At 59.9% G+C, this 57,252-nt stretch carries 54 protein-coding genes and 5 pseudogenes (1 of these 59 only partly in view); 36 read left to right on the top strand and 23 right to left on the bottom strand.

Annotated elements, in window-relative coordinates:
- Positions 1–271 precede the first annotated feature (271 nt).
- Entirely contained in the window at positions 272–619 is a 348-nt protein-coding gene (locus tag NKJ93_RS12250; protein ID WP_352589278.1) for a KTSC domain-containing protein, read from the bottom strand.
- A 132-nt stretch (positions 620–751) separates the two neighbouring features.
- Between NKJ93_RS12250 and NKJ93_RS12255 the strand changes: the two genes are divergently transcribed.
- From NKJ93_RS12255 to NKJ93_RS12350, 19 genes are all read left to right on the top strand, one after another.
- Positions 752–985 carry a hypothetical protein gene (locus tag NKJ93_RS12255; RefSeq protein WP_352508341.1) on the top strand — a complete coding sequence of 78 codons (234 nt, stop codon included), beginning with the start codon at positions 752–754 and terminating at the stop codon, positions 983–985.
- 974 nt (positions 986–1,959) lie between these two features.
- On the top strand, positions 1,960–3,987 hold the full coding sequence (locus tag NKJ93_RS12265; protein ID WP_352589283.1) for a conjugal transfer protein TraG: 2,028 nt from the start codon (positions 1,960–1,962) through the stop codon (positions 3,985–3,987).
- Positions 3,988–4,106: 119 nt separating this feature from the next.
- The gene (locus tag NKJ93_RS12270) at positions 4,107–4,520 is read left to right on the top strand and encodes a CopG family transcriptional regulator (protein ID WP_352589286.1); all 414 of its coding nucleotides are present in this window, start codon (positions 4,107–4,109) and stop codon (positions 4,518–4,520) included.
- Positions 4,517–5,485 carry a P-type conjugative transfer ATPase TrbB gene (gene trbB / locus NKJ93_RS12275; RefSeq protein ID WP_352467841.1) on the top strand — a complete coding sequence of 323 codons (969 nt, stop codon included), beginning with the start codon at positions 4,517–4,519 and terminating at the stop codon, positions 5,483–5,485. The genes NKJ93_RS12270 and trbB overlap by 4 nt, the downstream gene beginning before the upstream one ends.
- 11 nt (positions 5,486–5,496) lie before the next feature.
- On the top strand, positions 5,497–5,805 hold the full coding sequence (locus NKJ93_RS12280; protein WP_023680310.1) for a TrbC/VirB2 family type IV secretion system protein: 309 nt from the start codon (positions 5,497–5,499) through the stop codon (positions 5,803–5,805).
- Positions 5,805–6,077, top strand: a complete 273-nt coding sequence (locus NKJ93_RS12285) for a VirB3 family type IV secretion system protein (protein ID WP_352589289.1) — start codon at positions 5,805–5,807, stop codon at positions 6,075–6,077. The genes NKJ93_RS12280 and NKJ93_RS12285 overlap by 1 nt, the downstream gene beginning before the upstream one ends.
- Entirely contained in the window at positions 6,071–8,521 is a 2,451-nt protein-coding gene (gene trbE, locus NKJ93_RS12290) for a conjugal transfer protein TrbE (RefSeq protein ID WP_352589291.1), read from the top strand. Before NKJ93_RS12285 ends, trbE begins: the two co-directional genes overlap by 7 nt.
- Positions 8,518–9,243 carry a P-type conjugative transfer protein TrbJ gene (trbJ, locus tag NKJ93_RS12295; RefSeq protein ID WP_023718720.1) on the top strand — a complete coding sequence of 242 codons (726 nt, stop codon included), beginning with the start codon at positions 8,518–8,520 and terminating at the stop codon, positions 9,241–9,243. The genes trbE and trbJ overlap by 4 nt, the downstream gene beginning before the upstream one ends.
- Positions 9,244–9,279: 36 nt before the next feature.
- On the top strand, positions 9,280–10,602 hold the full coding sequence (gene trbL / locus NKJ93_RS12300) for a P-type conjugative transfer protein TrbL (protein WP_352589293.1): 1,323 nt from the start codon (positions 9,280–9,282) through the stop codon (positions 10,600–10,602).
- A complete protein-coding gene (trbF, locus tag NKJ93_RS12305) occupies positions 10,603–11,334 on the top strand; it encodes a conjugal transfer protein TrbF (protein WP_352589295.1) in 732 nt (243 codons plus the stop codon).
- Positions 11,324–12,352 (top strand): P-type conjugative transfer protein TrbG, encoded by a 1,029-nt coding sequence (gene trbG / locus NKJ93_RS12310; protein WP_352589608.1) that lies wholly within the window; start codon positions 11,324–11,326, stop codon positions 12,350–12,352. The genes trbF and trbG overlap by 11 nt, the downstream gene beginning before the upstream one ends.
- Positions 12,353–12,362: 10 nt before the next feature.
- A complete protein-coding gene (locus tag NKJ93_RS12315) occupies positions 12,363–13,580 on the top strand; it encodes a TraB/TrbI/VirB10 family type IV secretion system protein (RefSeq protein WP_352589611.1) in 1,218 nt (405 codons plus the stop codon).
- Between the two features lie 11 nt (positions 13,581–13,591).
- Entirely contained in the window at positions 13,592–13,864 is a 273-nt protein-coding gene (locus tag NKJ93_RS12320) for a DUF2274 domain-containing protein (protein WP_352589298.1), read from the top strand.
- A gap of 406 nt (positions 13,865–14,270) precedes the next feature.
- Positions 14,271–17,504: a hypothetical protein gene (locus NKJ93_RS12325; protein WP_352589301.1), complete on the top strand. Its 3,234-nt coding sequence runs from the start codon at positions 14,271–14,273 to the stop codon at positions 17,502–17,504.
- Between the two features lie 79 nt (positions 17,505–17,583).
- Entirely contained in the window at positions 17,584–18,930 is a 1,347-nt protein-coding gene (locus NKJ93_RS12330) for a beta/alpha barrel domain-containing protein (protein WP_352589304.1), read from the top strand.
- A gap of 236 nt (positions 18,931–19,166) precedes the next feature.
- On the top strand, positions 19,167–19,640 hold the full coding sequence (gene tnpA, locus NKJ93_RS12335; protein ID WP_352589613.1) for an IS66-like element accessory protein TnpA: 474 nt from the start codon (positions 19,167–19,169) through the stop codon (positions 19,638–19,640).
- Complete coding sequence (gene tnpB / locus NKJ93_RS12340; RefSeq protein WP_352589306.1) at positions 19,621–19,974, top strand: IS66 family insertion sequence element accessory protein TnpB; 354 nt, start codon at positions 19,621–19,623, stop codon at positions 19,972–19,974. The genes tnpA and tnpB overlap by 20 nt, the downstream gene beginning before the upstream one ends.
- A 54-nt stretch (positions 19,975–20,028) precedes the next feature.
- Positions 20,029–21,600, top strand: coding sequence for an IS66 family transposase (gene tnpC, locus NKJ93_RS12345; RefSeq protein ID WP_352589308.1), 1,572 nt, complete (start codon positions 20,029–20,031; stop codon positions 21,598–21,600).
- A 553-nt stretch (positions 21,601–22,153) separates the two neighbouring features.
- On the top strand, positions 22,154–22,900 hold the full coding sequence (locus tag NKJ93_RS12350; RefSeq protein ID WP_352589311.1) for a hypothetical protein: 747 nt from the start codon (positions 22,154–22,156) through the stop codon (positions 22,898–22,900).
- A 152-nt stretch (positions 22,901–23,052) separates the two neighbouring features.
- On the opposite strand, the gene NKJ93_RS12355 is transcribed toward NKJ93_RS12350, so the two are convergent.
- The 3 genes from NKJ93_RS12355 to NKJ93_RS12365 all read right to left on the bottom strand — a co-directional run bounded on the left by NKJ93_RS12355 (position 23,053) and on the right by NKJ93_RS12365 (position 25,002).
- Entirely contained in the window at positions 23,053–23,658 is a 606-nt protein-coding gene (locus NKJ93_RS12355) for a hypothetical protein (protein ID WP_352589313.1), read from the bottom strand.
- 249 nt (positions 23,659–23,907) lie between these two features.
- Positions 23,908–24,606, bottom strand: coding sequence for a thermonuclease family protein (locus tag NKJ93_RS12360; protein ID WP_352589316.1), 699 nt, complete (start codon positions 24,604–24,606; stop codon positions 23,908–23,910).
- A 123-nt stretch (positions 24,607–24,729) separates the two neighbouring features.
- The gene (locus tag NKJ93_RS12365; RefSeq protein WP_352589319.1) at positions 24,730–25,002 is read right to left on the bottom strand and encodes a hypothetical protein; all 273 of its coding nucleotides are present in this window, start codon (positions 25,000–25,002) and stop codon (positions 24,730–24,732) included.
- Between the two features lie 920 nt (positions 25,003–25,922).
- Between NKJ93_RS12365 and NKJ93_RS12370 the strand changes: the two are divergent.
- Positions 25,923–26,196: pseudogene (locus NKJ93_RS12370) on the top strand (integrase core domain-containing protein); the annotation flags it as partial.
- Positions 26,197–26,215: 19 nt separating this feature from the next.
- Here NKJ93_RS12370 and NKJ93_RS12375 read toward each other — a convergent pair.
- From NKJ93_RS12375 to NKJ93_RS12385, 3 genes and pseudogenes are all read right to left on the bottom strand, one after another.
- Positions 26,216–26,323: pseudogene (locus NKJ93_RS12375) on the bottom strand (GDP-L-fucose synthase); the annotation flags it as partial.
- Positions 26,323–27,393, bottom strand: a complete 1,071-nt coding sequence (gmd, locus tag NKJ93_RS12380) for a GDP-mannose 4,6-dehydratase (protein ID WP_352474458.1) — start codon at positions 27,391–27,393, stop codon at positions 26,323–26,325. The gene gmd and the pseudogene NKJ93_RS12375, both read right to left, overlap by 1 nt.
- A 141-nt stretch (positions 27,394–27,534) precedes the next feature.
- Positions 27,535–27,836, bottom strand: a pseudogene (locus NKJ93_RS12385) (nodulation factor ABC transporter ATP-binding protein NodI); the annotation flags it as partial.
- Positions 27,837–28,645: 809 nt separating this feature from the next.
- Here NKJ93_RS12385 and NKJ93_RS12390 point away from each other — a divergent pair.
- The 6 genes from NKJ93_RS12390 to NKJ93_RS12415 all read left to right on the top strand — a co-directional run bounded on the left by NKJ93_RS12390 (position 28,646) and on the right by NKJ93_RS12415 (position 35,978).
- Positions 28,646–29,086 carry a hypothetical protein gene (locus tag NKJ93_RS12390; protein WP_352589322.1) on the top strand — a complete coding sequence of 147 codons (441 nt, stop codon included), beginning with the start codon at positions 28,646–28,648 and terminating at the stop codon, positions 29,084–29,086.
- Positions 29,087–29,479: 393 nt separating this feature from the next.
- Entirely contained in the window at positions 29,480–30,469 is a 990-nt protein-coding gene (locus NKJ93_RS12395; protein WP_023680057.1) for a nodulation protein NodZ, read from the top strand.
- Between the two features lie 242 nt (positions 30,470–30,711).
- Positions 30,712–32,127 carry a mannose-1-phosphate guanylyltransferase/mannose-6-phosphate isomerase gene (locus NKJ93_RS12400; protein ID WP_352589324.1) on the top strand — a complete coding sequence of 472 codons (1,416 nt, stop codon included), beginning with the start codon at positions 30,712–30,714 and terminating at the stop codon, positions 32,125–32,127.
- 666 nt (positions 32,128–32,793) lie between these two features.
- Positions 32,794–32,967, top strand: coding sequence for a hypothetical protein (locus NKJ93_RS12405; RefSeq protein ID WP_352474479.1), 174 nt, complete (start codon positions 32,794–32,796; stop codon positions 32,965–32,967).
- 347 nt (positions 32,968–33,314) lie between these two features.
- Positions 33,315–33,773 carry a (2Fe-2S)-binding protein gene (locus NKJ93_RS12410; RefSeq protein ID WP_352589327.1) on the top strand — a complete coding sequence of 153 codons (459 nt, stop codon included), beginning with the start codon at positions 33,315–33,317 and terminating at the stop codon, positions 33,771–33,773.
- Between the two features lie 3 nt (positions 33,774–33,776).
- Complete coding sequence (locus NKJ93_RS12415; protein ID WP_352589329.1) at positions 33,777–35,978, top strand: xanthine dehydrogenase family protein molybdopterin-binding subunit; 2,202 nt, start codon at positions 33,777–33,779, stop codon at positions 35,976–35,978.
- 649 nt (positions 35,979–36,627) lie between these two features.
- Here the strand turns inward: NKJ93_RS12415 and NKJ93_RS12420 are convergent.
- The 3 genes from NKJ93_RS12420 to NKJ93_RS12425 form a co-directional block, all read right to left on the bottom strand.
- On the bottom strand, positions 36,628–37,728 hold the full coding sequence (locus NKJ93_RS12420) for a tyrosine-type recombinase/integrase (RefSeq protein WP_352589332.1): 1,101 nt from the start codon (positions 37,726–37,728) through the stop codon (positions 36,628–36,630).
- Positions 37,688–37,966 carry a helix-turn-helix domain-containing protein gene (locus tag NKJ93_RS33605; RefSeq protein ID WP_502904384.1) on the bottom strand — a complete coding sequence of 93 codons (279 nt, stop codon included), beginning with the start codon at positions 37,964–37,966 and terminating at the stop codon, positions 37,688–37,690. Before NKJ93_RS33605 ends, NKJ93_RS12420 begins: the two co-directional genes overlap by 41 nt.
- A gap of 66 nt (positions 37,967–38,032) precedes the next feature.
- Positions 38,033–38,284: a hypothetical protein gene (locus NKJ93_RS12425; RefSeq protein WP_352589335.1), complete on the bottom strand. Its 252-nt coding sequence runs from the start codon at positions 38,282–38,284 to the stop codon at positions 38,033–38,035.
- 541 nt (positions 38,285–38,825) lie between these two features.
- Here NKJ93_RS12425 and NKJ93_RS12430 point away from each other — a divergent pair.
- From NKJ93_RS12430 to NKJ93_RS12450, 3 genes and pseudogenes are all read left to right on the top strand, one after another.
- Positions 38,826–39,299 carry an SDR family NAD(P)-dependent oxidoreductase gene (locus NKJ93_RS12430; protein WP_280940413.1) on the top strand — a complete coding sequence of 158 codons (474 nt, stop codon included), beginning with the start codon at positions 38,826–38,828 and terminating at the stop codon, positions 39,297–39,299.
- Between the two features lie 381 nt (positions 39,300–39,680).
- Entirely contained in the window at positions 39,681–39,803 is a 123-nt protein-coding gene (locus tag NKJ93_RS12445) for a hypothetical protein (RefSeq protein ID WP_352495923.1), read from the top strand.
- 262 nt (positions 39,804–40,065) lie between these two features.
- Positions 40,066–41,267, top strand: a pseudogene (locus NKJ93_RS12450) (IS256 family transposase).
- 87 nt (positions 41,268–41,354) lie between these two features.
- On the opposite strand, the gene NKJ93_RS12455 reads toward NKJ93_RS12450, so the two are convergent.
- The 4 genes and pseudogenes from NKJ93_RS12455 to NKJ93_RS12470 form a co-directional block, all read right to left on the bottom strand.
- Positions 41,355–42,326 (bottom strand): oxygenase MpaB family protein, encoded by a 972-nt coding sequence (locus NKJ93_RS12455; RefSeq protein ID WP_352589338.1) that lies wholly within the window; start codon positions 42,324–42,326, stop codon positions 41,355–41,357.
- Positions 42,327–42,420: 94 nt separating this feature from the next.
- Entirely contained in the window at positions 42,421–42,666 is a 246-nt protein-coding gene (locus NKJ93_RS33610) for a hypothetical protein (RefSeq protein WP_023718681.1), read from the bottom strand.
- A gap of 29 nt (positions 42,667–42,695) precedes the next feature.
- Positions 42,696–43,469: a sulfite exporter TauE/SafE family protein gene (locus NKJ93_RS12465; RefSeq protein WP_023718680.1), complete on the bottom strand. Its 774-nt coding sequence runs from the start codon at positions 43,467–43,469 to the stop codon at positions 42,696–42,698.
- A 581-nt stretch (positions 43,470–44,050) separates the two neighbouring features.
- A pseudogene (locus NKJ93_RS12470) lies at positions 44,051–44,148 on the bottom strand (sulfite exporter TauE/SafE family protein); the annotation flags it as partial.
- 164 nt (positions 44,149–44,312) lie between these two features.
- On the opposite strand from NKJ93_RS12470, the gene NKJ93_RS12475 reads away from it, so the two are divergent.
- Genes NKJ93_RS12475 through NKJ93_RS12490 form a run of 4 tightly spaced genes read left to right on the top strand, consistent with a single transcriptional unit; the run spans position 44,313 to position 46,775 of the window.
- Positions 44,313–44,762 (top strand): thiosulfate oxidation carrier protein SoxY, encoded by a 450-nt coding sequence (locus NKJ93_RS12475; protein WP_352589341.1) that lies wholly within the window; start codon positions 44,313–44,315, stop codon positions 44,760–44,762.
- A 39-nt stretch (positions 44,763–44,801) separates the two neighbouring features.
- Positions 44,802–45,104: a thiosulfate oxidation carrier complex protein SoxZ gene (gene soxZ / locus NKJ93_RS12480; protein WP_084642623.1), complete on the top strand. Its 303-nt coding sequence runs from the start codon at positions 44,802–44,804 to the stop codon at positions 45,102–45,104.
- A gap of 54 nt (positions 45,105–45,158) precedes the next feature.
- Positions 45,159–45,500, top strand: a complete 342-nt coding sequence (locus NKJ93_RS12485; RefSeq protein WP_352547756.1) for a c-type cytochrome — start codon at positions 45,159–45,161, stop codon at positions 45,498–45,500.
- A 6-nt stretch (positions 45,501–45,506) separates the two neighbouring features.
- Complete coding sequence (locus tag NKJ93_RS12490; RefSeq protein ID WP_023718676.1) at positions 45,507–46,775, top strand: NAD(P)/FAD-dependent oxidoreductase; 1,269 nt, start codon at positions 45,507–45,509, stop codon at positions 46,773–46,775.
- Positions 46,776–46,783: 8 nt separating this feature from the next.
- On the opposite strand, the gene NKJ93_RS12495 is transcribed toward NKJ93_RS12490, so the two are convergent.
- The 9 genes from NKJ93_RS12495 to NKJ93_RS12535 all read right to left on the bottom strand — a co-directional run bounded on the left by NKJ93_RS12495 (position 46,784) and on the right by NKJ93_RS12535 (position 56,035).
- Positions 46,784–48,910, bottom strand: coding sequence for a heavy metal translocating P-type ATPase (locus NKJ93_RS12495; RefSeq protein WP_023718675.1), 2,127 nt, complete (start codon positions 48,908–48,910; stop codon positions 46,784–46,786).
- Between the two features lie 56 nt (positions 48,911–48,966).
- The gene (locus tag NKJ93_RS12500; RefSeq protein ID WP_031193909.1) at positions 48,967–49,695 is read right to left on the bottom strand and encodes an urease accessory protein UreH domain-containing protein; all 729 of its coding nucleotides are present in this window, start codon (positions 49,693–49,695) and stop codon (positions 48,967–48,969) included.
- 30 nt (positions 49,696–49,725) lie between these two features.
- Entirely contained in the window at positions 49,726–49,848 is a 123-nt protein-coding gene (locus NKJ93_RS12505) for a hypothetical protein (protein ID WP_023718673.1), read from the bottom strand.
- A gap of 153 nt (positions 49,849–50,001) precedes the next feature.
- Positions 50,002–50,226: a hypothetical protein gene (locus tag NKJ93_RS12510; protein WP_023718671.1), complete on the bottom strand. Its 225-nt coding sequence runs from the start codon at positions 50,224–50,226 to the stop codon at positions 50,002–50,004.
- Positions 50,227–50,377: 151 nt separating this feature from the next.
- Positions 50,378–52,042 carry a cbb3-type cytochrome c oxidase subunit II gene (locus NKJ93_RS12515; protein WP_023718670.1) on the bottom strand — a complete coding sequence of 555 codons (1,665 nt, stop codon included), beginning with the start codon at positions 52,040–52,042 and terminating at the stop codon, positions 50,378–50,380.
- Positions 52,039–53,481 carry a cbb3-type cytochrome c oxidase subunit I gene (locus tag NKJ93_RS12520; protein ID WP_352589618.1) on the bottom strand — a complete coding sequence of 481 codons (1,443 nt, stop codon included), beginning with the start codon at positions 53,479–53,481 and terminating at the stop codon, positions 52,039–52,041. The genes NKJ93_RS12515 and NKJ93_RS12520 overlap by 4 nt, the downstream gene beginning before the upstream one ends.
- A gap of 146 nt (positions 53,482–53,627) precedes the next feature.
- Positions 53,628–54,089 (bottom strand): c-type cytochrome, encoded by a 462-nt coding sequence (locus tag NKJ93_RS12525; RefSeq protein ID WP_023718668.1) that lies wholly within the window; start codon positions 54,087–54,089, stop codon positions 53,628–53,630.
- Positions 54,090–54,100: 11 nt separating this feature from the next.
- A complete protein-coding gene (locus NKJ93_RS12530) occupies positions 54,101–55,246 on the bottom strand; it encodes a metallophosphoesterase family protein (RefSeq protein WP_023718667.1) in 1,146 nt (381 codons plus the stop codon).
- Positions 55,247–55,336: 90 nt separating this feature from the next.
- Positions 55,337–56,035: a carboxypeptidase regulatory-like domain-containing protein gene (locus NKJ93_RS12535; protein WP_502897183.1), complete on the bottom strand. Its 699-nt coding sequence runs from the start codon at positions 56,033–56,035 to the stop codon at positions 55,337–55,339.
- A gap of 196 nt (positions 56,036–56,231) precedes the next feature.
- Here NKJ93_RS12535 and NKJ93_RS12540 point away from each other — a divergent pair, with 196 nt between their 5' ends.
- From NKJ93_RS12540 to hemA, 3 genes are all read left to right on the top strand, one after another.
- Entirely contained in the window at positions 56,232–56,837 is a 606-nt protein-coding gene (locus tag NKJ93_RS12540; RefSeq protein ID WP_023718665.1) for an SCO family protein, read from the top strand.
- Between the two features lie 80 nt (positions 56,838–56,917).
- Entirely contained in the window at positions 56,918–57,160 is a 243-nt protein-coding gene (locus NKJ93_RS12545; RefSeq protein WP_023718664.1) for a hypothetical protein, read from the top strand.
- Positions 57,161–57,230: 70 nt separating this feature from the next.
- Positions 57,231–57,252: the 5' end (the start) of a 5-aminolevulinate synthase gene (gene hemA / locus NKJ93_RS12550; protein WP_502904385.1), read on the top strand. It continues 1,337 nt past the right edge of the window; 22 of the gene's 1,359 nt are visible here — the first part of the coding sequence; its start codon is at positions 57,231–57,233; its stop codon lies beyond the right edge, outside the window.

Here is a 57,252-nt window from a genome sequence, read left to right on the forward strand (position 1 = left end):
CTTCAGCGCGCCGCACGTTGGATGAGAAAAGGGTGCTGCGTGCACCGCGCCTTCCCCGCGCGCCGATGTTCCACCTGGACCGCAACCCGCCGCACTGCCAGAACGGCGGGACCGATCAAACGCTTTGCACCAGGCGGGGGGATGCGGGGGTTGGGCTTGCCAAGTGAGCGCGGACCGTAACCAACCTAAGCGCAACAGCGGCAAGGCGTCCACCAACCGCCGGTTGGAGCGACAGGACGATTGAGCCACCGGCAGGTCAGGTCATCCCGGGTCATCGCTCGCAACCAGATGGTAGCGGAAATTTGTTGCGGATATGGTCGTTGAAATAGCGGCCCTTGGCGAACGCGGCCCGGAACGCGGCAAAGGTTTCCGGCGGCACGTCCTCAAACTCGTACCGTTTGCCGCTGGCCAGGAACCAGACCGAGAGGGTCCTTCTATCCAGATCATATTCCATCTTGCGGATCGAAGTAGATGGCATGAGCACCACAGGCCGAGGCCCGCGCCGTTGCGGGGAGCGCGGGCCGATCGGGATACCGATCTGCAGCAATACCTGGAGGGGGAGGATTCGCTGCGTGCACCGAACTTTCGCGGCGGTCCCGTGTTCCCAATCGAGATACACAAAAAGCTGGCTGCACCTTTCGGCATCACGCGGACGTTGGATTGTGAGAAAGCGCGAGCGTCAATACTAACTTCTGGTGATGGAATTTTCCCGTGAGATAGGCACGCTCCACGGCGAAAGGAGTGCCCCGCCATGACCGTCCTCGCCTACAACCTTGCCAATGACATCGAAGGATTGTGGAGGGTCGTCTTCGTGCCGGACGAACTGCATCTGTATGTGGAATTCAGCCAGCCAGACGCCGACACAAACCCGGCTGATTGGATGAGCGTTGATGATTTCCTTGCATGGCGGCCGAAAGGCGCACTCCACGAGCGAGCGCGCGACAGCTTGGTTTCGCTCATTTGCAAGGCGCTGACAGGGCGATGAGACAAGGGAAACCCGCACCGAGATCCAGTGCGAGCGCCGCGAGTGGGCCTAGGGCCCCACAAGCCAGTGCCACCCCGCCGCCGGCAAACCGCGGCGGGCGAGTGCCTCGGGGACACGATGGTAGATTGCCAATGCGTTCGCGCGTGTGGCCTTAAGTCGCAAACTATTGGCTTCAGAAGCAGGGCGTAGGGCTTCATTGATGGTGCTACCAACACCATATGGTGACCCATAGCCTTCCAAAACGAGAGAAGCTCGTCCCGACGGGTCGCACTGCGGCCGTCCGCCGGCAATTGCTATGAACTAGGAAACCATCATGCCTGAAAATATCAGACCAACTTCGAGAGATGTCCCCCTCATTCAGCTAGGCCTCTATCAGTGCCGCTTCCCGGTGAGCGAAGACGCTTCTGTACCCGGCGGTTATCGTTTTTGTGCTGGGCCAACTTCGCCGGATCGCGTCTACTGCGATCACCACCACCACATTGTGACCGCCGTGGACCCTCGTCGAGCCCGTTCGGGTCTCCACCTCGCTCAACGACGCGCCGCGTAAGTCTGGCTGGCGGCGGTCTCCCGGCCAGGCGCTATGCGCTCCAAGGCCGCCTTGGCTACGACCTTTCCGTCGGCTCGGTCTGGCCCATCCTCCCTTATGCCGTCTTCGCCGATGTATCCCCGTCGCCCGATTGAGAACGACGACTTCTCGCCGAGCCCTTCAGCTCGCTACTCGCACAAACGCGTCGGCTCCAAAGGTTTGTCTGTCAGCACATCTTCAATGTGCCCGCGCCTGAAGCCCAACATCTTCTGCGACCAAACCGCGTACCTGGCACCGCCGATCGGTTGCTGCGGCGGATTTTCGCTGTTCGCAGCTGAACAATGCCTATCAACCTTGTCATCGCACCTAGTCGCATGTAGCGGCCGTTCGAATTCTCATCGCTCGGCGCGATGTTTGGTCCGTCTGGCCAGAAGAGCGGAGCAAGCCATTGACACCCACGAAGTTGCTGATTGGGCAGATCGCTGTCGTATTCGCAATTGTCATTCTTGGCGTGTGGACTGCAACCCAATGGTGCGCCCACATGCTCTCCTATCAGCCGCCACTCGGCGCGCCATGGTTTGTGACAGTCGGCTGGCCGATCTACCAGCCGTGGAAACTGTTCGAATGGTGGTTCCAATTTGACGCCTATGCGCCTGAAGTCTTCGACAAGGCTGGCATACTTGCCGGAGCCAGCGGGTTCCTGGGCTGTGCCGCCGCGATAGCTGGGTCCCTCTGGCGCGCACGGCAGCGGGGGTTGGTCACCACCTATGGGTCCTCACGATGGGCCATGAAGCTGGAAATCGAGAAGGCGGGGCTGTTTCAGCCGGCCGGCGTTTTCCTTGGCGGACTGAATTATCGCTATCTGCGCCATGACGGACCGGAACACGTCATGGCCTTTGCGCCGACACGTTCGGGCAAGGGCGTCGGACTCGTTGTTCCAACCCTTCTTTCCTGGACCGGCTCGGCCGTCATTCACGACATCAAAGGCGAGAACTGGCAGCTGACCTCTGGCTGGAGGTCGAAGTTCTCGCACTGTCTCTTGTTCAATCCGACCGATCCGAGATCGGCGCGGTACAACCCGCTGCTGGAAGTGCGCAAAGGTCCAGATGAGGTCCGCGACGTTCAGAACATCGCCGACATTCTCGTCGATCCGGAAGGCGCGCTGGAGCGGCGGAACCATTGGGAGAAGACCAGTCATTCACTTCTAGTTGGCGCCATCTTGCACGTGCTCTACGCCGAAGAGGAAAAGACACTCGCCCGTGTCGCCACCTTCCTGTCGGACCCGCAACGCTCATTCGCTGCGACACTGCAGCGGATGATGACCACAAACCATCTCGGCACGGTGGACAAGCCTCAGGTCCATCCGGTCGTGGCCTCGGCGGCTCGTGAGGTGCTGAACAAGTCAGAGAACGAGCGCTCAGGCGTTCTCTCGACCGCCATGTCGTTTCTCGGGCTCTATCGTGATCCAACGGTGGCCGCGGCAACATCGGCCTGCGACTGGCGCATTGCCGACCTTGTGGATGCCGAGCGACCGATGTCGCTGTATCTGGTCGTGCCGCCGTCGGATATCTCGCGCACTAAGCCCTTGGTGCGATTGGTGCTCAATCAAATCGGCCGGCGGCTGACCGAGCGCCTGGAGGGCGATCCAAAGAAGAGCCGCAAGCATCAGCTCCTGATGATGCTGGATGAATTTCCGGCGCTCGGTCGGCTCGACTTCTTCGAGACTGCGCTCGCCTTCATGGCAGGCTACGGCATCCGCGCTTATCTGATAGCGCAATCGTTGAACCAAATCTCCAAGGCCTATGGCGAGAACAACGCCATTCTCGACAATTGCCATGTGCGGATTGCCTTTTCCTCAAATGACGAGCGCACGGCCAAACGCATCTCGGACGCGCTCGGTACCGCGACGGAACTCAGATCGATGCGTAACTATGCCGGCCATCGGTTGGCGCCCTGGTTGTCCCACGTCATGGTAAGCCGCCAAGAGACCGCTCGCCCCCTGCTGACGCCGGGTGAGGTGATGCAGTTGCCGCAGGCTGACGAACTAATCCTGGTTTCGGGATTGCCGCCGATTCGCGCCAAGAAGTTGCGTTATTACCAGGATCCGAATTTCACGGAGCGAGTGCTGCCTTCGCCGGTGCTGCGCGACGGTGCCTACGCGGATCGGCCCACGTCGCGCCCGGACGATTGGAGCGGACAGGTGCGCGGCGTGGATCGGCGTCTTGCTGGCGACGACGACAGTGCCGGCGCGTCAATCGAAGACGGAGGTGTCCAGCAGCAGCGCCATCCGGGCCTGCCCGAAGAACGGACCCTCGTCGCCCAGGAGCCTGATCATGGCGATCTGTTCACGCCCGCAGACGATGACTGCGAGACGCTCGCCGACAAGCGCGTCATGGATCGGATTTCCACCGCAGCACGTGCGTACGGCCTCAATGAGGGAATGGGCGACGACAAGGACATCGTGCCCGGCTTCTGAACGGCGCGCCATACGCGGGCGCATCTCAGCGTAGATAACGGCCGTAAGCGATTTCGAGGATCTCGACGATGCTCGTTCCCGTCGCCGGTGCATCAGCGCCGGTCAGAGGAACGAGCAGCATGAAGCCCCACCGCATTCGTCACCAGTTTTTGCTTGAACCCGAGTTGAGCGAGAAGCTGGAGAACCTCAGCCGCAATCCATCGACCACCAAATCAGCCATTGTGGCGCACGCGGTCGAGACCTTTATCGAGCGGCGTGGGGAGAATGAACTCGACCACCGCTACGGCAAGAGGCTCGACCGTCTTTCCCGCGACCTCGGACATGTCAGGCGCGATGTCGAGATGATCCTGGAGAGCCTGGCGCTCTTCATCCGCTTTTCGATCACGCTTCATGCTCACACGCCGGTGCCGGACAGGGCCACGCAAGCGATTGCCCAGGAGCGCTTCGAGAAATTCGTCGAACAAGTCGGCCGCCAAATCGCTTCCGGGAAACGGTCACTTGGCACGGACGATCGCAGGGGAGGGGAAGGATGAGTTCTCATCCGGAAGCCGACCATCGCCGCCGCGTCATGCTGCGCACCGCCATGGGTCCGGCGATCACCGAAGCCCTTGCCGATCCGACCGTCATTGAGGTGATGGTCAATCCCGACGGTGCGCTGCGGCTCGACCGGTTGGGTGAAGGCCGGGTCGACACCGGCGTGCACATGCATCCTTCTGAGGCCGAACGCATCATCCGCCTGGTCGCCTCCCACGTGCGCGCCGAGGCGCATGCTGACAATCCGATTGTCAGCGCCGAATTGCCCTCGGGCGAGCGCTTCGAGGGTCTGCTGCCGCCTGTCGTGCTGGGGCCATGCTTCGCCATCCGAAAGCCTGCGGCGAAACTCTACACGTTGGCCGACTATGTCGCCGACCGGGTCATGCTGCCGCTGCAGGCCGATGCGCTGAAGAAGGCGGTCCGCGAGCGGCGCAACATCCTGGTCGCCGGCGGCACGTCGTCGGGCAAGACAACACTTGCCAATGCGCTGCTGGCACAAGCCGCCGATTGCGACGAGCGGGTGATCCTGATCGAGGACACGCGCGAACTGCAATGCGCGGCGAAGGATTGCGTTGCCTTGAGGACGAGGCGGGGGTCGGTCACGCTCGCCGATCTCGTGCGCTCGACCCTGCGGCTCAGACCCGACCGCATCATCGTGGGCGAAGTCAGGGGCGCGGAAGCCCTGGACATGCTGAAGGCATGGAACACCGGGCATCCCGGCGGCATCGCGACCGTTCACGCCAATTCGGCGCGCTCCGCTCTCTACCGTATCGAGCAGCTCGCCCAGGAAGCCGTCGTCACCGTTCCCCGCCGCCTCATCGCTGATGCGGTAGATCTGATCGTCTTCATCGCTGGGCGCGGATCCTCGCGCCGCATTGACGCGATCGCTGAGGTCACCGGTCTCGACAGCAGCGGTGATTACGCCGTCACCCCGCTCACGCTTCCGCAACTCCAGCAGTTTTGAAAGGTCACCTCATGCTCAAGAAGCTTCGCTTCCTTTCGTCCACCGCGCTCGCGTTTCTTCTCACCGTCCCGGCCCACGCAGCGGGCTCCGGCATGCCTTGGGAACAGCCGCTGCAGCAGATCCTTGAGTCGGTGCAGGGACCGGTCGCCAAGATCGTCGCGGTGATCATCATCATCACAACCGGCCTGACTCTTGCCTTCGGCGACACGGCAGGCGGTTTTCGCCGGCTGATCCAGATTGTCTTCGGCCTGTCGATCGCCTTCGCGGCATCGAGCTTCTTTCTCTCCTTCTTCTCCTTCGGCGGCGGGGCACTCGTCTGATGGCCACCGGAGAGCAGCATATCGAGGGTTTCGAAGTCCCCGTTCACAGGGCATTGACTGAGCCGATCCTGCTGGGCGGCGCGCCGCGAGCGGTCGCGATCCTCAACGGCACGGTGGCCGCGGCAATAGGCCTTGGCCTGCAGCAGTGGATCGCCGGACTGGCGCTCTGGATCGCCGGCCATACCGTCGCGGTCTTTGCCGCTCGCCGCGATCCGGACTTCGCCAGCGTGCTTGTCCGTCATCTTCGCCTGACGGGGTGGCTTGCATGCTGAACCTTTCGGAGTATCGCGGCAAAGCCGATCGGCTTGCAGATCATCTGCCCTGGGCCGCTTTGGTCGCGCCCGGCATCGTGCTCAATAAAGACGGTAGCTTCCAGCGAACCTTCCGGTTCCGTGGCCCCGACCTTGAAAGCGCGACCGAAGCCGAATTGGTCGGCATCTGCGCACGAGCCAACAATGCGCTACGAAGGTTGGGCTCCGGATGGGGATTGTTTTTCGAGGCCGAGCGCGTTGAAGCGCTGGGCTATCCGAGGTCGGCTTTTCCCGATGTTGCCTCATGGCTGGTCGATGAGGAACGGCGCGCGGCCTTCGAGGGCAAGGTCGCGCACTTCGAGAGTCGCTATCATCTGACCTTGCTCTTCATGCCGGCGCCAGATGGCCAGGCGCGGGCGGAAAGCGCACTGGTCGACTCGCATCACTCGGGAGGGGCTAGAGACTGGCGCCAGGAGCTGGCGTGGTTTCGCGACGAGACCGACCGCGTCCTGGATTTGCTGTCCGGCTTCATGCCGGAAGTGCGCGCCCTCGATGATGCCGAGACGCTAACCTATCTGCACGGCACAATCTCGACCTACCGCCATCCGGTCGCCATGCCGGAAACGCCAATGTATCTCGACGGTGTTCTGGTTGACGCGCCGCTTACCGGCGGCCTGGAGCCGATGCTGGGTGAGCAGCATCTGTGCACCCTCACCATCCTTGGTTTCCCGAACGTCACCCGGCCAGGGATCCTCGACGCGCTCAACCATCAGGATTTCGCCTACCGCTGGATGACGCGCTTCATCCCGCTCGACAAGACGGAAGCCACAAAGACACTGACCCGGTTGCGCCGTCAGTGGTTTGCCAAGCGCAAATCGATCGCAGCCATCCTGCGCGAGGTCGTGACCAACGAACCCGTCCCTCTCGTCGATAGTGACGCCGACAACAAGGCGCTCGATGCGGATGCCGCCCTTCAGGCATTGGGCGGCGATCACGTCGGCTTCGGCTATCTCACCACAACGGTGACGGTATGGGACCAGGACCGGCAAGCCGCCGCGGAAAAGCTCCGAGCGGTTGAGCGCATAGTCAATGGGCTCGGCTTCACCACGATCCGTGAAAGCATCAATGCGGTCGAGGCGTGGCTCGGCTCGTTGCCCGGTCATGTCTACGCTAACGTTCGCCAGCCGCTCGTTCACACGCTGAATCTTGCCCATGTCATGCCGCTGTCGTCGGCGTGGGCCGGTCCGGTGGATAACGAGCATCTCACCAACGTGACTGGGACCGAATCCCCGCCGCTTCTCTTCGCAGAGACCAACGGGTCGACACCGTTTCGGCTTTCCACCCACGTTGGCGATGTCGGCCACATGCTGGTCGTTGGTCCGACCGGTGCCGGCAAGTCGGTTCTGCTTGCGCTAGTCGCTCTGCAGTTTCGACGCTATGCCGGGGCGCAGGTCTATGTCTTCGACAACGGCAATTCGGCTCGTGCGGCAACACTGGCCATGGGCGGAGAACACCACGCTCTGGGCGCGGATGGTGCGCTTGCCTTCCAGCCACTGAGCAATATCGGCGACCAGGCTACTCGCAGCTGGGCGGCGGAATGGATCGCCGGCCTCGTTGCCCATGAGAATGTCACCGTTACGCCGGAGGTAAAGGAGGCGATCTGGTCGGCACTCATCAGCCTTGCCACTGCGCCGGTGCGGGAACGCACGCTGACGGGCCTGTCGATTCTGCTTCAGTCCAATGGACTCAAGGCCGCGTTGATGCCCTACACGCTCGACGGTCCCTTCGGCCGGCTGCTCGATGCCGATGAAGATCGGCTGGCTTTGTCGGATGTGCAGTGTTTCGAGACCGAAGAGCTGATGCACAGCCAAGGCGCTGTGCTCCCGGTGCTCACCTATCTGTTCCATCGTCTCGAGGAGCGGTTCGACGGACGGCCGACGCTGCTGATGCTCGACGAGGCGTGGGTCTATCTCGACAACCCTCTCTTTGCCGCCCGCATCCGTGAATGGCTGAAGGTGCTGCGAAAGAAGAACGTGTCGGTGATCTTTGCCACGCAGTCGCTTGCCGACATCGCTGGCTCTTCCATCGCGCCGGCGATCATCGAGAGCTGCCCACAGCGCATTTTTCTCCCCAATGACCGTGCCGTGGAACCGCAGGCGCGGGTGGCTTATGAGCGATTTGGTCTGAACGAGCGGCAGATCGAATTGGTCGCCCGTGCCACACCGAAGCGCCAGCATTATCTGCAGTCGCGCCGCGGCAACCGCCTCTTCGAGCTCGGGCTCGGCCCGATCGCTCTTGCGCTCTGCGGCGCCTCTGATCCGGCCACGCAAGCTTTGATCGACAGCGTCCTGTCAGAGCACGGGCAGGACAGCTTTGCTTCCCGGTTCCTGAGTGCGCGTGGCCTCGATTGGGCTGCCGAGCTTCTCCAGCAATTCCCTCAACCAGACAAGGAGCAATCGTCATGATGCGGCGCCGCCTTCTCACCAGCCTTATCACCGTTTCCCTAATCGCAAAACCGATGGCCGACTACGTCCAGCCGGCCCACGCCCTAATCGTGTTCGATCCGTCGAATTATGCGCAGAACGTGCTGACAGCGGCACGTTCCCTGGAGCAGATAAACAACCAGATCCAGTCGCTTCAGAACCAGGCGACCATGCTGCAGAACATGGCGCGCAACCTTCAGCGCCTGGATTTTTCTTCCGTCGGCCAGCTCACAGGTTCGCTCCAACGGATCGACGGCCTGATGACCCAGGCCAGCGGCCTGAGCTTCGATCTCGACAAGCTTCAGAACCAGTGGCGTGTGCAATATCCGGAAAGCTACGACGCCACAATCAAGGTCAGCGATGTGGCGAGCGCCGCGCGCGAGCGCTGGCAAAACGCCATGCAGGCGTTCCGCCAAACCATGAGCGCGCAGTCGCAGATCGTGGAGAACGTGCGGGCCGACGGCGACCTGCTTACCGATCTCGTCAACCGCAGTCAGGGCGCGGCAGGTGCCCTTGAGGCAAGCCAGGCCACCAATCAGCTGATCGCGCTTTCGACCAAGCAGCAGATTCAGATCCAGACGCTGCTCGCGACCCAGTTCCGGGCTGAAGCCGAAGATGCTGCCCGCAAGGCGCAGTCCGAGGAAGCCGCCCGCGAGACGACGAAGCGTTTCCTGGGCACCGGAACGGCCTATCCCGGCAACTGATCAGCAGTTCTTCAAGACAACGAGGAAGGCGGCGACATGAATGACCTCGGCGTCATCGATCGCTTCATGGAGACTTTTACCCGCTATATCGACAGCGGGTTCGGTCTGCTTTCGGGCGACGTCGCCTTTCTCACCACCATCCTGATCGGCATCGACATCACGCTGGCAGGCCTGGTCTGGGCGTTCGGCGGCGAGCCCAATGTTCTTGGCCGGCTTGTCCGAAAAGTGCTCTATGTCGGCGCCTTCGCCTTCATCCTGAACAATTTTAAGAACCTCGCCGACATCATCTACCATTCCTTTGCCGGGCTCGGCATCAACGCATCGGCCGGCAATCTGTCCGCCGACAGTCTCCTGCGGCCAGGCCGCATTGCCGCGGCCGGCTTCGAGGGCGCCTGGCCGCTGCTCAATCAAGCGAGCCAGCTAGTCGGCTTCCCCGAGATCTTTGGCAACGCGCTGACCATCTTCGTGCTGCTTCTCGCCTGGTTTCTGGTCCTCATCGCCTTCTTCATTCTTTCAATTCAGCTCTTCATCACTATCCTGGAGTTCAAACTCACCACATTGGCCGGTTTTGTTCTGGTGCCCTTCGCGCTCTGGAACCGCTCGGCGTTTCTGGCCGAGCGCGTGCTCGGCAATGTGATCTCGTCGGGCATTAAGGTCATGGTGCTTGCTGTCATCGTCGGCATCGGCTCCACGCTCTTCGGCGAGTTCGCTTCCGCGCTGCAAGGCAAGGAGCCGGACTTGGCCGCAGCCATGTCACAGGTACTGGGCGCGTTGGCGCTGCTTGGGCTCGGCATTTTCGGGCCGGGAATTGCCTCGGGTCTTGTCTCGGGCGCGCCGCAGCTTGGCGCGGGAGCCGCACTCGGAACCACCGCGGCGGCCGCCGGATCAACGCTCGTTGCCGGAGGTGCGGCGCTTGCCGGCGCGCGCATGGCAACCGGCGGCGGTCTCGCCGCCGTTCGAGCCGGCACGGCCATGGGATCGGCTGCTTCCACAGCTTGGCAGATGGGGCGTGCAACATCGCCCGAGTCCGGCCTCTCCGGCGTAGCGGCTGGACTGCAGGGCGTTGCCGGCGCAGCTGGCGGCGCCGCGATGCGGGGAATGCGATCTGCAACAGAACCATTCCGGCGCAGCGCCGATGCCGGCCGCGATGCCGCCTGGACCGCGACGGGCGGCCCGCCGACCGCATCAATGACCGGAAACCCTGCCGCGTCAGGTGCCAATGCCGCGCCGGCGTGGGCGAGGCGCTTGCGTTCCGAACAGACCGCGCGCGCCCATCGCCATGCCGCCACGCAGGCCGTCCGTGATGGCGATCGGGGTGGAAGCGGCGCCAACCCCTCTCTCAATGACAAGGAAGACTAGATGCTCTTCAAGCGACCTGTTCAACGCTACGGGAAGACGCCCCACCCCGTCACACCATACCAGAAGGCCGCCCAACTTTGGGACGAGCGCATCGGCACAGCGCGCGTGCAGGCAAGGAACTGGCGCCTGATGGCCTTCGGCTGCCTCGCTCTGGCCACCGGGCTCTCTGGTGGACTCTTGTGGCAGTCGATGCAGGGCCGCGTCGTGCCCTATGTCGTCGAGGTAGATCGTTTCGGCGAGGCGCGCGCCGTCGCTCCAGCAATCCGGGACTACGAGCCCACCGATGCCCAGATCGCCTGGCATCTCGGCCGCTTCATCCAGAATGTCCGCTCTGTTTCCACCGATGCGGTGCTGGTGCGGCAGAATTGGCTCTCGGCCTACGACTTCGCCACCGACCGTGGAGCCCTCTTTCTCAACGAGTACGCTAAGGCCAACGACCCGTTCGGCAAGATCGGCACGCGCAGCGTCTCGGTGCAGGTGACGAGCGTGGTTCGAGCGTCCGACAGCTCCTATCAAGTCAAATGGACCGAGCAGGTCTTTGAGCGCGGCAGCCTCGCCAGCACAACGCGTTGGACCGGGATCCTCACCATTGTGATCCGGCCGCCGAACAATGCCGATCAGCTGCGCAAAAACCCGCTCGGCGTCTTCATCAACGCCATCGACTGGTCGCGCGAGCTCGACAGTGCCGCGCAAACTTCCGTTCCCCCAAAGGAGCCCGCCAATGATAAATAGACTCTCGTCGCTCCGCACTGCGCTGATCCTGTCTGCGTCGGCTGCGGTCATTTCCGCCTGTGCCTCGAAGCCGGTGCCGCCACCTCAGATTTCGTATGACGCGGCTGACTTCAAACCGGGGGCAGTCGAGAAGGCGCCGGAGAGGCCAGTCAACGTGGTCGAGGTGCCGAAACCGTTGCCGTTGCCTGGTCAGTTGCAGCCCGAGCCGGGCAAGGCTGCTGAAGACAAGCGCTCGCCTGAAGAACGTGTCGCCGATGCCAACAAGGCGGCGACGCAGCAACCCACCAAATATGGCTATGTGAATGCGGTGCAGGTTTACCCCTTTGCCGAAGGCGCGCTCTACCAGCTCTATGCCGCACCGGAGCGCGTCAGCGATATCGCTCTGCAGTCAGGCGAGAAACTCCAATCCGTGTCGGCCGGCGATACAGTGCGCTGGGTAATTGGCGACACCGTCAGTGGCTCCGGCGATGACCAGCGCACCCATGTGCTGGTGAAGCCCTTCGCGCCAGGACTTGCCACCAATCTGGTGATCACCACGGACCGGCGAAGCTATCACCTGCAGCTTCAAAGCACGGATAAGACCGCCATGGCGGCCATCTCCTGGACCTACAGCGAGGACCAGATCATCGCGCTAAGCCGGCGCAATGCGCAGGCCGAGGCTGCTATCCCAGTGGCGTCGAATGTGGCTCTCGAAAATATTCGCTTCCGCTATTCGATTACCGGCGACATGCCGCCCTGGAGGCCGACGCGCGCGTTCGATGATGGCAGCAAGGTCTACATCGAGTTCCCGCGCCGCATTGATCAGGGCGAGGCCCCGCCGCTCTTCATCGTCGGTGCTGACGGGGACAACCAGCTCGTTAACTACCGCATACGGGGCAACTATTACATCGTCGATCGCCTCTTCGCCGCGGCCGAACTGCGCCTCGGCACCAAGCAGCAGCAGGTGGTGCGCATCACGAGGACCGACGGCAGGCAAGCGCCGCGGCGGATATTGCTCTTTTCGCGTTCCAGCAGGTGAGGGACGGCCCATGACGGATACTTCCCGCTCCGATGCTCCATCGAAACTCGATCCAGAACAGCTGCAGCTGCGGGCCTCGCCTCGCCGCGCTGTGCGCTTCAAGCGCGGCATTATTGTCGCCATCGCTGCTGTTGGTTCCGGGACCGTTCTAGGCGTCACCATGATGGCGCTGCAGGGACCGGCGCTGCGCATCAAAGAGCAGGCTGAAGAGCTTTACAACACTGAGCGGAAGCCAACCGCGGAGGCAATTGAAAGGCTGCCTAAGGACTATTCCGGGATCAAGCCCAAGCCTCCGGTGCTTGGACCACCGCTGCCCGGCGACCTCGGCCGCCCCATCCTTGAGCACCAACGCCAGCTGGGCATCGCGCCGGGCCAGGAGGTTTCGGCGGAGGAGCAGCGCCTTGCACAGCAGGCGATCGAGGCGCGCGAATCGCAAGTCTTCTTCCGGATCGAAAATCGACCCCGGCAAGCGGATGCCGCCGGCAACGGGCAGGGCGGGCGTCCACCCTTTGAGGCAACGGCTCCACAATCCGATGCCGCACGCGATTCAGCTTCCGTAGCACCGGCCGAGGGCGACCAAAACAATCAAGAACGCAAGCTCGATTTTGTCAGCCAGCGGAACACAAGTGGAATCTACAATCTGCATGCACTGCAGACGCCGGCTTCGCCGTATCAGCTGATGGCCGGCAGCGTCATCGCAGCGAGCCTGATCACTGGCATCAATTCCGACTTGCCCGGCCTCGTCGTCGCGCAGGTCACCGAGAATGTGCACGACACAGTCACCGGCAGTACCTTGCTCATTCCGCAAGGCTCTCGCCTGATTGGCGCCTATGACAGCGTCGTGGCCTTTGGACAAAGGCGCGCGCTGCTGGTCTGGCAACGGATACTGCTGCCCGACGGCTCTTCGATCGAAATCGACAATCTGCCGGCAACAGACACTGCCGGCTATGCGGGGCTTGAGGACAAGGTGGATTTCCACACCTGGCGGCTGATCAAAGGCGTTGCGCTGGCCACGTTGCTAGGGGTCGGCACCGAGCTGAGCCTCGGGGAAGACGAAAGTGACCTGGTCAAAGCAATCCGCGAATCCGCTCAGCAGAACGTCAGTCAAGCTGGCCAGCGCATCACCGAGAAGAATCTCAATATCCAACCCACCATCACTGTCCGGCCCGGTTGGCCACTGCGCGTCATCGTGCGCAAGGATCTTGTGCTGCGGCCGTACCCGAATTGACTGGAGTCATCATGACCAATCTGAAACTCGGCAAACTTCCGGACCGGACTCCTTCGAAGATCACCATAAGCGTAAGTGCAGACCTGAACCAAGCACTGAAGGACTATGCAGCGCTTTATCGTCAGACCTATGGCGAGTCCGAATCGGTAGCGGAACTCATCCCGTTCATGCTGGCGGAGTTCCTGGAGAGCGATCGAGCGTTTGCCAAGGCCAGAAAGGAAGGGCTCCCTGTCGTCGACAAGGCAGAGAAATCGCGGCGGCAGCCAATTTCAGGGTCCGAATAAGTGACAACGACCAGTGAGTCCGAGGGGGCACCTTTCTAGGCGGGCAAATGCATTGAAGCAATTTGCCGGCGACAAGCCGAAACATAGGGCACAATAGACGAGCTGATCTGCCCCGAACCAATGCCGGCTCTGCGCCTAATCCCGGTCATTCCGCCGGCCCCTGCCGTCCTCCAGAAGCGGACATCGCTGGTGGTCAATGCCATGGGCGAGTTTGCGCCTCATCCCTGGCGTTGGAGCTGGCCTTAAACCTTCCTCTAGGCAGACAACTGGAAATGACGACACGGGTCTTCATCGACACAGAAAAATTGAGGGATGGACGCATGGGCTTGTCCACATCGAAAGTGACTGATGTTTACTCGATAGGATGACAATTGGCGGACTTCCCATCTATTTGTTAAGGATGGAAATGAAATCAAAGCCCAGCGAAGTCGCCGATGATTCCATGCAATTGGGGATGTCGCCTTCGCAGTTCATGCGGCAGCTGCGTCCGGAGTATTATTCCGACACAAGTGACAGGTCAGCGTATGTGCTCGATGGGCCAACGCTGAGCTTCCACCTCGACACCATAACCGACCGCAACCAAACGCAAGGCTTCGAGCTTTTCTGCCGAAAACTTTGCGAGCGCGCAATTTGCCCCAACCTTCGCCCTCAAACCGGTCCTGAAGGCGGCGGTGACAGCAAGGTCGATAGCGAGACTTATCCCGTCAGCGACGAGATAAGCCAGACCTACATCGGCGACGTGAAAGCAGCCGGTGAACGCTGGGCATTTGCCTTCAGTGCTAAGAAGACCTGGGCAGATAAAGTGCGCAAGGACGTAAAGGGCATCATAGATACGGGCCGGAAATATGACCGTATCATCTGCGTAACGAGCCGTCCGGCAAGATCGAAAGACCGCGCGCGCCTCGAAGATGAGCTTCTCGACACATGTGGTGTTTCAGTCACGATCCAAGATCGTTCATGGATTGCCAAGGAAATCATAGAGAACGACCGGAAAGATATTGCCTTCAATTACCTCGGGGTCGGACAGGAAATCACCGACCGGCTTCGGCTAGGTCCGGCGGACTATTCGAGAACCCAACAGCTTGAAGACGCGGAAGCCGCGCTGAGCAACCCTGAGGCATTCACTGGTCTGGAGGTTCAGCGGGCGTCTGAAGCACTTATCGCCGCCAAACTTTCCCGTGGATTGGAACGGGCTCGTACAGATACAGACGGCAGATTCCTTCGCGCGATCCGGTTCGCGAAAGATGGAGGCACATTCAGACAGCAACTCGAAGCCCGATACGAATATTTGTGGACCGCTATCTGGTGGTATGACGACCTCGCTCTCGCCAATGAATCATATGACGATCTGGCAGATTTCGCTCTGAAGGCGGATTCAGCGAAGAATGTCGAATTCCTCTGCAACCTCATGCAAGCGTTTTGCAGCGCTGTCATCCACGGTCATCTGACGCGAGAGGATGTAAAATTCGATGAAAGAACGAACGCGCTCATTGCCGCCTTGGAAGACATGGCGGCTGATCGGAATCGACCGAACAACAGGTTGGAATCGCAGATTTCCCTTCTTCTTTTGAAGATGAATATTGAACTGCTTAATTCAAATCGCGAAGCGCTGTCGGAGATATGGAAGTCGTTTTCGGAAGTTCTGATTGATGCGCGCGGGTTGGGTGAATTCGATGCCGAGCGCTTCATCAAATTAGTCGGCGTTACGGGAATGATTGCCGTTTCTGACCCGTCTTACGGTCAGCTAGTTGAGGACGTTGCCGCTTTTGTATCGGAAAGGAAAAGCGAGGGAGAAGGTGCTCTGATCCTCCTTGCTCGCGCCAGCAAGCTCGATCTTACGAAGCCCTTCGAGATCATAAGGCTCGCAGGTAAAGCAGCGATTCAGCTCACGAAGAAAGAATACGCGGACAGTTTGATCGAGGCTCTGCGCCTTCTGACACTTGCCTACCGTAGTGCGGGCATGCTGTGGGCTGCACGGGCCAGCTGTATTTTCCTCGCTGCTTCCCTTGTGATAGAGGGCGAGGAAGAGAGTGAGATTCCGGTTGCCTTTATCCCAACGATGAAGATGTTCGCGTGGATTGCGCTCGAACTTCGGTGCGTTCCTGATTTCTTGAACGCCATCAGATTATTGAACGGGTCTCTCCGTTCTATTCCGCTAACCGATGAATCCAAAAAAGCGCTCTACAACGAAATTCGCGAGTTAGAGTACGCGTTCGCTTGCCAGCTTTTGAACCTCGACGACGAACAGTTGGAAAAGCTGGAAGCTCTTCCTGATGTACTTGAAGCCCTAGGGCTCATGTTGGCTAGGTCGGCTTTGCTTTTCGCATTGGGTCACCGTGAACTGTTGCGATTAGATGGCAGCCTTCCTCCCGAGGAAAGTGATGAGGATATTGATCGGATGTTTTCGATCCTCATGAGTCAGCCAGTGGCAGATTCTATCGCTGGCGTCCTTGTCCTGAATGGGGACAAGCCGGAAACAATATCCACGTCAATCATGGGAATGCGGATCGACGTTGCTACATTGGGGAATGAAGCGAGTTCGCTTCTTGCACAGACATTGGTTGGAGCGTTGGAGGCGTTTTTCGCGACCGCACTCGATGCGGATCTAGTTCCACACACCGAGATAGTGGAAATCACTCTACAATTCACTGAAGATGGCGCCGCGCCTGTTTTCATCTTTGACCCGATGACGATGAAGAGCAAGTTGCATTGGCCATTGGGTTTGTCGCTGACCAGCTTCGACAATCAGCGCGTCGTTCAGGATTTGCTTGCCGTGGTAGCTTCCAGAATTCTTGCCACCGCTTTCTTGATCCAGCGGCCAAAAGACTTCATCGAGCAATTGTTCGTGGGTGAGGCGATCATGAACCGCGCCACAATGGTCGCTGTAAGCCCGAACAGTTATCACCGCGTGCTGAACGAGCACATAGGATCGCTTAAAAACTGGAAGCGAGACGGGCATCGCTCTTATTCCGCAGGTGAAAGACCGTCGCTCCCACGCATAGATTTTCACCAAGAGGAAGAAACAGAATCCTCCCATGAGAGGCCCGTCCGAGAGGGGCCACCCAAGATCACCGATCATCGTAAGATGGGGATCAAATCCGTGATCGACATCCATTCCTGGGATGAGGCAACGTGGAGAGGCACTGCCTATATACAGTTTGACCCGCGGGTTCCGCCCGCCATGGCTTTGCTGTTCGAGAACAGAGCCGCTGCCATAAGCATATTCGAACGTTGGCGGGAACGTGTGGGCGAAGAAGACAAAGACGAAGCGATCAGAATTTCCATCATCAGAAATCTACCAGCGCAGCCTCCGTGCCACTATACAGTGATGATAACTGCCAACCCCGATAAGGAAGATTTCAAGAAGCAGGACACGGTTATTATCGCGTCACGCATGAGGACGATGCAACCCGATGATGATGTGAACCTACAAAGGTTCCTGAGATCATATGAGCATTTCAAAGCTTACCTGCTAATGCCCGCGATTTTCGATGGAGCGGGGGCACCGGACCCTCTTTCCGAGCTGACCATTCTCAAGCGGGAGATCATAGTACGAAATGCCGACGATGTCGGGAAACATGATGTGGACCATATGGCCCTGCGTAGCCACCTTGCACCGCCTCGCAAGCCAAAAGATTAGAAACCTTTTCAGCAGCCGTGGGAACTTAGCGCCAAGCAAATTCGACGAAAGTTAGATGCCATACGTCTAGGACGGACAAATGCTGGAACGTTCAAGAATTCGGCCATTGTCCGAGGATCGGGATATCGATTTCGTTATCACTCAGGCCGGCGGTGGACGAGCACACGAAGATTCGGATCGGAAAGATACCAGAAACTCGGATTACCTCCTTGGGCAATCAATAATCGAACTCAAGCTGCTCGAGGACGAACGGCTCGAAAAGCCCGAAACCCAGGCGAAGATCGGTTCCCTGTTCGGAGCGCTCCAACCGGATCGCCCGGTGGTGGTGATCGATCCGACAATAATCGAGTTCAACGATCGGCACGCGTACGCGTCAATCATGCAAGGGCCGATCAAGGGTGTCGTGAGGTCGGCAAGAGGACAACTGAAGCAGAGTCGCAGAGAAATCGGCGGAGGCGCCACTACGGTCCTTTTCGTCATCAACAACGGCTTCAACGCGCTCACTCACGAGGAGCTTTTGGATCACGTCGTGAGGCGGGCGCGGAACGACACCGATGAAATCGACGGGGTTGTGGTCGCGGGGTGCTATCTTCATGGAGACGGGTTCGACACCTTCGCTCTGTGGCCGATAGACTACGTGCTGATCCGCGAGGAACGCCCATTTTCGGAATTCGAAGCCCTGAGGTCGGCTTGGAACAAGCTTGCCGATCGACATATGACCGAGTTCGTAAGAGGCGAGCATGGTCCGGCGGCGGCGAAGGAAGCTCAGACCGACATCGTGTTCGAGTGGGAAGGGCGTACCTTCGTAAAGCCTGCAACACCTATCGGTGCCAAGAGCGCGTTCTTCGGAGCTCGGCGGCCGAGGCTCCACCATCTTCGCTTCGAACGTGTGAAGCACGTGGCTTTGACCGTTCCGCGGCTTTCGCCAGCAGAATACCGCCGAGTCAGAGCCGCGCTGAAGGACGAACCGCTGTTGGAAAGTTTGGACACCTGGAACGATCATGTCGGCGAGGCGCTCTCATACGGTACGCCTGTCAAACCGGTGGTCCCGGTCGCGGTTTCACGGGGCGGCTGGGAGGCATGGAAGCGTCGCAATCCAGGCTCCTCGGGATTGGACTCTCTGCGAGCCGCCGCGAATGTCCGCTACGGTGTTGAAGCCAGCAGGTTGGTACATGCAGCAAAGGAGCTCCATTCGGGCACCGTCGTTCCTCAAAGGTACATCGCTGTGGTCACTGAACTGATCGGACAGGACGAAAACAATGACGTCTCACGCATCGGCGTTTGTACCGGCGGAGATGTCGAGTGGATCGTTTTGAATGCCAGAGTTCCACATTTTGGAGCTTTGGCTTTGGCTGCCGCTCATGCACTACGTCTTGGCCTGACCAACATTCTCTGGAGACACGACCTGAGATATGCCTGGGTATAGGTTGCGGGCAATTTCTTCTCTGACCTGGGTAGGTCCCAAGCACGCGTCCAACTTCCGTTGTTATAGCGGACTGACAGCTTTCGGCCCATAGGCTGCCGGGCGGCAATGCGCCTCATATCAGACGTAGAGCCAACCGCCTCGTGATCTCAAAGGCGTAAGCGCGAATTTCCCCGCACCTTTTGCTGTTGAGTGCTCTGATGCATGAGGTGTCCACCAAAATAGGTGGACACCTTGTGATGGAAGAAGATGAGCAGAAACTGCGGGTGAGGCTTGTCGGTCGGGACGGGCGACGCCGATACGACCCGGCATCGAAGGACCGTCTTGTCTCGGCCTGTCTTGAGCCTGGCGTGTCGGTATCGAGGCTTGCGCTCGAACATGGGGTCAATGCGAACCTTCTTCGGAAGTGGATAAAGAAGCGGGCGGAGACCCAGTCCCTCCCACAGCCCCCACCATCGGCGTTCATCCCGGTTCAGATTGAAAGCACTTCCGATCGGGCCTTGCTGCGACAGAGCAGCATGGCTGCGGTGGATTTGCCGGGGACTTGCGATGGGGCACGTAGGTCGGCATTGAAAAGGACAGCGCCTTTTTCCTCTCCAGCCAAGGTGAGCGCGTCGCTGCCGAACGGCGTGAAGTTGACGCTGGAATGCGGTGATGTGGATGCATTGACTGCGACCATCGGAGCACTGGGTCATGTTCAGACTGGGCGCTGACCTGAAAGTCTACCTGCACCGCGAGCCAATCGACTTCCGGGCCGGCATCAACAGCCTTGCGGTTCTGGTCCAAGAGACGATGGCGCTCCATCCGTTTGCTCCGGCGGTTTTTGCGTTCTGCAATCGCCGTCGCGACCGGATGAAGCTCCTGTTCTTCGATCGGTCGGGCTTTGTGCTGGTAATGAAGCGGCTGACCGAGGACAAGTTCCGGTGGCCGCGCCGGGAGGCAGCGGTGGTCACGCTTACGACCGAGCAATTGCACTGGATCCTCGACGGCATCGACATCGATGCGATGGTCCGCCATCCGGTGCGGCAATATCAGGTTGCGGGTTGAGGGCTCTCGAATTGAGCGGTTGACGCGGCGGCATGCTTTCGATTCAAGAATCTGATGAATCGACCCGGCGAACCGACTGTTGAAGCGTTGATGGCGCGTATTGCTGCGCTGCAGGCGCAGAACCGTCAACTCACCGAACGCGTCGTCAAACTCGAGGAAGAGCTGGCGCTTGCACGACTGCATCGTTTTGCGCCGCGCAGTGAAAAGCACATTGACCGCCTCTTCAATGAAGCCGAACAGGCCGCGGATGAGGACGCCGCCGACAACGAAGATAGCGGCGTCGTTGTCCTGCCGGACACGGGCTTGCCGGCGAGCGAAGGGGCGACGGGAAAGAAGCGCGGCCGCAAGGCCTTGCCGGAAAACCTGCCGCGCGAGCGCGTCGAGTATGACCTTCCCGACGATCAGAAGGCTTGTCCTTGCTGCCGTCATCAGATGCATCGCATGGGCGAGGCCGTTACCGAGCAACTTCATATCGAGGTGAAGGCGAAGGTCCTGCAGAATGTGCGGTTCAAGTATGCTTGCCGTCATTGTGAGCGTACCGGCATCAACACGCCGGTCGTGACCGCGCCGATGCCCGCGCAACCCTTGCCGGGCAGCATCGCCACGGCTTCGACGCTGGCCTTCGCGCTCGTTCACAAATACGTCGACGGCACACCGCTCTACCGCCTGGCGCAGGCCTTCGAGCGCGCGGGCGTTCCTGTCAGCCGTGGCGCTCTGGGTCACTGGGTGATCGGCTCGAGCGAAAAGCATCTCGCCCGCATCTATGACGTGCTGAAGCTGCGGCTCAGATCGCAGCCCCTCATCCATGGCGACGAGACCACGGTCCAGGTGCTGAAGGAAATGGACAGAGAGGCCACCAGCACCTCGTACATGTGGGCATACCGGAGCGGCCACGACAGTGACGAGCCGATCGTGCTGCTCGATTATCAGCCGGGTCGCGGCCAGATACACCCGCAGACCTTCTTGGGCGATTACCGCGGCATCGTGATGAGTGACGGTTATTCCGCCTGGCGCACGCTGGAAGGGGCAACGCATCTTGGCTGCATGGCCCATTCCAGGCGGCGCTTCGTCGATGCCCTAAAGGCGAGGAAGAAAGGCGGCGGCCCGCCGGAACAGGCGCTCCGGTTCTTCGAACAGCTCTATCGGGTTGAAAGGCAGGCGCGGAACGAAATCCCCGATGACGGCGAAACGCGAGATGACTGCATTCGCCGCTTCCGCCAGCAACATAGTGTCCCGATCCTCCATGCTCTCAAGGCATGGCTCGACGACATCGCCCCAAAAGTCTTGCCGGACAGCAAGCTCGGCGACGCCGTCTCCTACACCCTGAACCAATGGGGATATCTGACTCGTTACACCGAGGACGGCAGCATGCCGATCGACAACAATCTTCTCGAGCGTGACATCAGAATCTTTGCCACTGGCCGGAAAAGTTGGCTGTTCAGCGATACCGTCGACGGAGCCAGGGCCAGCGCCGTCATCTACAGCCTGATGTTGACCTGCCGCGCCTGTGGCGTCGAGCCGTTAGCGTGGCTGCGCCACGTCCTCACCGAATTGCCTCAACGCAACGAGGACGCTGATATCTACGATCTGCTGCCCTTCAACTTCGCCAAAGCAACAGCAGTCTGATCAGACCAGATACCGTTCCCAATTCGAAGGCCATCCGTCGAAAGCGCCGGCGTCAACGTGCAGGGAAAATCGCGCTTACTCAAAGGCGGTCATTGAGCGGTCAGTTGAGGTGGCTGAGGCACCGGTTGCCCCGCCGCTACCGTCCGGGTAAACTCTGGGTCTGAGATTTGACTGTCGGCCATTCATCTTGGCTTGTGCCAGAAGTCTCGCAAAGGTCTTTCCAGTCCTTTGTGCCAATGTCCTTCACGATCTATGATCTGGCGAGGGCGTTTTCGTTTGTATTAAACAAACAGATATCGATTTTTTAGGTATTTATAAGGCTTGCTGTTGCCAATCCAAGTAGCGCCGTTAGCAGCTCAAACGCATGGGTTGCTAGATCAATCATAGGGATATTCTAGGCGGCTGGCCGGAATAACGCAAGACCATACCGCCAGACCATACCGCCTGCCGCGCGCCCGCTAGGTCTGAATGGCCTGAGTTTAGACGCGTGATGCCCAAATGACAGAGAGTTCACAGCTGACTACAGTGCCGAGCTGGCTCTTGGGAAACTGTTATGATCATCGACCAGAAGCATCCCATCTCTTGGTCACTCGTCGAGCGCGGCGCAGACGGCCGGAAAGTGATGAAGGACCCCGCACTCACAAAACCATTCCTCTACCATATGCTCGAATGGCGTTACGCCAAGCTGATTTTCGAAACTAACAAACTGCGGCTCTCGCCCGTCCGATGTTGGCAGGACCCCTATGAGCGGTGGTGGTGCGATGGTCTGTTCAATCGCCCCGGTCCCTTGTCGGGGTTTCAACCGTACGGCTCGTGTTGGACCACAGGTGCACATGACGAACCGCGTTGGCGAATGGCAGGCTTTGGTCCCGACAAGGAAACTCCTATTGTTCGAATCCGCTGTCGGGTGGACGCTATGGTGAACGCGGCAAAAGGCCTCCTCAAGAACAGCGCCGGCTCCGCTTTTCTAGGCCGCGTCCAATATCGTGGCGAGAGAACTCTTGTTCGTCTGGCGCAGTCGGTCGCAGAAGGATCGAAGAAAGAAGTTACCCGGATGGCCGCGACCATGCTGTTGCACAAGCGGCGTGCCTTCAAGTTCGAAGACGAGGTGAGACTCCTTTGGCTGGACAAGCAGGCATTGAGAGAGGGTGTCTATATCGACATCGAGGCGAAGACGTTCATCGACCAAGTGATGATTACACCTCACGCAAGCCCCGCTGAAACGGCGAACATCAAACGGGAGATGAAGCCTTTTGGCGTACCTTGCCTCTCGTCTGGTGTGTTGAAGTCGCCGCGTTAGGCGCGGTCCGCGAATCCTTGTGCCACGCAGTTCGTCACCACCTTCAATCTTCAATCTGCGACGGTCGCTCGCGCTGCGCTATGCCAAAGGCTCCGCGCCAGCGCCCGTCGCTTCACCCGCCCAGCAGGGCACAACCCACGCCGGAAACGATCTCAAAACTGGATAGAAACTGGGGGCAACGTCAAGGCCTCTGGAGTAAGGGCTGTCGTTCCCTCCAATTCCGCATTAGCCTCGGCAATTTGCGACTGAAAGGTCCCACGCGATTTTTCCGCAAGAGGGGTCAGCTGCTCAATTTCGGAACGGGCTTGATCGACCTGATCGGCTCTTCGACCAAGTTCGTCAGCAGAGGCGAGCTTTGTCGCTTCCTGCTCAAGGGCATCAATCTTGTTTACGAGCTCCTCATAACGCAGCTGACGCAATGCGCCTGCCCTCTCCATCCCCATAAAGACAGTTTCGAAAGTGATGCCTGCAAGAACCAGGAGGAAGACCAAGATTATGGGCTTCCAGAGCCAAGACGCGCTGAAAAGCAGTGTAGCTATCGGTATCTTGGTGAGCTCTGCGATTGCCACCATGAGAAAGGGTGCACTGGCGAGCGTCAAATCCATTGCAGTGACAGACTCGCTTGCAGAAAACGCTTGTACGCCTAATGCTACACCTGTCGTAAGACCAATCGCTGCGGCCGCAATCTCTAGGGCCCAGGCACCACGGTAGGTCCACTGGCCATAGCTTGCCAGCTTTTGACTCATCACAGTCTGCATTTTACTCCCCCCCGACAGGGCAACATCACGCCTTGATCGCCTGTCAGCATACACTGAAAAATAACTATGTTAACGATTTTGAAAGTCTTGGTTAAGGCGTCTTGTCTCTATTGTCGCAATAATTTTTTCTGCCCTTCAGATATAGAATACCTCGTCAAAACATGGGGTTAGCAGACCGCGCCGCCGATGCATGGTCTTCGTTAGATCGGTGTAAGCGGAAAGCCGAACAGGCCGTAGCGCGCATTTCAGCTAGCAGAGTGTTTCGCATGGGATCCCATCCTTGTCGCGATCGAGTTTTCCGCCCCATGAGCAGTTTTGCAGGTACCAGTTGGCTTCGTCGCAGGAACCGATCTGCTTGCACGTTCTCCGCGGCTCGCAAGAATAGCCGCTCTGCGCGACCAGCTTACGGCTGATGATGCCCAGTGGGCGGCTCGACGGCGCCGCGCCGTCGGCGTGCGCAGCGCGCCATTCCCAGGGTGCCTGAAACGTCCCGGCCCACAGGCCGATCTTTGAGGCTTGGGCTTGCGCCTGCAGCCCCGCATAGGCGCCCTGGCTGTAGCGAGGCCAATCCAGCGCCTGGCCGTGCTCGACCATCCAGGCGGCTACGCCCGCGCCGTCAGCGCGCCGACAATCGCCGACAAAGCGGTGGTAGCGGTCCCATGTCACGAATGTGCATTCGAGCGGCCTCGACGCGGCCAGGAAAGTGTCCAGCGCTTCGGCCGATCGCCGGCCGCAAGGATACTCGGCGCCATTCGCATCGCGGCACGGCTGCCGGCTCTCTGGCGCGTCGATGCCGTTGAAGCGGACGCGCTGGCCGTGGATTTCGATCGTATCGCCGTCAATCACGGAAGCGACACCGGTAAGCGAGGCGGGCGCCGCCCTTCGTGGGCTGGCCTTTGATGCATCGTCGCTACGTTGCGCGCCCGACGGCGCCAGGAAGGCGGCCACTGCCGCCGCTGCCGTAAGACTGAGCATTGCCGGCACGCTCGCAAGTTGGCGCCGCCACAGCTTGGCACCGGTGGGTCTCTGCCACCGATTGGATCGATATTTGCGGTATGGCCTGCTCATCCGCTACGCCGACCAGCCCGGCCATGCGCTGTCGACCATGGGCAGGCCGGCGCAATAGTAATCGTCACGAAACCGCCCGGTGGACCGGTCGCGGCAGCGCCAGATAATGCTGTAATTCTGGCCATAGAATTGGTCCCACGCGACGCCATAGGTTTGTGGTGGCGGTGGCCGGTAATATGTTCCGCCTCCATAGCCGTTGTTGGCAGCGACACCCACAGCTGCGCCGCCGACAGCCGCGATCGCTATGCCTGTCGCGACAGCATTGTCGGTTTGCACAAGCCTGGTGCACTTCTCTGCTGTTGCGCCCCTGCGCACTAGAAGGGCCGCTACCCGACTACGATACTGTTCGTCCGTGCTGCTGGCGAGAACGTGACATAGCGCAACGGTATTCATTGCCGTGAGATCGCTGTCCGACACGACAGTGCTCGTAGAGCAGCCGCTGACGCACAGGGCTGCACTTGCGATGAGTGCTCCAATTTTCATGTGAATTCCCCCGAACAAATATTGGGGCGAGTCCGACCTAGAAGTCCAGAGTTTTGTTTTTCACATTGTTACGATTCACAGCATGCTGCGGCTAGCTGGCATCCACTGCAACCAACCCTTCCGCCGGTCGTTGACTGATGCTGGGTTGATCTCAGCCACTCCAGAACTTGCCCGCTGGCTCAAAACCGGCGGGCTTTTTTCCGCGACGCCGGAAGGCTCTATCTCGCCGCATGTTGTGGTACATCGGCACGCCGTCATCGGGCCGTGCCGTTGACCAAGGTGGTCCCTCCGCCATGGTCGGCCGGCGCAGCCTTGACCGTCCGCGCTGGCCATCCCAATCAAGCCCGCTGGCTTCGGTCGGCGGCTTTTTATTTGATCCCCCGCGCCGTCGGCTTGGATCTAGATCCTCGCCAGTGCCGGATTTGAAGGTAAGCTGCGGCGGTATGATCGCACTTCGCGCGGGACGGACCGTTGGTGTGCAGCAAGAGTGCCGAGTTCATCCGGCCAAGATTCTGCACTAGGCCGAGGTAGGTGAAGGCAGATAGCTTCCGGTAATCGCTGAGATATTGGGATAATGTTCCGCCATGGAGGTGTGTACCCGTATTATAACTTTCCAAACTTCATGTACGAACGCCGTGGACGAGCTGCTGTGTGCGCTTGCCGTAAATCGCTTCCGCGAGTTCACAGTCACAGGTTGGCTATGACCCTAACGCGAGAGCTTCAACGGCCCCTTCGCGATGAACTCCTCAACGAGACGCGGTTCACGTCCCTGGCCCAGCCCCGCGCGAGACTCAATGGCGCGCCGATTACAACGGCGCGCGTCCACACTCGCAGATCGGATGGCAGACACCCAACGAATTTGCATCGACCTTCAACCCGCGACGGTCGCTCGCGCTGCGCAACGTGAAACGCTCCGCGCCAGCACCCGTCGCGTCCACCGCCCATCAGGGCAAATCCACTCCCGGAAACGAACTCACGACTGGATAAAATTTGGGGGAAACGTCAGGGCGGCCATAACTTTGCAGTCATCAGACGCGAGCCGGCGTACAACAGCGCTGCCCACCATACGCTTGTGGCCCGCGACCCACACGGCTTTGCCCTTCATATCGTACATTATGCTTCCTTCATGATTACCGATGTCTGCATGACCTTGAGGTCTTCCCGCACCATTTCCGCGGCGAGCTCGCGCACGGATGTCTCATGCACCCAGCCGAGCTTCTCCTTCGCCTTGGTGGCATCGCCCAGGAGAAGATCGACTTCCGTGGGGCGGAAGTAGCGTGGGTCTACCTGGACTAGGCATCTGCCGGTCTCGACATCATAGCCCTTTTCGTCGACTCCCTCACCACGCCATTCGAGCGCGACGCCGACATCTTCGAAAACCCATTCGACGAATTGGCGGACAGGGGTCGTCTTGCCCGTCGCCAGCACGTAATCATCCGGTTGATCCTGCTGCATCATCATCCACATACCACGCACGTACTCACGCGCATGGCCCCAATCGCGTTGAGCATCCAGATTGCCGAGATAAAGCTTGTCCTGCTTGCCGAGGTAGATAGCAGCGGCGGCGCGGGTGATCTTGCGCGTCACAAAAGTTTCGCCGCGCAGTGGGCTTTCATGATTGAAGAGAATGCCGTTGGAAGCATGGATACCATAGGCCTCGCGATAGTTGACCACGATCCAGTAGGCGTAGAGCTTGGCGGCGGCGTAAGGGCTGCGCGGATAAAAGGGCGTTGTTTCGTTCTGCGGTACGGATTGCACGAGGCCGTAGAGCTCTGAAGTCGAGGCCTGATAGAAGCGGGTCTTGTCCTTCAGACCGAGGAGGCGGATCGCCTCAAGAAGTCGCAATGTTCCGATACCGTCGGCGTTTGCTGTGTATTCCGGCGTTTCGAACGACACCTGGACATGGCTCTGAGCGGCCAAGTTGTAAATCTCGTCTGGCTGGGATTCCTGAACTACTCGGATGAGATTAGTCGCATCAGTGAGGTCACCGTAATGCAAAATTAGGCGCGGATCGGGATCGTGCGGGTCTTGGTAGATGTCTTCGATGCGACCCGTGTTGAAGGAAGAGGAACGTCGCTTAATCCCATGAACGACGTAGCCTTTTTCCAGCAGAAGACGGGTAAGATAGGCACCATCCTGTCCCGTTATGCCCGTAACCAGAGCAACTTTCCTGTTCTCGCCCATTTTCTTCCTGCTCTATTATAGTTGAAGTCTCGACTCCGGCTCGCCACACCGCCAGCAAACTGCGGCCCGCCCCATACCCTATGGTAGGATTTCGACAGATGCGGCGCGGAGCTCGTCATTGACAGTGTCAGCCAGCGAGCACACCTGCTCCTGCTTGGAGGCATAGCAAAACAGAGTCTCGCCGCTAACCTGCCTAAGTCGCACATGCGGCCTGAGTGCCGAACTCAGCTCACGGGGTGAGCGACATAGATTTCAATCACGTCGCACCCGATTTGCTCATCAATCAGCGAGTGAGGACGCACGTCCGTTCTCAAGCACGCAGGTCGGTTGCATAGCCGCTCCGCTTCTTCCACGAAGTGGGTGGCCAGTAGAATCGTCTTGCCCTGCGCCAACAGGGCACGTAGCCATTCCCAGATAAAATGGCGGGCATGTGGGTCCAAGCCGACAACTCCACCTTACCGCTCTCTTGCGCTAACCAAGTAATCTTAATCATTGCCTGCTTCAGCGTCTTCTAATGGAAATTGTTTTGATCAGTGAAATCGATTGTTTGGATGAGGTGCATCCATAAAATGGATTGTTTGACAGGGCAGCGCGGCACATCGGCGGCACAAAGTCGTGGGCGCGAGGTTTCGCTCCGCGCGAAGACAAAGTTCGTGGCAGTCGGGGGCTTTGGGCGAACCGCACATTTGAGACGGCGGCGAAAAGCCGGGTAGGGCATTCCGTATTGACCTCCAAGGAATTTCGGGCGCGCTAGCCCGAAAACGGTAGCTGGGCTTCAACGATGGGGGGACGAGGCGACCATCAAACTGTGTTTCATACTGTAGGCGATCGCAGTGCGGCGAATTTGAACGGCCGCCTTTGCCAGCCCTCGCCATCGCATCCGGCTACAGGTGCCGAAGATCTTCTCGATCCGAGTACAAATTCTGTGGATCGGTTGGTTCCAGGCGTCGAGCTTTCGGCCTCGTCGCGCCCCCACAGCGGTTGCGACGATGCGCGGCCTTCCACCCTTGGCGCGCACCGCGTCGCCGAGATGATTGCCTCGGTAGGCGCTGTCGGCAAACACTTCGCCGGGATTGTCGGGCAGAGCATCAGGAACGGCGTTGCCGTCCTCGGTGTGGGCGCCGTGACGGCGATCTCCTCGACAAGGGCCGTATCGGCGTAGGCACCGAAATGGGCTTTGAAGCAATGAAACGCTGGTCGGCGCTTGTACTTGACCCAATGGCCCTCTTCATCATCTTCGCTGGCCGAGGCGATGATCGCCGCATCGACAGGCGTGCCGATCTTCACCTGGATCGCTGAACTGGCGGGTGATCTCGGCGAACAACAGGGTCATGAACCTCAAGGGCCTGTCGAAAACGGACGAGAGCGGGTTCGCACAGGTGTCGGCTCCGACACCGAGAACCCGCAGAACCGTCGAACGATCCTCCACATGGCTGCAGACGCCAAAATTCCTCTCTCGGCCGTCGTCGCACAGCATCGCGTGCCAGTCGCTCAGTCCGGCCGGATCGAAAGCTATCCGGTCGACACGAGTTGCGCCATGTTGGCGCACTTGAAAGCGTCAGAGGGCGCCGTGTCGCATCTTTCGATGGGACCGGACGCCATGATGGCCATAAATGACGTGGATGGCCTGCGCCTGACATTCGACGGCTGGCGGGTCCTGCACATCCGTCCTTCAGGAAACGCCCGCAAATGACATGTTACGTTGAGGCAGTTAAGAATTGGACTTGAAAAAGGGACTTTGTGGACTGCCTCGAACGGCTGTTTCGCTTAGCAAAGCGCGGCCTCGCGTAAGCAGAGGCCCATCGTCAAGGAATGCCTTAGTATCCAACACATGGATGGGCCACATCCACGCAATCAATTTTACAGATGTCGCCCGGCGCATTAGAGAACGCTGAATTTAACCGGAAGCGGGAGTACCCGGCGTCAAGATTTGCGAGCGTCACAGAGATAAGGATAGGCAGTGCAGAGGGAGCTCTTCTGCCCCACGCGCAGCCTCTACCAAATCGCCCGGCGTAACGGTCGACTAGTATCGATTAAGAGATCCCAAGCCAGATGCAACCTCGTCTCTGAAACGAAATTTCCGAAAATGCAGGTCAGTGGATTGGTAAAGCGCAGGTTCGTCGTCTCTCAGAGGCGTACGGGGTTCGGTGATTGTCTATGGTCGCTGGCGGCCGCTTGGCGCTACGCTCAGCGGTCGGGACGAACGCTAGCCGTCGACTGGCGCGGGTCCTGCTATCTCGACCAACCCTTCACAAATGCCTTTCCGGTGTTCTTCGAACCGATCAATGACATCGCTGGCGTACCGGCTATTTGCGACGACCGGATCAACGACTTTTCCTTCCCGGGTCCATTCTTCCCGGAGTGGTGGAATAGGCCAGCGATCGACTGCCTTTACCGCCCAGATGAGCAGATTTTCCAAGAGCGCGACGAGTTGGGCGAGCTCTTTCAGGCCGAACACGATGTCGAAGCGAACACAGTAGTGTGTGACGCTTGCTTGATGTGGCGCTGCGATGAGGATGCCGAGCGGCAGGTCTTCCAGAGTGTCAAGCCTCGGTCTGAAATTCAAACACGCATAAATGCCATTTACCAAGAGTGTTTTGAGGGGCACAGCATCATCGGGGTTCATGTTCGACATGGTAACGGTGAAGACATCATGGACCATGCGCCCTACTGGGCCGATCCGGAGTTCGCCGTTCGACAAGTGTGCACTGCGGTTGATAAGGCTAAAGCGTTACCGCACCCCAAGCCTGTGCGGCTGTTCTTGTGCACGGACAGCGCGCAAATCCTGGATCACCTGTCGGCCAGGTTTCCCGATCTTCTCACCGTCCCCAAGCATTTCCGATCCGATCAAGACGGCCCCTTACACACTGCAGCACTTGGGATGGACGGCGCAATTTCCGCCCTCGTTGAGATGTATCTTCTCGGGCGCTGCGATACTGTAATTCGGTTTCCTCCGACGAGCGCCTTTACACGATATGCACGCCTTTTCGTACCACGCGTAATTGAGTTCGATCTGAAGGAGCCAAGTCGTTTGATTTTGATAGAAGACAGCCAGAGAATCTCTGGTCTCAGTTAAGACCCGTCACCTGCACAATTCGGCGGATGCAACCAACAGACATAGTTGAATGTCCATTTCTCATCGAGGCCATGGAAGCGTCGTACGATACCGATAGCGTCGTCATCTGAGGCCGTTCGGCAACGCGCCAGAACTTCGCTGTTACTCGGAGGCCGCAGACCAAGCCAGAGCGACGGCGATCGTGACGCTAACGCTCGAAAGGGCGCGGGCAATCACTCCAGAGACGAAATCGAGGTTGTTATATGAAAGTGGTTCCCGTCATCATCAGCGGCGGAGCCGGATCGCGGCTATGGCCCGCCTCAAGGCAATCGCACCCTAAACCTTTCCTCAAAGTGGCAGACGGGCATTCACTGATGCAGCACACTGTGTTGCGCGTCGGTTCGATAAAGGGCGTAGTGGAACTCGTCGCCGTGACATCTGGGGAACACCTCTTCCTTACCAAGGACGAGTTCGACGAACTAGATTCCGTGGTCCTGCCACGCACCTTTCTGCTCGAGCCTGAAGGCCGGGATACGGCCGCAGCCGTTGCGGCGGCCGCCATCCATGCCAAGGCAACGCAAGGCCCTGACGCGATTCTATGCGTCTTCCCAGCCGATCACATGGTTGGCAACCTGCCTGCATTTTTAGACGTCATGTGCCGGGCCATCGAACATGCGAAGCTCGGGCGGATCGCCACATTGGGCATCACCCCAACCAGACCGGACACGGCATTCGGCTATATCGAAGCGGATGGTGAGAAAGTCGTCCGTTTCGTTGAAAAACCGGATCTGGACACAGCCAAAGCCTATGTCGCGTCCAAGCGCTTCTTCTGGAACGCCGGCATTTTCTGCTTTAGCGCACAAACCATGCTCGACGAGATGGCATCGCATTGCCCCGCGGTGATCCAGGCCGTCTCCGACAGCTACGAGAACGGCCGCTTCAGTCAAGGCGAAGGCTTTGCCAAAATCGAACTCGCGCCTGAGCATTTCGGCTCCGCCCCGCGAATCTCGCTCGACCACGCTGTCATGGAGAAGACGAACAAACTTGCCGTGGTTGCCTGCGACATGGATTGGAACGACATCGGATCCTGGAACGCAATGGCCGATTTGATCGCCCCCGACGAAAGCGGGAACAGGATCCGCGGCGATGTGCATATGGTCGACACGACCGGCAGCTATGTGAGCTCCGACAAGCGCGTCATCGGCACGGTCGGTGTCAGCGATCTGGTGATCGTCGATTCCCCGGACGCTTTGCTCGTCGCATCCCGCGACCGCGTTCAGGACGTCAAGAAGCTGTTCGAGGGCCTCAAGGCTTCAGGACATGAAGCTCACCTGGTCCACAGCACGGTACATCGGCCGTGGGGTACCTACACGGTTCTTGAGGAAGGCGAGCGCTTCAAGATCAAACGCATCGAGGTGAAGCCCGGTCGGCGGCTGAGCCTGCAGATGCACTATCATCGTTCGGAGCACTGGGTCGTGGTCAGCGGCTCCGCGAAAATCGTCAATGGCGAGCAGGAGTTGTTCCTGGCGACAAACGAATCAGCCTACATCCCCTGCGGCCATAAGCATCGGCTGGAGAACCCAGGCAGAATTGACCTGGTGATCATTGAAGTGCAGAGCGGCGATTATCTCGGCGAGGATGATATCGTTCGCTTCGACGACGTATATGGTCGAACGTAGATTTCACCCGCGTGACGAGAACGGTCAACGTGTCGCTGACTAATTACCACTAGGAAGCCCGTCTGCCCACTCAGGACCGGATGCTTGTGGAATCGGGAATTGACCAAGGCAGCGGCGAATGACCGCAATCGGCATCAGGGGTGGGACAAATCAACCGGAAAAGACCGGAGAGCATAGTAACGCAACACAGTCCCACTGTCGAATAGCCTTTGATATTTCTGACTTTCCAAGCACCCTCAGGGCCCACCAAAATTATATCAATGGCTTATGGCCGACTTCGCTCTGAAGTGGGCCAAATCGACCTCGCTATCCCCGCAGCACTCAGTTCGATTGTTTTCGCATGAAAACGAGCAAGGACAGGGGGAGGGCGATCTTGTGCTGGCTTCTATGTCCAATCTTGCTCCTGTTCGTCGTCAGGTTGTGTGCAGCCACATAGCGCGGCTATCGCGAGGCTGGAAGGCCTCCGATCGATAGGTGCGGCGAACGGCGGCAACGAGGTGCGAATAGGATGGCTGAGCGTATGATCGAGAATACCGCAGTTGCGGTCTAGCGCGAAATGCAGCGTCTGTGACTCATCGGTCATTGCAGCGGGAATCATGACCCTAAGCCGCCCTTCATCAGCCCACCAGCGCCCAGAAGAAGGCGAAGATCCGTCACAATGCCTACCTGTACCAAGGCTTCAAGCAGTTCACCGCGAATGGGAAGACCGCCAGCCATTGCTTCTTCATTTTCGGCCATTCGCTCGCTACGAATGACGACCACATCCTTAACCGCATAGCGCGTGGCAAGTTTCTGGCACCTATGGTGAACCAGCATCCGCGGATAACCAGCGGATCATGAACCACGCGAACGAGCTAGCGGTGCAGCGCAACGAAAAATCGCCGCTTGATGTCGTCTTTTATGATGCTGCTACAGTTCATGTCTGGGGTTTAGGCTTAGAAGCGGAATGACTGCCAACCAGGTCATCGAGCCGGAAACTGACCGGCCGGTGGGCCCAAAAATGACATTCAGTTGCCTCCAGCCTTTCGACACGAGCCACTTCACGATCTCGCGATTGCCAGCTAGCGGCTTGTTGCTCGAGCTTCGCGATCCTAGTCTGTGGTCGCTATGCCTCAGCAAGAAGATTCCGGTTCCTAGCCGGGCGGAGGCGCAACGAGATAGCCAGCTCAGGACAAGGAGAGCAAGCCATGGTCGCTTTTACCCTCAATGGCGAGGCGCGAACACTCGACGTCGATCCAGAGATGCCGCTGCTCTGGGCGATCCGTGACGGCATCGGACTCACAGGAACGAAATTCGGTTGCGGCCTTGCCCAGTGCGGCGCTTGCACGGTTCACGTTAACGGCATGCCGACGCGCTCGTGCCAGACCGCAGTCGGCGACATCGAAGGAGCCTCGATCACCACCATTGAGGGCGTGTCGGGCAAGATCGGCGAAACGGTCCAGGCCGTGTGGGCCGAGTTCGACGTACCTCAATGCGGCTATTGCCAGTCTGGCCAGATCATGTCGGCCGTGGCCCTCCTGACAGAGACGCCGAAGCCGACGGACGATGATATTGATTCGACGATGAGCGGCAATCTCTGCCGCTGCGCCACCTATCATCGCATCCGCGCGGCCACCCACGAGACCGCCAACCGGCTGGAGACTTGAGGCATGTTGCAGTTTCTCCCGAAGCATAATGCCGTGGGGCCCACGCGCCGCCAGTTCCTCCTCGGCACGGCCGTCACCACCGCGGGCCTCGCCGTGGGCTACCGGCTAATGATGGCCGCGCCCGCCAACGCACAAACGACGCCTGCAGCGGTCCAGGCGAACCCCTTCCAGACCTATGTCGAGATCACACCGGAGAACCGAATCGTCATCCACTCGTCGCAGTTCGAGATGGGACAAGGCTCCTATTTCGGCATCGCCACCCTGGTTATGGAAGAGCTCGACGGCGCCTGGGCGCAGGTCCACGTGGTCGGCGGATATGGCAATACCGCGCTCTACGGCAATCTCGCCTGGGGCGGGGCCGCGCAGGGAACCGGTGGCTCCACGTCGATGAGCTCGTCGTGGGAGCGCTACCGCAAGGCGGGTGCTGCCGCACGGGCCATGCTGGTGGCGGCCGCGGCGCAGCGGTGGGACGTGCCAGCCGGCGAGATCACAGTCGCTTCCGGGGTCGTGTCGCACGCCTCAGGGATGCAGGCGCGCTTCGGTGACCTGGCTGAAGCCGCAGCGGAAATGTCGGTTCCCGACGACGTGCCGCTAAAGCCGCGCGACAAGTGGGCCCAGATCGGATCGGACAGCCTCAAGCGCTACGATTCCGCCGGCAAGACCAATGGCGCGCAGACCTACACGATCGACCTCAAGATGGATGGACTCAATACGGCCGTTATGATCCATCCTCCGAAGTTCGGCGCTGAGATCGAGAGCTTCGACGCCTCCAAGGCCAAGGCACTCGACGGCATTGTCGATATCGTCCAGACGCCGCGCGGCATTGCCGTGGTCGGCAGGGACATGTGGACGGCGCTCAAGGGCCGCGATCTCGTGGAGGTGACCTGGAACGAAGAGAAGGCCGAAAGGCGCGGCACGGCCGAGATCATGGCCGAATACACTAAGGCAGCAGACGATCCGGGCGCGGCCACCGCGCGCGACGACGGTAACACTCCCGCAGCGTTGGCCAGTGCTGAGAAAGTCGTCCAAGGGCACTACGAATTCCCCTATCTTGTCCATGCTTCGATCGAGCCACTCAACGCGGCCGCCCGAATCAACGAAGACGGCACCATCGACGTCTGGGGCGGACACCAGATGCCCGACCTTTATCAGGCGGCTGCCGCTCAAGTAGGCGGCACCACGCCGGACAAGGTGAGGCTGCACGTGATGAAGACCGGCGGCAGCTTCGGCCGTCGAGCGGTCTCGGACGCAGATCTCATTATCGAAGCTGTTTCCACAGCGCGTGCACTGGGACCCGGCAAGCCAGTGAAGTTGCAGTGGACCCGCGAGAACGACATGCGGGGTGGGCGGTACCGGCCGGCCTATGTGCACGCAGTCAAGGCGGGGCTCGACAAGGAAGGCAATGTCGTCGCTCTCCATGACCACATCGTGGGCCAATCGATCGCGGGCGGTTCGCCCTTTGCGGCGATGATCGAGAACGGCATCGATCCGACCTCCGTGGAGGGCGCCACCAACCTGCCCTATGCGATCCCGAACCTGAAGGTCGAGCTGACCACCACGGACGTGAACATCCCAGTGCTGTGGTGGCGTTCGGTAGGCTCCACCCACACCGCTTACGCAATGGAAACCCTGATTGATGAGCTCGCCGCCGCTGCGAACCGTGATCCGGTCGACTTCCGCTTGTCGATGCTCGGTCACCATTCACGGCATGCCGGCGTGCTGAAATTGGCTGCTGAGAAGGCAGGCTGGGACAAGCCTCTGCCGGAAGGCCGTTTCCGCGGCGTGGCACTGCATGAAAGCCTCTCGACCTATGTCGCCGAGGTGGTGGAGATCACCTTCAACGATGGAAATGATTTCAAAGTCGACCGCGTCGTCTGCGCGGTAGATTGCGGCACCGCGATAAATCCTGACCAGATCCGCGCTCAGATGGAGGGCGGTATCGGCTTCGGGCTAGGCGCGATCCTCCAGGAGGAGCTGACCCTGACGGGCGGTGTCGTAGACCAAGAGAACTACGACACCTATATGCCGCTCAGGATCGAGCAGATGCCGCGCGTCGAGGTGCACATTGTGCCGTCCGACGAGCCGCCCACGGGCGTTGGCGAGCCGGGTGTGCCGCCGATCGGCCCGGCCGTCGCCAACGCGCTTCGGGCGGCGACGGGCAAGACGATCCGCAAGCTGCCGATCATAAAGAACTTGTCAGCATAGCCGGGAATGACACCATGAAAACGGCCGGATGAAGATCGCGGTCGTAGGTCGTTTTTGAACGCCTCCTGACAGGCGATCACCTCCATTCGATGAACGACCGCAGACGGTCGTTGGTGCTGGTAGCACTAAAGAACCGCTTTCGAGACGCAAATGCCGCACGCAAATGTCTCGAAAGGGTCACGCTAGAGATTTTGTACCACCTAGTTGCATGTCTGCTATCGCTTTCTGGGCGCGAGAAGCGGCCGGTCCTCTGACGGCCCCATAACAGGACATTGATGTCTTCGCGCTGAGCGTCAGCAGTCGGCGCTACCGCGACCCTTCTCAGGAAGGCTGCACACCGACGCGATCTTCCTTTCGCCTTGCGCAAACCTCCCTTCCGAGTGAGGCGTTCAGTGCGTCGGCTTGGTGGACTGAGGCACTTCTGAGTGGGACAACAACATTGAAAAACATTGGAAAAGATTTGAATGCTCTGAAGTCCCACTGATCTCTTACCAATTGATTTTTATGGCTTTCTGAATACCCTCCGGGCCCACCATAACCATTGATTTTATTGAGGAAAATACGCCTCGGCCCAAAACGTTTTGGGCCTATTATGGGCCCAAAAAAGGGCGGCCGATGTGCCACCCTCCGCTTGGTCGGGTTGATTCACTCATTTGATGACGCGCAGAGGTATCCGTTGCTTCATGGCGTCGCGTTTGGCTTCCCGCTCGTTGATGGCGCGGGCGATATCGACAGCCATCCGTTTCTTATTGGCCTCTCGCACATAGTGGTCTGTTACCGTCATTGAAGAATGCCCCATCGCCTCCATGATAGCGCGGGCTTGGATGTTGCATTCGGCGAGATACGTGCCGAAGGTACGGCGCAGCCCGTGCAGGGTGTAGCCCTCCGGGATGCCGGCCTGCTTGTTCCAATGTGCCATCATGCCAGTGAGGCTCTTTTTGGAGAACGGACGCCCATAGGCGTGCTTCAATACCGTCCCACCCTTAGAGCGATCTAATGGCACTAAAGCTTGCGCCAGCTTGTCCACAACAGGGATGAACATCTCGCGCCCGCCATGACGGTTGCGATTTTTCTGCTGTCGGAAGTCGAAGGCTTCGATTGTTTCCAAGGAGCCATCGAACAATTCGATCTCCTCGAGGACCAAATCGTCCCATTCCAGTGAGGCGATATCGCCGCGTCGGTTCCCGAGCCAGAAACCGAGCGCATAGCAGGTGCGCGGCGCTGATCCGATTGGATGGTGCGCCTCGAACTTTTCACGAATGGCGATCGGCCAGGCGGGATTGGCAGTCGATTTTGGAATGCGGACGCGGATCGACAGCGAGGGATCGTCCTGCGGCTTGATCCATTTCTCAACTTCGATCGCCACCCATAGGAGCTTCTTGATTGCCACCAGCAGGTGCTTGGCAACCGTCCGGTTGGTGGCAAAGACACTTTCGATAATCGCACGCAAATGGTCGGCATCGAGATGTTCCACCGGCGTGTTGCGCCAAGTCAGCGGATAGGCAGGATCGACCTGCATCTGAAGGAAGCGCTCAATAAGCCGGGCATTCTTCTGCTGCGTCGCTTCGTCGAAGTCCAGCCATTCCATCGTCGCTTCAAGTCGGCGCGCAGCATGACCAAATGTCTTTGGCAACGCCAGACCGGGCAAGTCAATGATGACGGCCTTTTGACCTTGGCCTTGCGTTGCCTGTTCATAGGCGGCTTCGAACTCAGGATCGCCTGGTCTGCCAGGAAGCCGAATTTCGGGCATTCCTTTGCCGCGATAGCGATAGACGAGCTTTCCGTTCTTCCAGCATTGCCTGAAGCGAAAGGGTCTTGCTTTCTATAGCAACGCGCAGAAGTACCGGGTAAGGGAAGCCCCGACCTTGCTCTATACCTTCAAGAGTGCGTTTCGGTATTCCCAAGACGTTGGCTGCACTCTCGGCGGTGAATCCTCCCTTCGCCCGCCAGGCTTTCACTTCTCGCGCGAGCTTTTCATTGTCGTTCACATCATCTCATCCGCTCAGGCGGTGACTGTACTACGCCTGCAGCGTATACGCAATGTGCGTAGTTGCTTATCTCCTTGTCGGCTCTCGTTTGCTCCGCTCCAATAGTTGTTGCAGACCATTCTCTTTGTCTGGCAGGGCGGAGAAAGCGATATCGAGCGCCACACGATCCCAGATCGCGCGACTGTTGACGTGCTTAGGCCTCGGCATGCGGCCGTCAGCAACCATGTCGTCGAATAGTGTCGATCCGACACCGACATAGCGCGCTGCTTCCTCACGAGAGAGGCCGCGGGGTGGGTACGAAAGCGTGTCACTCTTCATAGACGCGGCCTCGACAACGTCGGCATCGAAACAGCACAACGATATCAAATCCAGACGGTTGACTGTTTCGACAAGCCTCAGTCCCGATAAACGGGGCCATATTGCAGTCGGCACAACAAATCCACATCCCGCACCATCCGGTAATGAAGAGATCGTGTTGCCCTAGATAAGAGATGTTGCGTGGTGCGGAAGCTGCCTCGCCGGCTCGTTCGGGAAAGGCGAGTAGCGACCTGCAAATCGGACAGGGTAAGATGCGGCAGAATGTTCCGGTGCAGATGTCGGGGGTTCAAGTCGCTAGACCGCTACATCGCGACACCCACTATCGAGGATGCCTTCTTCTACTATTGGCGTCACGCCACTTAGCCGCAAGTCCCGATTCTTGGGGACCAGGAGTTTTGGCCTAAGCCTGGTGCCTTTGAAGCGCTCACCCACGCAGAAAGCATATTGGAAAGTAGAGGTAAGTAATAAAGCTGATAATTTCACAAAAGTGATGCCAGGATTATATATTGTTTGCACTGATTGATAATGCAATGCTGGCATTCTGTCGAACCACAAAATGGCAGATACCTCGATCGAGGAATGGCGAAGGGTCAACATAGTCAACGTAGAAGCCGCATTCCTTCTCGCCCAGATATTTCTTCCAGGGATGCGCTCGAAACGGTGGGGTCGGGTGATCAATATTTCCTCCTATGCCGCCAAAAGCGGAGGCTTGACCGCAGGGACGGCGTATTCAGTTTCGAAGAGCGCGATGATCGGGCTGACCTTTTCAATTGCCCGCGAGACCGCTGGCCAGGGCGTGACCTCGAATGCAATTGCGCCCGCCTACGTAATGTCGCCGATGGTTTCCGAACAGCTCAACGACGAACAGCGCGCGGCCCAGCTTGCTCAAATCCCGGTCGGGAGATTTTGCGAACCTCAAGAAGTCGCCCACACCGTTTCATTCCTCGCGTCTCCTCTAGCCGGTTTCATCACGGGCGAGGTTATCGATATGAACGGTGGTCTCCATTTCGATTGAGCTGCATACAATGGAAAATCGTCTTTCTCACGCCAATTTGGCGCTCGCATCAGCCGGTGTCCAAATTCCTCGGTACGATCGACGGAGTGTGACGCCCGGAATCGTGCATCTCGGTATCGGCAACTGGCACAGGGCCCATCAGGCAATCTATACGGATGATTGCCTGGCCGCGGGACAACTCGATTGGGGCATGATTGCAGCCTGCTCCGGAGTTCGGACACGCGGGACGCGCTTGCTCCCCAAGATGGTTTGTACACAGTTGTCAGTCGTCAAGATGAACAGACGAGCCTTCGGATAGTCGGTTCTATCGGCCATATTCTTGTCGCACCGGCGGGCCCCGCTCAGCTGCTGGAGGCGCTTTTGGACCCGCGGATCAGGATCGTGACTTTGACAGTCACCGAGAAGGGCTACACGGTCATCTCGGGCGGCGGCTCCGGCCACGAGCCGGCCCATGCCGGTTTTGACGGTACGACGGCTTCACTGTTGCCCGCAGCCGCCCGGTAGTTTGTTCGCGTCTGCTTGGCGGGCCTGCGTCACGCCCCGCCGTCCAGTGGGCTATCGAGTTCGTGCCTTCAAGACGCGTTAACTAGAAGCTGAACGTCTGCACGACGCGGGTCGCGTCCCCACAGGTGGTGTAGCTCGGCGGTAGCCGCTCGCGGGCGCGCCCTCGATAGCGCTATAGCGAGCGAGCGGCTTTGCGGTGGTCATCGACAGTTCGCCGGTAAGGTCGGGTTGCTGACACCAACCTGATTCGAAGGAACCATCGATGACCGACGACATGATGAACCTGCGCGCGCTCGTGGAGAAGACTCCGGATTCCGATCTCTTGCGCGAGATGATCGGCTTTGCCGCCGAGCGGCTGATGGAGCTGGAGGTTGGCGCCGCCACCGGCGCCGCCTATGGCGAGAAGAGCCCGTTGCGCACGGCCCAGCGCAACGGCTATCGCGAGCGCGACTGGGACACGCGCGCCGGCACCGTCGAGCTGCGCATCCCCAAGCTCAGGAAGGGCTCCTACTTCCCCGGTTTCCTCGAACCGCGCCGCATGGCCGAGAAGGCGCTGACCGCCGTCATCCAGGAGGCCTACGTCCAGGGGATCTCGACCCGCTCGGTCGACGACCTGGTCAAGGCCATGGGCATGAGCGGCATCTCCAAAAAGCCAGGTCAGCCGGCTGTGCGAAGAGATCGACGGCAAGGTCAAAGCGTTCCTTGAAAGTCCCATCGAGGGCGACTGGCCATATCTGTGGATCGACGCCACCTACCTGAAGGTGCGCCGCGGCGGCCGCATCGTCTCGGTCGTCGTCATCATCGCTGTCGGCGTCAACGCGGACGGCCAGCGCGAGGTGCTGGGCATGGAGGTCGGCACGTCTGAGGCCGAGCCGATCTGGACGGAGTTCCTGCGCAAGCTGACCCGCCGTGGCCTGCGCGGCGTCAAGCTCGTCGTCTCCGATGCCCATGAAGGTATCAAGGCGGCCGTCACCAAGGTGCTGTGCGCGACATGGCAGAGGTGCCGCGTCCACTTCATGAGGAACGTGCTGGCCCATGCCGGCAAGAGCGGGCGCCGCGTCGTCTCCGCTTTCATCGCCACCGCCTTCGCCCAGGAAACGCCCGGGGCCGCAAGCACGCAATGGCGCGCCGTCGCCGACCAGATCCGGCCGAAGGTGCCGAAGCTGGCGACAATCATGGACGACGCCGAGCCCGACGTGCTTGCCTACATGCCTTTCCCCAAGGAGCACCGCGCCAAGCTGCACTCGACCAACCCGATCGAGCGCCTCAACGGCGAGATCAAGCGGCGCACCGAGGTCGTCGGCATCTTCCCAAATGATGACGCCATCGTCCGCCTGGTTGGCGCGATCCTGCTCGAACAGAACGACGAATGGGCCGTGCAGCGCGCCAGATACATGACGCTGGAAACCATCAGCCAAATGAGCGATGATCCTTCTGATCAGCCTGCCAGCCGTGGCACGCTGATCAGCCCGGCCCCATGCCGGAGAGCGCGGCGACCAAGCCGTCAGCTACACCACTCCCTGGGACACGATCACGACGCGTGCCTGACATTTAGTCAAGGAACGAACACTGTCCGGTTCTGTGTAGGTTTTCGGATGCCGTTCGGCGATAGAGATAGCTCTCGGAAAGGCCGAGGCGGCGGCACGACTGGACGGCTGGTGATGAATGAAGCACGGTGCTGTCGCAGATTGCAGCCGTCGTCTTCACAACAGCACGCTCCCACGGCTTCAAGGTCCAGCGGTCGCCGAGTTCCAACCGCTTGCGGACCCATTGGGGTAGGATCTCGACGGCCGCCTTCAGAAGCGGCCGCTGAAGGGGTCGAGCAACTCCCGGCAAGGCGGGAACTTCTTCCATGATCTCCAGGAACTCCGACACGATCGGCGACGCGACGAGTCTTTGCCTCATCACGTCGAACAGCGCGTAAAGCTCGGCCTGAGACGTGGGCGCGCCGACCGCACCATAGAGAAGCGCCACGGGGCGAGCCTCAGCAAACATCGCGTCCCGTTCGAAAAAATGCAGACGATGCACATAGACGTGATAGGCCTCCATGAAACCAAACTCGGCCGTCGCTTGCACCCAGTCCAGCAGCTCCGGGTCGGTGGCGTGGTATGGCTCGCCTTCGCTGGTTCGACCCGAAACGCGCCCATGCATCCTGACCACATCTTCAATCATGGCCTTAGCCTTGGATCGGGGGCCGTAGACCGTGACCAAAGCAGCGAGGCCCGTACGCTGCAATCGTCGGAGCGCGAGGGAGCGGAAGCTGCTGTGCTGCCAAATGGCGTCGCGAACCCGCGGCTCTGCCAATTCGAGCAGCACCGCCGTTACCCCGCCGATGAACAGCGCAACAGGGTTCTTAAAAATGCGCCAGGACACCGAGTTGGGTGGTAACAGCGCCGGTTCGCCTTCCGGAGTCGAGAAGTCCATCTGAGATCCGAGCCGCTGGCGCATGAACGACTGGGCAAGAGTGTCCACACGACGCTCAAGCGGGCGAGGCAGAGAAATGATGCCCGAGTTGCGAAACATGGTACGCCTCGAACTACTGAGAATAGCAAGCGTTAGACCTGTGGCTAGCGGATGCAATATGCACGAACGTCTTTGGTCTTCCCGTCGTTCCAAATCATCCTCGCGCGAAGCCGATGAACCCTGCTTGATCTGCCCTGTTGCCAATGATGATGGAGCAAGGCTCGGGCGTGGTCATCCATGTCACCTCGATCCAGCGCGAGCTTCCGCCGCAGTCGGGCCTCGTCTGCCGATAGGAGAAGGCAAGATCTTGTGGCTTGACGACACCGGCATCGAGCATGAATCCGGCGATCGCGCCGCCCAGCCAGCCCGCTCCGATGCCGATCCTGGTCGAAGTGCTCATTTCCTTGCCTCCGTTCGACTGTCTCACGGTCAGAGCAATCCAGTTAGTTCGAGTGTCTGGTAGCCGGCCAAAAGCGTGATCAGAAATCCCACAAGCCGCAGGAGCGTCCTCTCCCGCAATGTCTTGACCATCCTTCCCGCCAGCGGCGCCGCTAAAACGCCTCCAACGATCAGTCCGGCAACAGATGTTAGGTCGCGGAATTCGCCGGCTTGCTCCCAATGGCCGGTTACAATCGTGGCGAGGAAGCTCAGCGACACTGAAAGTGCAATCAGGAACTCGCTCGCATTGACCGTGCCGATAACGAATCGCGGTTGTCCACCCGCGCCGAGTAGACCGGTGGTGGCAACAGGACCCCAGCCCCCACCGCCTGCGGCGTCCAGGAATCCGGCGGTTGCGCCCAACGGCGCCACGATTTTCAGCTTCACGGGGTTGGTGGGGATACGATGAAACGACCGATATAGTAACCAGCTCCCAATAACCGCGAGATATGCTGTAACGAATGGCTTGACCTGATCTCCGTCAAACGAAGTGAGTACGAAAGCGCCGAGCATACCGCCGCCGACACCAAAGGGGATCAGTCGCCAAAACAGTTTCCAATCGATGTTGCGATGATAAAGATGAGCCGATCCGGAAGCGGCGGTGGTGAACAATTCCGCAGCATGAACTGAAGCTGATGCTTGTGCCGGTGGCACCCCGAAGGTGAGGAGCACCGTCGAAGAGATCACGCCATAGGCCATCCCTAGAGCACCATCGACCGCCTGGGCCAGAAACCCGACGGCTGCGAACAGTAGGAACTCTTCCATGAGTGGCTCCGCGCATGAGTAGCGTCGCGCATAACGAAGCCTCACATGTGCAGTGGCACACCGAGGCTTTATAGCTCGACCAAGCTGCAGTCGTGATGCTCTTGGCACGCAGGAAACGGACCCATGCGTCGGCTTGTTCCGCGAAACTCAGCCCTTAGCGCGGGCCTAATAGCATAATGGCCGCAAGGCCCATGAATGACGCCAATCCCGCCCGGTTTGGTGGCAATGGCGATGACCTGGCTTCAGGGGCATTCCCGTTCTTGCGACAGGGGATAATAAGCAACCGAGAGTTCGGCATTTCTTGAATTGAAGGTCACTAGCAAGACGCTGACCTGACCTTCAACGTGCAATGTCGGCTTCTGGTGCACGTTGTCCTCCGAAATGTTGTGCGCCTGATCTCTAGTCGGACTAGCCGAGACTGAGACGAGCCAGCGCGTGGGTCCAAATCGCTCGGCGACGCAGCGACATTGTTCGGTGCGACCCATTAGTCCGAAACCGGAATTTATGACCCTAACCGGTCCTTCTTCAGCCTATCATGAATGTCGCACATGCTTGTAAATCCGACATTGCGCTGGCGCTGTTCAGAGCGCTCCAGTTAGTTCGAGCGTCTGATAGCCGGCCAAGAGCGTGATTAGAAATCCGACAAACGCAGGAGCGTCCTTTCCTGCAATGCCTTGACCGTTTTGAGGGCGGCTAAGAGACCTTGGACACTTCTAAGAGATTTGCTCGCAGCGGTTGGCGGTGCTAAACTTCAAAGCTGCCGCACTGATGTGTCCGATTGCGCCGCCTCCTGCCGCTGTTGATGTGTGTCTTCGGAGTGACGCAAAAAAGGCGGAGACCGGGATGATGAGCTTGACGCGCCGCGATGTGTTGATCGCCGGGAGTGCGGGGTTTGCCGGAGTCGCGCTCTCCTCGCCGCAGAGCGCGCGTGCGAACGATGAAGCGCTGGATCTCGTCGAACAGTTCACCGGACGGACAGCCACGGTGTCGGATCGCCTTCACCTGATAATGCCGACATACTTCCCGACCGGCTATACCGTGCCCATGAGTCTTTACATCGACAGCCCCATGACTGAGGCCGACCATGTGAGGCAAATGCGCGTGTTCGCGCCGCGGAACCCGCTTATCGAAGTCGCCAGTTTCCATTTCGTCCCCCAACGCAGCCTGCCCCGCGTGTCGACCCGCATCCGCCTTGCCAAACCGCAGCATGTCATCGCTGTCGCCGAAATGAATGACGGCAATTTGCTGATGACCACGACGTGGGTCCGTGTCGCCACAGATGGCTGTGCCTGAGAACGGAGAGAGACAGTGACTACCGCAACACCACGCGTGATCGTGCCGAGCGCTGCGGCGAAGGGAGAGTTTTTTCAGGTCAAGACCATCATCAGCCATGAGATGGAAACAGGGCTGCGCCATGATGATCAAGGCAATGTAATCCCGCGCAAGATCATCAACAGGTTTGTCTGCCGCTACAACCAATCCGTGGTGTTCAGCGTCGATCTCCACGAGGCGATTTCGGCTAACCCGTTCTTCGAATTTTCCCTGCGCGCGACGGAGAGCGGCCGGCTCGATTTCGTATGGGAGGAGGACGGCGGTGCCGTCTACACGTTGTCGCACCGGCTCACGGTCGGTTGAGGTGGCGACGCAATCGAGCTGCGCGAGTTATGGCGTGACAAGTTGAGTGGGAGCGTGACCGGAAAACTCCGAAACAGACGGGTATTCAGCATGCGTCCCGTCGCGAGATCTGCGATTGCCACGGGCCTCGTGCTTCTCGTCAGCCAATCCGGCGCGGCGGCGGGGGCCGATCAAGGCGCTCAACTCGCCGCGACCTGTGCGTCCTGCCATCGCCTCGATGGCGGCGGCACAGGCATTCCCAGCATCATCCGGCTTGGTGAGGAGAGGCTCACCAACGCCCTGCTTGCCTACCGGGCGAGCGAGAGTCCAAATCACATCATGCACGCTATCGCGCTGTCGCTCAGCGACGAGGAGATCGCGAGCGTCGCGCGCTATGTCGCAGCGCAGGGAAAGTAGCGCGCCATGAAATTCTGGACGCGTCGCGAGTTCGGCCGCCTGACTGGAGCAGCGTTGCTAACGGCGCTCAACCAGCCGAAGGCGCGGGGCCAGGCCAAGGCGCGTGTCGTCGTGATCGGCGGCGGCATCGGCGGCGCAACGGTCGCCAGATATCTCGCCGTCAGCGCCACGGCTATCGAGGTGACCCTGGTCGAACCGCGACAGAGCTACACGACCTGCTTCTTCAGCAATCTCTATCTCGCCGGGCTCCGCCCGTTCAAATCGCTCAGTCATGGTTATGAAGCGCTGGCAAAACAATATGGCATCACCGTCATTCATGAGTCCGCTGAAGCGATTCACCCGGCGGCGAAAACCGTTGCGCTGAACAACGGTTCGAAGCTCAGCTACGACCGTCTCGTTGTTGCGCCAGGCATCGCATTCAGGGATCGGGCGCTTAGGGGCTATGACGAAGCTGCGATGGAGATCATGCCGCACGCCTGGAATGCAGGGCCGCAAACCAGCCTGTTGCGCCAGCAATTGGAAAGCATGGAGGACGGCGGCCTATTCGTCATCGTCGTCCCGCCGAATCCATTTCGCTGTCCGCCCGCCCCCTATGAGCGCGCTTCGCTCATCGCCTCCTATTTCCAGCGCAGCAAACCCAAGGCCAAAATTCTGATCCTCGATTCGAAAGACAGCTTCAACGCGCAGGACCTGTTCCAGGACGCTTGGAACCGCCACTATCCGGGAATGATCGAATGGCTACCGGCCCAGTTCACTGGCGGGGTCACGGCGATCGACGCGAAGACCCGGTCGGTGATCACCGAGGGAGCAACATTCAAGGCCGCGGTGGCCAATGTCATCCCGGCGCAAATGGCCGGGCGCTTGGTGCAGCAGGCAGGGCTCGCCAATCAGTCGGGCTGGTGTCCGGTCGATCCGGTCACCTTCGAATCGGCGCTGCAGCCCGGCGTCCATCTGGTCGGCGACGCGATCATCGGCGGGGATATGCCGAAATCCGCCTTCTGCGCCAACAGCCAGGCCAAAGCCTGCGCCTTTGCCATCGCGGCCGATCTCACCGGATCAGCGCGTTTCCCGGCGCATTTGTTCAACACCTGCTACACCTATCTCGCCCCCGACGATGCGTTCAGCAACGCCATCAGCTTCAAGCCCGTCGACGGAAAGCTCAAGAGCGTCATCAGCTTCGTCAGCAAGGTCGAGGAAAGCTCCGAGGTCCGCCGGCAGGCAGCGCGCGCGGCGGAAGGCTGGTACGACGCCTTCACGCACGACGTGTTTGGCTGAAACGAAACTCAACTCCGCTCGACGGCCGGGCCGGCCATTGCGGAAATGCCGGCACCATTCTGGGCGCGCTCCGCCTCGGCGCCGGATCGTTGCTCCGGGATCAGCGTTGCAACAGGATCGGGCAGCCGCTCCAGCCGCAGCGAATTCACCACCACGAGGATGCTCGAGCCGGCCATGACCGCCGCCGCAAGGATTGGCTGCAGAAGTCCGAATGCTGCGAACGTCAGGGCGACGAGATTGTAACCGAACGCCCACATAAGGTTGGTCAAGATGGTCCTGCGCACCGCGCGGGCCACGTCGACGATCCAGGGCAGCATCCACAATCCGTCCGCAGGCAGCACGAGCGCCGCAGTCTCGCGGGCGAGATCGGTGGCGGAGCCGACGGCAATACCGACATCTGCGGCGGCCAGAACTGGCCCGTCATTCAGTCCATCGCCGACCATTGCCACCGCATCGTGGTCATGGCGGAGCCGATCCAGGGCCAGCCGTTTGGCCTCCGGCGAAAGGCCCGCTTGGACGTCCTTGATCCCGACCAGGGCCGCGATCCGCTCCGCCGCTTGCGCCAAGTCGCCGGTCAACAGCGTGGCGTCGAGCCCGCGCTCACGCAGGGCCGCGATCGCGGCCTGCGCCTCGGGAAGCGGCGAATCATCGAGCGACAGCACGGCGTGAACCCGCTCGCCCCAACCGACATAGACCACCGAATGACCGCTCGCCTCCAGCGACCGCGCACGCTCGGCCAGCGACGGGGGAAGCGGCCAGCCCAGATCATTCATCAATCTGCCGTTCCCTGCCGCCACGGGCCGGCCTTCGGCGCTGCCGCGGATGCCACGGCCGGGAACCATCCGGACCTCGCGGGTGACGAGCGGCGTGATGCCCCGCTGAGCGGCGGCTGCCGCGATGGCCCGCGCCAGACCATGCTCGGAATGGCGCTCCAGACCGGCGGCGCGCGCCAGTACTTCGTCGATGCCGACCTCCTCGCGGTCGACGCCGACGAGACGCGCTTTGCCCGCCGTCAGAGTGCCGGTCTTGTCGAAGGCGAGCAACCGTACACGCGCCAGGGTCTCGAGCACGCCGGGGTCGCGGACGAGGCAGCCGTGCCGCGCCAGCCGGCCGATGCCGAGCGATATCGCCATCGGAGCAGCGAGGCCGACTGCACAAGGACAGGCAACCACCAGCACCGAGAGGCCAATCAGCAACGCCCGATCGAACGGCAATGACTGGGCCCAGTAAACGATCGTCAGCCCGCCGAGGGCGAGGACGAGCGGCACGGACACGCCAACGACGCGATCGGCAAGGCGCTGGGTTGGACTGCGACGGCCCAGCGCTTCGCGCACCGACCGGCAAATCCGTGCCCAGCGGGTTGCGGTTCCGTCACCGCTGCTTTGGATCAGGAGCGGGCCGTCGATATTGATACTGCCGGCAATCACCTTGGAGCCGGCGCGCTTTGTCACTTGCCGGCTTTCTCCGGTAATCACGGCTTCATCGGTGTTCGATTCCCCCTCGACAACCACGCCGTCGACCGGAATGCGCTCGCCTGGCCGGACCCGCACCAGCATGCCGGCCGTCACCTCCCGCACCGGACGGCGGATCTCTGCCGCGCCATCGACCGCGGTCGCGCTCTCGCTTTCTGCGGCCAGAAGAGGTTCGAGGTCGCGCGCCGCCCTGGCGCGGCCAACAGCCTCGAGATAGCGGCCAACTGTGAATAGCATCAGCACCATCACGGCGGTGTCGAAATAGACATGCGTGCTGCCCTCGAACACGGCAAATGCCGAATAGAGGTAAGCGGCAGCGACGCCAAGCACGATGAGTGCCGACGACGTCACTCGTCCCTGAATGCCATTGAGCCACATGTCGCGCAGATAGGGTCCGCCGAGAATCACCACCGCCGGCGTGGCGAAGATCCAGAGCAAAAAGTGAATCCACGGCAGCACGCCCGCATCGACGCCGGTGAACGCGTCCGAATAGAGGAGGAGGCTGAACATCATGATATTCATGGAGAGAAAGCCTCCGACGCCGAGCTGGATCAGAAGCCAGGCGGCTTCCCACTCTTCGTGTCTGCCGCTCTTCACCTGAAAGGCGATACAACAGCCGTAGCAGCAGAACGCGCAAGCCTCACCGTTGAGCCTGCGCTCCATCGGGCGCAGACCGACGGGGAGCGAACAATGGCTACAGAGGATATCGCCATGCGCAGTCATGCGGGATGCCCGCCCGGCCAGGCAAGGCCGATATGCGCGTCGGAAGGCAGGAGACCACGGCCGAGCGTGATGAGACCGAGCAAAAGAATAAAGCCACCAGCCAGCCGCACGCCGCGCCGCCGCCAGGCTGGCCCGAGTATCCGGCCAACGCCGCCCATCATCAACATCGCGGGGAAGGTTCCCAGTCCGAACGATGCCATGACGAGAAACCCGGGAAGCGCTCCGGCGGTGCTCGCCGCCTGAGCGGCGAAGGCATAGACCAAGGGACATGGCAGGAAGCCGTTGAAAACGCCAAAGGCGAGGGGTGCGGCGCTGCTCCGGGCCGTCAACAGACCGCGCAGGGACAATGCAAATGTGCTGCCGCCAAATCCGATCGCAAGGCGATGAAAGACCTGCAGCAAGCCGAAGAACTGCAACGCCATGGCAATCATGAGCAGGCCAGCGACGATCGCGAGAATTCGTTGGGCGATGTCGAGGGAGCCGTTCAAGAGCGGCGCCGCCGTTAGCCCTTGCGTGGTGCAGATGACCTGACCGATCGCGCCCGCGAGCCCGCCCAGAAAGCAATAGGTTGTCAATCGGCCGGTATTATAGAGCAGGTGGCGAAGGACGGTTGCGCCTCCCCCTCGCTGATCGCGGCCCAGCGCGCAGGCAAAGCCGCCGCACATGCCGATGCAATGAAAGCTGCCTGCAAATCCAGCGGCGAAGATCACGAGGTAGTACATCATTGGCGTTTGCGCAGTGGCGCGGACGCGGCGCTATTGCCGCACAAGATACAAAAGAAAGAGGATAAAGCCGACGGTGCAGCCGCCATAGATGAGGAAGCCAAGCATCTGCGGCAAGCCGGCGTCAGCAAGCTTGAAGACGGTATCATGTAGCATCCGCTGCTCCTATGTCAGCCGAAATAAAGACGAAGCACGTTTATCGCCAGCTCGAAGCACAGGAAAAGGAGGTTCAATGCGGCGACCCCAAGGAGAATTTTGGCTATCATCGTCTCCATCACTCCTGTCTTACTGGCCCTTGCGACCGCCTACTTAGAACAGACGGCCGGGCCCGAGCCCGCCCCAATAAACATACATGTAGTACAGCCCCCAGGCGAACAGCAGCACGTAGACGACGAGAAGCCATAGCGGAATGAATCCCACACGCGCCTGTATCAGGCCGCCGGCATAGTCCTCCAGTTCAGGGTGCGAGCTTTGACGCACATCCAGTTCCGGATGCGTCGGGCTCTCCGGATCGCTGCTCTGCAGATCGCTCATTCTCCATTTCCCTTTCAAAAAACCCGTTGGCGGCTTTATCGGTGCCGCTCAACGCGCCGGATAGGACGCCCCAGATGAACAAGAACAGGGCCGCCAGGCTCATCAGCATGGCGCCCGCATAGGGTCCGGTGACTTCAAAACCGAGCATGCGCTAACCTCCGGTGGGCGCCTGTTCCTCGCCAGGCGGAGCTGGCGGGCCGGACGCCGGCACCGACGGATCGGGCACATAGGCTCGCTCCGGCTTGTCAGCGACCAGTTTCAGATCGTTCAGCGCCGCGCGGGTCTCCTTCTTGATCGACAGCGGCTGCAGCGAGAGCGGGTCTTTATAGGCGGAAAGCGCCACCACGAAATAGGAAAGCGCCCACCGGTCCTCGTCCGGAAAGGCATCCCGATAGGACGGCATCGGCGTGCCGCTGAGGCCGGTAGTTATCGTCCGGAAGATGTCTTCGACGGCCGGGCCAGACTTGAACTGGCCGCTGGTGAGGTCGGCCGGCACGGTGGCGAACCCGATATCATCCTTAAGGCCCGCCGCCTTCTCGCCGTCGCCCTTGCCAGCTTGGCCGTGGCACTCCCAGCACTTCGCCACCTGCCAAACCTCCTTGCCACGGTCCAGCATCGTCTGGGACGGGGTCGGCGGGCGCCCGATATACAACGGTGGGCCAGGCGGTTCCTCGACGAAGAAAGCGTAAGGACTGGCGGGATTGGAACGGTCAACCGCTAGCTCATACTTAATGTACTGGATCACCGCCAGGCGATCGTTGAGCGGCAGTTCGTACCAAGGGGGCATTGCCGTGCCGCGGATGCCGCGAGTAATGGTGCGCAGCATGTCGCCGTCCGTGGGCAGGGGCTCCTTTGTCAATCTGAACTTGAAGACTGCGGACGTGAAATTCCTGGGCCGCTGGTTAAACATAAAGGTGGCGGCCGGCCCGTTGCCGTCGCCTTTGGCACCGTGGCAACCGATGCAGCGGCGCTCATAGACTTCCTTGCCATAAGCAATCCATTCCTCGGAGCGCGGCATCGTCGCATCCATGACCTCCAGGCTTTGCGGCTCGAAAAGATCGCGCCATTTACCCCGGTTCGTGCCGAGCTTCTGGACGTAGGAAACAAGCGCCGCCAGCGATTCCGTCTCCGCCGCGATGCTGACGGTTTCGCCTGTGTATTCGTCGTTCGGCGTCAGGATGATCGGCTTTCTTTCGCGCGCCTTCAGCGGCACGAACAGCAACCCGTACGCATTGGGCGTCAGCTGGATCGCTTGCTTGCTGTCGAAGTCGAACAGGCCTTTGGTGACCTCTGTCCTTTCCAGGGTCCGATTGCCAGCGCCGTCGTCAACGATACGGACGGCTGCATCGGGCTCGTGGAAGAGGCCGCGATACGGCGCCATTATCGAGTCCGGCACCAGCATCCGCGGATTGTAGAAGTGCGCCAGGTGCCATTCGTCGCTGTATTTCAGGCCGACGCGCGTCAGGTCCGGTCCGATCCGGCGTGTGCCTAACAGGTGCGGCACGTCATAGGCGTATTCGCCCGCCTCGCTGACCGGTCCCCAGCGGCGGATCTCGCCGGTCACCGGCCGCACGAATTGCGAATGGCAGTACCAGCAGCCTTCGCGCAGGTAAATGTTGCGGCCGCGACGCTGCTGCTCGGTGTAGTCCGTCGCTTCTGAAACCGTCCATTTCAGCTGGCCGAAATCCGTGCGCACCACCGAGGTCACGCGCGTAGTTCGCGAGGACGGCTCCACGAAGGGCAGCACGCCCTGCGTGATCACCGCAAGGGTGATGCAGAAGACGCCGGCGAACAGCGCGAAGAAGCGAACGTTCACTGCGCGGGCCCTCCCGCCGGGGCCGGGATAGGCGCCTCCACCGGCCCGCGGGCGCGTCGCGCCTCAGCCGCCGGGCTGGTCAGTGCGGTCAGCATCAGATTCACCACCAGCAGCGACATACCGGTATCCATGCTGATGCCTGCCAGGGTCCGCGCCAGCCAGTAGGGCTTCACCCAGACGAGCGAGTCGAGCCATTCGACCCCATTCATCCATTGATAACCCTGCTGCAGCCCGCCGGCTGTGAGGACCAGGCCCATGGTCGTGATGCCGACGGTGATCAGCCAGAACGACCAGTTGCCGAGCTTGAAGGACCAGAGTTCGCGCCCGAACAGCCGCGGCCAAGTATAGAGGAGGCCCCCCATCGCCCAGACGACGAAGGTGCCGAACACGGTGAGATGCGAATGCGAGATGACGAAATCGGTGAAATGGGTCGGCTGCTGCAGCTGCCGCAGCGCCTCGGTCGAGCCCTGGAAGCAGCCGACGAGATACATGAGCGAGCCCATGATCAGGAACTTCGCCGGCAAGTTCCTGCCGAACTCATGCCACCTGCCCATCATGGTGCCGAAGAAGTTCACCAGCACCGTCCACACCGGAATGATCAGCAGCATCGACGTGACGACGGCCAAGGTCTCGGCCCAGTCCGCGATCGGGCTGTAGAGGTAATGGTGGATGCCGACGAACGGGTAGAACAGTGCCAGGGACCAGAAGCCTACCAGCGAGAGCTTATGGGCATAGAGCGGATTTCGCGCGCTGACCGGCAGGAAATAGTAGATGATCACGTAGCCCGCGGGCGTTATCCACAGCCCGACGATGTAGTGGAGATAGAGGCCATGGAAGGCGGCGCTGTTGATGCCCGAGATCGTGTATGGCAGGATGAAGCTTCCAAGCACGAAGTTCATCGTCGTCCACACGAAAGTGGCGATCAGGTACCATAGCGCGACATAGATCGCCGGCTCCAGCCTTCGACTGATCGTGATCAGGAACTGCGCGGTAGCAACAGCCACCACGATGAAGAATGCGACCTTCGCGTAGAGCGGAAGCTCTCCGGCTTCCAAACCGTCACTGTCGCCGAGCAGCAAGCCGACCAAACCGGCAAGCGTTGCGACGTTCCAGACCCATGCGAGAAGAACCGACCACTCCGACCATATCACCCGCACCCCCGACAGACGCGGCACGAGATAGTAGCAAAGGCCGATGAAAAGCGTCGAGAAGGCGCCGAAGATGACACCGTTGACGTGGACCGGGCGCAGCCGGCCGAAGGTGAGCTCGAGGTTCCCCGATCCGAGATAGTCGGGGTAGTTGAAGGTGCCCGAGATCATGACGCCGACGGATGGCGTCACCATCAGCCAGAACATGCCGAAATAAAGCCAGGTCCGCACGACCCGTTTGTCGACCAGCGCATCCAGGTCCACATTCGCGAACTTGCCGCGCAGCTCCATCGCAGTCTCTGCCAACGCATGGCCCTCCCCGCGCGGTTCAAGGGCCGCACGACTGCTTTAAGCCCACCGTTCCCCATCGAGGTGTCACTCCGATGGCGGACTCGCTTCGCGCTCCCTGAAGCCGGTGCCCCCGGCTATCGACGAGACTAGTATTTGCCTGGCACCAACACCGAGCCGCTGTTCGACCAGGTGATGTACGCCTCGAGCGCCTTCATCGCCTCCGATTCGGGATCGATCTTCTCGCCCTGGCTCGGTTTCTCGATGCACCAGTTGATCATGTCGCGCAGTGTCGCGAACTTGGCCATCGACGCCTGGAACTTCGGGAACGCCTGCGGGTGGGTATCGGAGGCCATCGGATGGCACATGGCGCAGGCCCACCCGGTGGTCGACAGCTTGACGCCCAACTGCTCCTTCATCGCCGCATCACCATGGAACAGGAGGTCTCCTTTCCTGACCTCCTCCATGAACGCTTCTTGATAGAGTTTCAGCTGCTTTGGCGTTACCGGATCCTTGTTGGCACTGGCCGGCCCGACGACGGCAGCTGCGACGACTGCTCCGGCGACGATGGAACGCCTCAGAATGCAGAGGAATGTCGATGTGTTTATCATAGCCACCACCGTTATGGATTTGCCCATGGGTACTGTTTGTCGGCGATGCGTGACCGTATGACCTCCGCAATGCTCTTGTCGTGGTCCTCCGGCGACTGGACGAACACCTCCTTGCGGCCCCACATGATGTACTCGACATCGACCTTATCGTCGGCGTTGACGTTCACGGTTTCCCAACCGACCCCGTCGAAGGGATCGCCCGGATCGACACGGATCATCGGCTTGGTAAGCTTGGGCAAGCCTTCCGGCGCATACGGCCACGGCCAGGAGGTCGCCAGCATGCCGATCGAGCGCATGCTGCCGATCTCGTTGTAGAGCACCTGGTGCACGTGACCGTGGATGTTGGTGACCTTGGTATAAGGCTTCAGCACGTCATTCACTTCGCGCCAGTCGCGCACCCAGAAGTTCCAGGGCGGGTAGTACTCGTACAGCGGATTATGGCTGAAGATGACGATCGGTTTGGACTTATCCCAGTCGGCGAGTGTCTTCTGCATCCAGTCGAGCTGGTCGCGGCCGACGCCGGCCCACGCGCCGGCAACCGTGCCGTCGAGGGTAGCCATATGGCCCATGCGCTCCTCTGGCGTCATCTTCTTCGCTGTCCAGTAGTCCGGTCCCCGGCTGACCGTATCGAGCCCAATGAAGCGCACGCCCTTGTGATCGAAGGTCCAGTTGGGTTGGCCGAACAACTCGCCCCACTTCTGGCCCATATCCAGATACCAGTCATGCTCGCCCGGGATGTAGTATTTCTTGATCGTCAGATCCTTGAGGAGCTCAACGCCAAGCTCAAGTTCCTCGATCTTTCCGAGCTGGGCCAGGTCGCCGCCGAAGATCAGGAAGTCGGCCGGCGGATCCATGGCCTGGACCTCTTGCACGGCGCGCACCACCTTGTCGACGAAGCGCGTGTTGAGGGATCTCTCGTAGAGATGGGTGTCCGAAATCCAGGCAAACTTGAAGGGCGCTTCGGCGGCGTGAGCGACGTCGATGGTGTTGAGCAGCGGCCACCACGCGAAGGTCTGGCCGACGGAAGCAGCGCCGAACAGCAGCGATCTGTGAATGAAGGTGCGGCGGGTGATTTGGAGCGAGTCGTCGGGGCGTACGCCAGGCTGCTGCAGCACCGCATGCATTTCGCGCCGAATGCGGTCAAGCTCGTCAGACATCAGGGTTCCTCCTCAGTGCAGACCGTTTCTTAAAGCGTCGGTCTTCTCGCAGGAACGCGACCCTGTTGAATCAGTGGGTCGCCCATTTTGTTATTTTTTCAGTTCAATCGTCAGACTGGTGGCCTTATTCTCCTCTACCGTGACGGGCTGCTCGATGGGCCCGGTGAAGGGATGGATCGCCACGAGCTTGTAGTCCCCCGGCGGAACATCGGTTATGCTGAATTTGCCATCGGCGCCGGTGACCGCGTAGTAGGGATTGTCCACCACATAGACCCAGCCCTCCATCCAGCCATGCGCGTCGCAATCGATGCGGACAGTGCCGGCACGCTTCAGTTCGACCGGTATGCGCTGGCCCTTATTGGGCAGCGCCAGGTTGAAGGCGGTGCGCTTGCCATAATAGCCGTGGGTGTTGTGGAGCACTGGGTCGCTGTTGACCACCTCCAACGAACCGGCCGGTATCATCTGCACCGCGGGCTCAAAGCGACATTTGAGGTTGTTAAGTTCAGGCAGCTTTCCGGGCTGCGGCCAGGCCTTTCCCTGTGCCACGTCGACCAGCTGCACCGCCGCGTTCAGCACGGCCTGATCGCTGCCGACTTCGATCAGCGGCTCCTCGCGGGGGTCGCCGCACACCTCGATATTCTTGGTGGGGATGATCTTTGTTGTCGGCACGTCGCCGCGGTAGACGATCGTACCCTCGATCGTTCCGCCTCCCGTGACCGGACCCACTTCGTAGGCTTGCGCAGACGCGGACATTATCGCAACGAAAGAGATCGCCGCTAGTCCGCTCATCAATTCGCGAATCATCATAAAAGCCACCTCCTTCAAGAGAGATGAGGGGCAACTCTCAAAAATAGAGCCAAACCAGTGCCATGTCTAGCCATCCAGCAACAAAATATGATAAAGTGGGTTGGTTTAGGCGAGTTTGTTAATCACAAACACACGCGGGGGTTTTGGCGCGTCATTCTCGAAGTGCCGGAGGTCCTTGATGAAGCGACGGCATCGACTCCTCCGCCCCTGGGCCTACGGTCCGCATCCCCTCTTCTGCATCATATTCGCAGCGGCCCTGTCGATCTGCCAACCGCTCGTGCGAGCTGACACGGCGCCTGTGACGGTCGGTGGCCCATTCACGCTCACGGCGCCGGACGGAACGACGGTCACCGATGAGACTTATCGCGGCAAATGGCTGCTGGTTTTCTTCGGCTATACGTCTTGTCCCGACATCTGTCCGACGACTCTGTCCGAAATCGCCGCGGCGATTGAGGAACTCGGCCCCGACGCCGCAAAACTGCAACCGCTCTTCATCACCGTCGATCCCGAACGCGACACGCCTGAGGTGATGGGAAGCTTTACCGCGGCGTTCGATCCGCGCATCGTAGGGCTGACCGGCAGCGCACAACAAATCGCTGCGGTTTCGGAGGCATATGGCGCCTACGGCGTGGCGCGCCAGGGCGAAGCGGGCGGTGACGACTACCTAATGGATCACGGCACCTACATCTACATCATGAACCCACAGGGGCAATTCGTGGAGGGGCTAGACTCTGACACACCAAGCAGCGGCATTGCCGCTAGGTTGGGTGAACTGGTGCGATGACACGATCCCTGGGATGACGCAGATCACGATTATGCAGTTGATCGATCCATAGAAAGTTGTCTTCCGGAAGGAGAGCGGCCATGCAAAGACATACAAAGGAAGCTTCGGAGCTTAAGGCATTGATCCTCGCGGATCTTCATAAGGAGCCGGGATGCGGGGACGTCACCGATTTTGTGATTCAGCGGCTCGAAACCAAGGAGAACGGGGCAAACTGGACTGTCAAATATCTGGATCCTAATCAAGATAAGGTCTGCGAGACGATTCTGATAAACATAGCGCGAATGTTGCAGCTCAACTTCGACCTTCCTGAACGCGGGTCGTGAGGAACGATGCGAGCGGGATCGGCGTGGATCGCGCTTCGACATAATTCGTATGCAAGCAGGGGAATCGGCGATGGCGGAACCCACAGCGTTGC

Origin of the sequence: Mesorhizobium sp. M0028, assembly GCF_040323855.1 — a bacterium.
Taxonomy (GTDB): domain Bacteria; phylum Pseudomonadota; class Alphaproteobacteria; order Rhizobiales; family Rhizobiaceae; genus Mesorhizobium.

Bases quoted from the DNA above. Each gene is read 5' to 3' on its own strand.
- NKJ93_RS12540 (WP_023718665.1), top strand. From the start codon at position 56,232: ATGAAGCGACGGCATCGACTCCTCCGCCCCTGGGCCTACGGTCCGCAT.
- trbE (WP_352589291.1), top strand. From the start codon at position 6,071: ATGCTGAACCTTTCGGAGTATCGCGGCAAAGCCGATCGGCTTGCAGAT.
- NKJ93_RS12320 (WP_352589298.1), top strand. From the start codon at position 13,592: ATGACCAATCTGAAACTCGGCAAACTTCCGGACCGGACTCCTTCGAAG.
- NKJ93_RS12500 (WP_031193909.1), bottom strand. From the start codon at position 49,695: ATGATGTACTACCTCGTGATCTTCGCCGCTGGATTTGCAGGCAGCTTT.
- trbL (WP_352589293.1), top strand. From the start codon at position 9,280: ATGAATGACCTCGGCGTCATCGATCGCTTCATGGAGACTTTTACCCGC.
- trbF (WP_352589295.1), top strand. From the start codon at position 10,603: ATGCTCTTCAAGCGACCTGTTCAACGCTACGGGAAGACGCCCCACCCC.
- NKJ93_RS12505 (WP_023718673.1), bottom strand. From the start codon at position 49,848: ATGCTACATGATACCGTCTTCAAGCTTGCTGACGCCGGCTTGCCGCAG.
- NKJ93_RS12465 (WP_023718680.1), bottom strand. From the start codon at position 43,469: ATGGAAGAGTTCCTACTGTTCGCAGCCGTCGGGTTTCTGGCCCAGGCG.
- NKJ93_RS12535 (WP_502897183.1), bottom strand. From the start codon at position 56,035: ATGAGCGGACTAGCGGCGATCTCTTTCGTTGCGATAATGTCCGCGTCT.
- NKJ93_RS12270 (WP_352589286.1), top strand. From the start codon at position 4,107: ATGAAGCCCCACCGCATTCGTCACCAGTTTTTGCTTGAACCCGAGTTG.
- trbG (WP_352589608.1), top strand. From the start codon at position 11,324: ATGATAAATAGACTCTCGTCGCTCCGCACTGCGCTGATCCTGTCTGCG.
- tnpB (WP_352589306.1), top strand. From the start codon at position 19,621: ATGTTCAGACTGGGCGCTGACCTGAAAGTCTACCTGCACCGCGAGCCA.
- NKJ93_RS12475 (WP_352589341.1), top strand. From the start codon at position 44,313: ATGATGAGCTTGACGCGCCGCGATGTGTTGATCGCCGGGAGTGCGGGG.
- NKJ93_RS12545 (WP_023718664.1), top strand. From the start codon at position 56,918: ATGCAAAGACATACAAAGGAAGCTTCGGAGCTTAAGGCATTGATCCTC.
- NKJ93_RS12255 (WP_352508341.1), top strand. From the start codon at position 752: ATGACCGTCCTCGCCTACAACCTTGCCAATGACATCGAAGGATTGTGG.
- NKJ93_RS12410 (WP_352589327.1), top strand. From the start codon at position 33,315: ATGGTCGCTTTTACCCTCAATGGCGAGGCGCGAACACTCGACGTCGAT.
- NKJ93_RS12400 (WP_352589324.1), top strand. From the start codon at position 30,712: ATGAAAGTGGTTCCCGTCATCATCAGCGGCGGAGCCGGATCGCGGCTA.
- tnpC (WP_352589308.1), top strand. From the start codon at position 20,029: ATGAATCGACCCGGCGAACCGACTGTTGAAGCGTTGATGGCGCGTATT.
- NKJ93_RS12510 (WP_023718671.1), bottom strand. From the start codon at position 50,226: ATGAGCGATCTGCAGAGCAGCGATCCGGAGAGCCCGACGCATCCGGAA.
- NKJ93_RS33610 (WP_023718681.1), bottom strand. From the start codon at position 42,666: ATGAGCACTTCGACCAGGATCGGCATCGGAGCGGGCTGGCTGGGCGGC.
- NKJ93_RS12390 (WP_352589322.1), top strand. From the start codon at position 28,646: ATGATCGCCGCATCGACAGGCGTGCCGATCTTCACCTGGATCGCTGAA.
- trbJ (WP_023718720.1), top strand. From the start codon at position 8,518: ATGATGCGGCGCCGCCTTCTCACCAGCCTTATCACCGTTTCCCTAATC.
- NKJ93_RS12330 (WP_352589304.1), top strand. From the start codon at position 17,584: ATGCTGGAACGTTCAAGAATTCGGCCATTGTCCGAGGATCGGGATATC.
- trbB (WP_352467841.1), top strand. From the start codon at position 4,517: ATGAGTTCTCATCCGGAAGCCGACCATCGCCGCCGCGTCATGCTGCGC.
- NKJ93_RS12415 (WP_352589329.1), top strand. From the start codon at position 33,777: ATGTTGCAGTTTCTCCCGAAGCATAATGCCGTGGGGCCCACGCGCCGC.
- NKJ93_RS12315 (WP_352589611.1), top strand. From the start codon at position 12,363: ATGACGGATACTTCCCGCTCCGATGCTCCATCGAAACTCGATCCAGAA.
- tnpA (WP_352589613.1), top strand. From the start codon at position 19,167: ATGGAAGAAGATGAGCAGAAACTGCGGGTGAGGCTTGTCGGTCGGGAC.
- NKJ93_RS12490 (WP_023718676.1), top strand. From the start codon at position 45,507: ATGAAATTCTGGACGCGTCGCGAGTTCGGCCGCCTGACTGGAGCAGCG.
- gmd (WP_352474458.1), bottom strand. From the start codon at position 27,393: ATGGGCGAGAACAGGAAAGTTGCTCTGGTTACGGGCATAACGGGACAG.
- NKJ93_RS12520 (WP_352589618.1), bottom strand. From the start codon at position 53,481: ATGGAGCTGCGCGGCAAGTTCGCGAATGTGGACCTGGATGCGCTGGTC.
- NKJ93_RS12325 (WP_352589301.1), top strand. From the start codon at position 14,271: ATGAAATCAAAGCCCAGCGAAGTCGCCGATGATTCCATGCAATTGGGG.
- NKJ93_RS12285 (WP_352589289.1), top strand. From the start codon at position 5,805: ATGGCCACCGGAGAGCAGCATATCGAGGGTTTCGAAGTCCCCGTTCAC.
- NKJ93_RS12395 (WP_023680057.1), top strand. From the start codon at position 29,480: ATGCAGGTCAGTGGATTGGTAAAGCGCAGGTTCGTCGTCTCTCAGAGG.
- NKJ93_RS12425 (WP_352589335.1), bottom strand. From the start codon at position 38,284: ATGAAGAGTGACACGCTTTCGTACCCACCCCGCGGCCTCTCTCGTGAG.
- NKJ93_RS12350 (WP_352589311.1), top strand. From the start codon at position 22,154: ATGATCATCGACCAGAAGCATCCCATCTCTTGGTCACTCGTCGAGCGC.
- NKJ93_RS12420 (WP_352589332.1), bottom strand. From the start codon at position 37,728: ATGCCCGAAATTCGGCTTCCTGGCAGACCAGGCGATCCTGAGTTCGAA.
- NKJ93_RS12455 (WP_352589338.1), bottom strand. From the start codon at position 42,326: ATGTTTCGCAACTCGGGCATCATTTCTCTGCCTCGCCCGCTTGAGCGT.
- NKJ93_RS12355 (WP_352589313.1), bottom strand. From the start codon at position 23,658: ATGCAGACTGTGATGAGTCAAAAGCTGGCAAGCTATGGCCAGTGGACC.
- NKJ93_RS12530 (WP_023718667.1), bottom strand. From the start codon at position 55,246: ATGTCTGACGAGCTTGACCGCATTCGGCGCGAAATGCATGCGGTGCTG.
- NKJ93_RS12495 (WP_023718675.1), bottom strand. From the start codon at position 48,910: ATGGAGCGCAGGCTCAACGGTGAGGCTTGCGCGTTCTGCTGCTACGGC.
- NKJ93_RS12280 (WP_023680310.1), top strand. From the start codon at position 5,497: ATGCTCAAGAAGCTTCGCTTCCTTTCGTCCACCGCGCTCGCGTTTCTT.
- NKJ93_RS12525 (WP_023718668.1), bottom strand. From the start codon at position 54,089: ATGATAAACACATCGACATTCCTCTGCATTCTGAGGCGTTCCATCGTC.